Source organism: Ponticaulis profundi, from assembly GCF_042659465.1.
GTDB classification, from domain to species: Bacteria; Pseudomonadota; Alphaproteobacteria; order Caulobacterales; family Hyphomonadaceae; genus Ponticaulis; species Ponticaulis profundi.
Map to the genome: position 1 here is coordinate 115,343 of NZ_JBHSSW010000012.1, position 56,377 is coordinate 171,719.

At 57.1% G+C, this 56,377-nt stretch carries 54 protein-coding genes (2 of these 54 cut by a window edge); 24 read left to right on the forward strand and 30 right to left on the reverse strand.

What is annotated here, in order from left to right:
• Positions 1-554, forward strand: the end of a protein-coding gene (locus tag ACFQDM_RS09835; RefSeq protein ID WP_377378547.1) for a 3-isopropylmalate dehydratase large subunit. The gene continues 859 nt to the left of window position 1, outside the view; only the last 554 of its 1,413 coding nucleotides appear in the window; its start codon lies off the left edge, out of view; its stop codon occupies positions 552-554.
• Positions 551-1,147: a 3-isopropylmalate dehydratase small subunit gene (leuD, locus tag ACFQDM_RS09840; RefSeq protein ID WP_377378549.1), complete on the forward strand. Its 597-nt coding sequence runs from the start codon at positions 551-553 to the stop codon at positions 1,145-1,147. Before ACFQDM_RS09835 ends, leuD begins: the two co-directional genes overlap by 4 nt.
• Before the next feature lie 57 nt (positions 1,148-1,204).
• Here leuD and ACFQDM_RS09845 read toward each other — a convergent pair whose 3' ends face one another.
• Positions 1,205-2,065 (reverse strand): isocitrate lyase/PEP mutase family protein, encoded by an 861-nt coding sequence (locus ACFQDM_RS09845; RefSeq protein WP_377378550.1) that lies wholly within the window; start codon positions 2,063-2,065, stop codon positions 1,205-1,207.
• 179 nt (positions 2,066-2,244) lie between these two features.
• Here ACFQDM_RS09845 and ACFQDM_RS09850 point away from each other — a divergent pair, with 179 nt between their 5' ends.
• Positions 2,245-3,375 (forward strand): iron-containing alcohol dehydrogenase, encoded by a 1,131-nt coding sequence (locus ACFQDM_RS09850; protein ID WP_377379123.1) that lies wholly within the window; start codon positions 2,245-2,247, stop codon positions 3,373-3,375.
• A 60-nt stretch (positions 3,376-3,435) separates the two neighbouring features.
• Here the strand turns inward: ACFQDM_RS09850 and ACFQDM_RS09855 are convergent, their stop codons facing one another.
• Together ACFQDM_RS09855 and ACFQDM_RS09860 are read right to left on the reverse strand one after the other, a co-directional pair.
• Entirely contained in the window at positions 3,436-3,804 is a 369-nt protein-coding gene (locus ACFQDM_RS09855; protein ID WP_377378552.1) for a hypothetical protein, read from the reverse strand.
• Positions 3,804-5,033: a class I SAM-dependent methyltransferase gene (locus ACFQDM_RS09860; protein WP_377378554.1), complete on the reverse strand. Its 1,230-nt coding sequence runs from the start codon at positions 5,031-5,033 to the stop codon at positions 3,804-3,806. The genes ACFQDM_RS09855 and ACFQDM_RS09860 overlap by 1 nt, the downstream gene beginning before the upstream one ends.
• A 381-nt stretch (positions 5,034-5,414) precedes the next feature.
• Here ACFQDM_RS09860 and ACFQDM_RS09865 point away from each other — a divergent pair, with 381 nt between their 5' ends.
• Entirely contained in the window at positions 5,415-5,882 is a 468-nt protein-coding gene (locus tag ACFQDM_RS09865; protein WP_377378556.1) for a MarR family winged helix-turn-helix transcriptional regulator, read from the forward strand.
• On the opposite strand, the gene ACFQDM_RS09870 is transcribed toward ACFQDM_RS09865, so the two are convergent.
• The gene (locus tag ACFQDM_RS09870; protein ID WP_377378558.1) at positions 5,883-6,563 is read right to left on the reverse strand and encodes an SDR family NAD(P)-dependent oxidoreductase; all 681 of its coding nucleotides are present in this window, start codon (positions 6,561-6,563) and stop codon (positions 5,883-5,885) included. It lies immediately after the preceding gene.
• Between the two features lie 170 nt (positions 6,564-6,733).
• On the opposite strand from ACFQDM_RS09870, the gene folE reads away from it, so the two are divergent.
• Positions 6,734-7,417 carry a GTP cyclohydrolase I gene (gene folE / locus ACFQDM_RS09875; protein WP_377378560.1) on the forward strand — a complete coding sequence of 228 codons (684 nt, stop codon included), beginning with the start codon at positions 6,734-6,736 and terminating at the stop codon, positions 7,415-7,417.
• Here folE and lldD read toward each other — a convergent pair.
• The 4 genes from lldD to ACFQDM_RS09895 all read right to left on the reverse strand — a co-directional run bounded on the left by lldD (position 7,414) and on the right by ACFQDM_RS09895 (position 10,632).
• Positions 7,414-8,562, reverse strand: coding sequence for an FMN-dependent L-lactate dehydrogenase LldD (gene lldD / locus ACFQDM_RS09880; RefSeq protein ID WP_377378562.1), 1,149 nt, complete (start codon positions 8,560-8,562; stop codon positions 7,414-7,416). The genes folE and lldD overlap by 4 nt on opposite strands.
• A 22-nt stretch (positions 8,563-8,584) precedes the next feature.
• The gene (locus ACFQDM_RS09885) at positions 8,585-8,935 is read right to left on the reverse strand and encodes a Kazal-type serine protease inhibitor family protein (protein ID WP_377378564.1); all 351 of its coding nucleotides are present in this window, start codon (positions 8,933-8,935) and stop codon (positions 8,585-8,587) included.
• A 103-nt stretch (positions 8,936-9,038) separates the two neighbouring features.
• Positions 9,039-9,359 carry a 2Fe-2S iron-sulfur cluster-binding protein gene (locus tag ACFQDM_RS09890; RefSeq protein ID WP_377378566.1) on the reverse strand — a complete coding sequence of 107 codons (321 nt, stop codon included), beginning with the start codon at positions 9,357-9,359 and terminating at the stop codon, positions 9,039-9,041.
• Between the two features lie 22 nt (positions 9,360-9,381).
• Complete coding sequence (locus tag ACFQDM_RS09895; RefSeq protein WP_377378568.1) at positions 9,382-10,632, reverse strand: NAD(P)/FAD-dependent oxidoreductase; 1,251 nt, start codon at positions 10,630-10,632, stop codon at positions 9,382-9,384.
• 113 nt (positions 10,633-10,745) lie between these two features.
• Here ACFQDM_RS09895 and tsaE point away from each other — a divergent pair, with 113 nt between their 5' ends.
• From tsaE to trxA, 6 genes are all read left to right on the forward strand, one after another.
• On the forward strand, positions 10,746-11,195 hold the full coding sequence (gene tsaE / locus ACFQDM_RS09900; RefSeq protein WP_377378570.1) for a tRNA (adenosine(37)-N6)-threonylcarbamoyltransferase complex ATPase subunit type 1 TsaE: 450 nt from the start codon (positions 10,746-10,748) through the stop codon (positions 11,193-11,195).
• The gene (locus ACFQDM_RS09905) at positions 11,188-12,270 is read left to right on the forward strand and encodes an aminoglycoside phosphotransferase family protein (protein ID WP_377378572.1); all 1,083 of its coding nucleotides are present in this window, start codon (positions 11,188-11,190) and stop codon (positions 12,268-12,270) included. Before tsaE ends, ACFQDM_RS09905 begins: the two co-directional genes overlap by 8 nt.
• A complete protein-coding gene (locus ACFQDM_RS09910) occupies positions 12,270-12,992 on the forward strand; it encodes a nucleotidyltransferase family protein (protein ID WP_377378574.1) in 723 nt (240 codons plus the stop codon). The genes ACFQDM_RS09905 and ACFQDM_RS09910 overlap by 1 nt, the downstream gene beginning before the upstream one ends.
• Entirely contained in the window at positions 12,992-16,111 is a 3,120-nt protein-coding gene (addB, locus tag ACFQDM_RS09915) for a double-strand break repair protein AddB (RefSeq protein WP_377378576.1), read from the forward strand. The genes ACFQDM_RS09910 and addB overlap by 1 nt, the downstream gene beginning before the upstream one ends.
• Positions 16,108-19,641 (forward strand): double-strand break repair helicase AddA, encoded by a 3,534-nt coding sequence (addA, locus tag ACFQDM_RS09920; RefSeq protein WP_377378578.1) that lies wholly within the window; start codon positions 16,108-16,110, stop codon positions 19,639-19,641. The genes addB and addA overlap by 4 nt, the downstream gene beginning before the upstream one ends.
• Before the next feature lie 61 nt (positions 19,642-19,702).
• Entirely contained in the window at positions 19,703-20,026 is a 324-nt protein-coding gene (gene trxA / locus ACFQDM_RS09925) for a thioredoxin (RefSeq protein ID WP_377378580.1), read from the forward strand.
• 41 nt (positions 20,027-20,067) lie between these two features.
• Here the strand turns inward: trxA and ACFQDM_RS09930 are convergent, their stop codons facing one another.
• The 5 genes from ACFQDM_RS09930 to ACFQDM_RS09950 all read right to left on the reverse strand — a co-directional run bounded on the left by ACFQDM_RS09930 (position 20,068) and on the right by ACFQDM_RS09950 (position 23,984).
• Positions 20,068-21,300, reverse strand: a complete 1,233-nt coding sequence (locus ACFQDM_RS09930; RefSeq protein WP_377378582.1) for a bifunctional folylpolyglutamate synthase/dihydrofolate synthase — start codon at positions 21,298-21,300, stop codon at positions 20,068-20,070.
• A gap of 76 nt (positions 21,301-21,376) precedes the next feature.
• A complete protein-coding gene (locus ACFQDM_RS09935; RefSeq protein WP_377379125.1) occupies positions 21,377-22,324 on the reverse strand; it encodes an acetyl-CoA carboxylase carboxyltransferase subunit beta in 948 nt (315 codons plus the stop codon).
• Positions 22,325-22,335: 11 nt separating this feature from the next.
• Positions 22,336-23,163, reverse strand: a complete 828-nt coding sequence (gene trpA / locus ACFQDM_RS09940; protein ID WP_377378584.1) for a tryptophan synthase subunit alpha — start codon at positions 23,161-23,163, stop codon at positions 22,336-22,338.
• 141 nt (positions 23,164-23,304) lie between these two features.
• Complete coding sequence (gene cutA, locus ACFQDM_RS09945; protein WP_377378586.1) at positions 23,305-23,628, reverse strand: divalent-cation tolerance protein CutA; 324 nt, start codon at positions 23,626-23,628, stop codon at positions 23,305-23,307.
• Between the two features lie 5 nt (positions 23,629-23,633).
• A complete protein-coding gene (locus ACFQDM_RS09950; RefSeq protein WP_377378588.1) occupies positions 23,634-23,984 on the reverse strand; it encodes a GFA family protein in 351 nt (116 codons plus the stop codon).
• Between the two features lie 210 nt (positions 23,985-24,194).
• Between ACFQDM_RS09950 and ACFQDM_RS09955 the strand changes: the two genes are divergently transcribed.
• The 3 genes from ACFQDM_RS09955 (at position 24,195) to ACFQDM_RS09965 (ending at position 27,630) form a co-directional block, all read left to right on the forward strand.
• On the forward strand, positions 24,195-25,349 hold the full coding sequence (locus ACFQDM_RS09955) for an FAD-dependent oxidoreductase (protein WP_377378590.1): 1,155 nt from the start codon (positions 24,195-24,197) through the stop codon (positions 25,347-25,349).
• An 89-nt stretch (positions 25,350-25,438) separates the two neighbouring features.
• On the forward strand, positions 25,439-26,098 hold the full coding sequence (locus ACFQDM_RS09960; RefSeq protein ID WP_377378592.1) for a hypothetical protein: 660 nt from the start codon (positions 25,439-25,441) through the stop codon (positions 26,096-26,098).
• A gap of 539 nt (positions 26,099-26,637) precedes the next feature.
• A complete protein-coding gene (locus ACFQDM_RS09965) occupies positions 26,638-27,630 on the forward strand; it encodes an endonuclease/exonuclease/phosphatase family protein (protein WP_377378594.1) in 993 nt (330 codons plus the stop codon).
• A 21-nt stretch (positions 27,631-27,651) separates the two neighbouring features.
• Here the strand turns inward: ACFQDM_RS09965 and ACFQDM_RS09970 are convergent, their stop codons facing one another.
• The 3 genes from ACFQDM_RS09970 to ACFQDM_RS09980 all read right to left on the reverse strand — a co-directional run bounded on the left by ACFQDM_RS09970 (position 27,652) and on the right by ACFQDM_RS09980 (position 30,264).
• On the reverse strand, positions 27,652-28,023 hold the full coding sequence (locus ACFQDM_RS09970; RefSeq protein WP_377378595.1) for a hypothetical protein: 372 nt from the start codon (positions 28,021-28,023) through the stop codon (positions 27,652-27,654).
• Between the two features lie 80 nt (positions 28,024-28,103).
• On the reverse strand, positions 28,104-29,318 hold the full coding sequence (trpB, locus tag ACFQDM_RS09975; RefSeq protein WP_377378597.1) for a tryptophan synthase subunit beta: 1,215 nt from the start codon (positions 29,316-29,318) through the stop codon (positions 28,104-28,106).
• A 145-nt stretch (positions 29,319-29,463) separates the two neighbouring features.
• Entirely contained in the window at positions 29,464-30,264 is an 801-nt protein-coding gene (locus ACFQDM_RS09980) for a M48 family metallopeptidase (protein WP_377379127.1), read from the reverse strand.
• A 167-nt stretch (positions 30,265-30,431) separates the two neighbouring features.
• Between ACFQDM_RS09980 and ACFQDM_RS09985 the strand changes: the two genes are divergently transcribed.
• A complete protein-coding gene (locus ACFQDM_RS09985; protein WP_377378599.1) occupies positions 30,432-31,106 on the forward strand; it encodes an FAD-binding oxidoreductase in 675 nt (224 codons plus the stop codon).
• On the opposite strand, the gene ACFQDM_RS09990 is transcribed toward ACFQDM_RS09985, so the two are convergent.
• The 4 genes from ACFQDM_RS09990 to hemN all read right to left on the reverse strand — a co-directional run bounded on the left by ACFQDM_RS09990 (position 31,107) and on the right by hemN (position 34,889).
• Complete coding sequence (locus tag ACFQDM_RS09990) at positions 31,107-31,814, reverse strand: putative metalloprotease CJM1_0395 family protein (protein WP_377378601.1); 708 nt, start codon at positions 31,812-31,814, stop codon at positions 31,107-31,109.
• Between the two features lie 210 nt (positions 31,815-32,024).
• Positions 32,025-32,684, reverse strand: a complete 660-nt coding sequence (locus tag ACFQDM_RS09995; protein WP_377378603.1) for a phosphoribosylanthranilate isomerase — start codon at positions 32,682-32,684, stop codon at positions 32,025-32,027.
• A gap of 91 nt (positions 32,685-32,775) precedes the next feature.
• Entirely contained in the window at positions 32,776-33,369 is a 594-nt protein-coding gene (locus ACFQDM_RS10000) for a hypothetical protein (RefSeq protein WP_377378605.1), read from the reverse strand.
• A gap of 164 nt (positions 33,370-33,533) precedes the next feature.
• The gene (gene hemN / locus ACFQDM_RS10005; protein ID WP_377378607.1) at positions 33,534-34,889 is read right to left on the reverse strand and encodes an oxygen-independent coproporphyrinogen III oxidase; all 1,356 of its coding nucleotides are present in this window, start codon (positions 34,887-34,889) and stop codon (positions 33,534-33,536) included.
• Between the two features lie 184 nt (positions 34,890-35,073).
• Here hemN and ACFQDM_RS10010 point away from each other — a divergent pair, with 184 nt between their 5' ends.
• Entirely contained in the window at positions 35,074-36,045 is a 972-nt protein-coding gene (locus tag ACFQDM_RS10010) for a complex I NDUFA9 subunit family protein (RefSeq protein ID WP_377378609.1), read from the forward strand.
• 54 nt (positions 36,046-36,099) lie between these two features.
• Here ACFQDM_RS10010 and ACFQDM_RS10015 read toward each other — a convergent pair whose 3' ends face one another.
• Positions 36,100-36,984: a hypothetical protein gene (locus tag ACFQDM_RS10015; RefSeq protein WP_377378610.1), complete on the reverse strand. Its 885-nt coding sequence runs from the start codon at positions 36,982-36,984 to the stop codon at positions 36,100-36,102.
• Between the two features lie 207 nt (positions 36,985-37,191).
• Between ACFQDM_RS10015 and ACFQDM_RS10020 the strand changes: the two genes are divergently transcribed.
• A complete protein-coding gene (locus tag ACFQDM_RS10020) occupies positions 37,192-37,629 on the forward strand; it encodes an OsmC family protein (protein ID WP_377378612.1) in 438 nt (145 codons plus the stop codon).
• Here the strand turns inward: ACFQDM_RS10020 and ACFQDM_RS10025 are convergent.
• From ACFQDM_RS10025 to ACFQDM_RS10035, 3 genes are all read right to left on the reverse strand, one after another.
• Entirely contained in the window at positions 37,626-38,177 is a 552-nt protein-coding gene (locus ACFQDM_RS10025; RefSeq protein WP_377378614.1) for a 2OG-Fe(II) oxygenase, read from the reverse strand. The two genes, ACFQDM_RS10020 and ACFQDM_RS10025, sit on opposite strands and share 4 nt — an antisense overlap.
• A 68-nt stretch (positions 38,178-38,245) precedes the next feature.
• Entirely contained in the window at positions 38,246-38,656 is a 411-nt protein-coding gene (locus tag ACFQDM_RS10030; RefSeq protein WP_377378616.1) for a hypothetical protein, read from the reverse strand.
• 43 nt (positions 38,657-38,699) lie between these two features.
• Positions 38,700-39,560 (reverse strand): undecaprenyl-diphosphate phosphatase, encoded by an 861-nt coding sequence (locus ACFQDM_RS10035; protein ID WP_377378618.1) that lies wholly within the window; start codon positions 39,558-39,560, stop codon positions 38,700-38,702.
• Positions 39,561-39,800: 240 nt separating this feature from the next.
• On the opposite strand from ACFQDM_RS10035, the gene ACFQDM_RS10040 reads away from it, so the two are divergent.
• From ACFQDM_RS10040 to gltB, 3 genes are all read left to right on the forward strand, one after another.
• A complete protein-coding gene (locus ACFQDM_RS10040; protein ID WP_377378620.1) occupies positions 39,801-39,998 on the forward strand; it encodes a hypothetical protein in 198 nt (65 codons plus the stop codon).
• A gap of 160 nt (positions 39,999-40,158) precedes the next feature.
• Positions 40,159-41,607, forward strand: a complete 1,449-nt coding sequence (locus ACFQDM_RS10045) for an NAD(P)-dependent oxidoreductase (protein ID WP_377378622.1) — start codon at positions 40,159-40,161, stop codon at positions 41,605-41,607.
• 80 nt (positions 41,608-41,687) lie between these two features.
• A complete protein-coding gene (gene gltB, locus ACFQDM_RS10050) occupies positions 41,688-46,217 on the forward strand; it encodes a glutamate synthase large subunit (protein WP_377378623.1) in 4,530 nt (1,509 codons plus the stop codon).
• Between the two features lie 51 nt (positions 46,218-46,268).
• Here the strand turns inward: gltB and ACFQDM_RS10055 are convergent, their stop codons facing one another.
• On the reverse strand, positions 46,269-46,712 hold the full coding sequence (locus ACFQDM_RS10055) for a PA2169 family four-helix-bundle protein (RefSeq protein WP_377378625.1): 444 nt from the start codon (positions 46,710-46,712) through the stop codon (positions 46,269-46,271).
• Between the two features lie 26 nt (positions 46,713-46,738).
• A complete protein-coding gene (locus ACFQDM_RS10060) occupies positions 46,739-47,236 on the reverse strand; it encodes a YciE/YciF ferroxidase family protein (protein WP_377378627.1) in 498 nt (165 codons plus the stop codon).
• 178 nt (positions 47,237-47,414) lie between these two features.
• Here ACFQDM_RS10060 and ACFQDM_RS10065 point away from each other — a divergent pair, with 178 nt between their 5' ends.
• Both ACFQDM_RS10065 and ACFQDM_RS10070 read left to right on the forward strand, forming a co-directional pair.
• Positions 47,415-47,783: an MmcQ/YjbR family DNA-binding protein gene (locus ACFQDM_RS10065; protein ID WP_377378629.1), complete on the forward strand. Its 369-nt coding sequence runs from the start codon at positions 47,415-47,417 to the stop codon at positions 47,781-47,783.
• A gap of 68 nt (positions 47,784-47,851) precedes the next feature.
• The gene (locus tag ACFQDM_RS10070) at positions 47,852-51,292 is read left to right on the forward strand and encodes a hypothetical protein (protein ID WP_377378630.1); all 3,441 of its coding nucleotides are present in this window, start codon (positions 47,852-47,854) and stop codon (positions 51,290-51,292) included.
• Positions 51,293-51,298: 6 nt separating this feature from the next.
• Here the strand turns inward: ACFQDM_RS10070 and ACFQDM_RS10075 are convergent, their stop codons facing one another.
• On the reverse strand, positions 51,299-51,922 hold the full coding sequence (locus ACFQDM_RS10075; protein ID WP_377378632.1) for a superoxide dismutase family protein: 624 nt from the start codon (positions 51,920-51,922) through the stop codon (positions 51,299-51,301).
• Between the two features lie 171 nt (positions 51,923-52,093).
• Between ACFQDM_RS10075 and def the strand changes: the two genes are divergently transcribed.
• Positions 52,094-52,594 carry a peptide deformylase gene (def, locus tag ACFQDM_RS10080; RefSeq protein ID WP_377378633.1) on the forward strand — a complete coding sequence of 167 codons (501 nt, stop codon included), beginning with the start codon at positions 52,094-52,096 and terminating at the stop codon, positions 52,592-52,594.
• A gap of 12 nt (positions 52,595-52,606) precedes the next feature.
• Here def and ACFQDM_RS10085 read toward each other — a convergent pair whose 3' ends face one another.
• The 3 genes from ACFQDM_RS10085 to ACFQDM_RS10095 all read right to left on the reverse strand — a co-directional run bounded on the left by ACFQDM_RS10085 (position 52,607) and on the right by ACFQDM_RS10095 (position 55,551).
• A complete protein-coding gene (locus tag ACFQDM_RS10085) occupies positions 52,607-53,683 on the reverse strand; it encodes an Acg family FMN-binding oxidoreductase (protein WP_377378635.1) in 1,077 nt (358 codons plus the stop codon).
• Between the two features lie 124 nt (positions 53,684-53,807).
• Positions 53,808-54,863: an RluA family pseudouridine synthase gene (locus tag ACFQDM_RS10090; RefSeq protein WP_377378637.1), complete on the reverse strand. Its 1,056-nt coding sequence runs from the start codon at positions 54,861-54,863 to the stop codon at positions 53,808-53,810.
• Between the two features lie 70 nt (positions 54,864-54,933).
• Positions 54,934-55,551: a TetR-like C-terminal domain-containing protein gene (locus tag ACFQDM_RS10095; RefSeq protein WP_377378639.1), complete on the reverse strand. Its 618-nt coding sequence runs from the start codon at positions 55,549-55,551 to the stop codon at positions 54,934-54,936.
• A 380-nt stretch (positions 55,552-55,931) separates the two neighbouring features.
• Here ACFQDM_RS10095 and ACFQDM_RS10100 point away from each other — a divergent pair, with 380 nt between their 5' ends.
• On the forward strand, positions 55,932-56,377 hold the beginning of the coding sequence (locus tag ACFQDM_RS10100; protein ID WP_377378641.1) for an alkaline phosphatase D family protein. The gene runs 1,306 nt beyond the window's last position; the window shows 446 of its 1,752 coding nt (coding positions 1-446); its start codon is at positions 55,932-55,934; the stop codon falls past the right edge of the window.

Genomic DNA, 56,377 nt, shown 5'->3' on the forward strand with positions numbered 1-56,377 from the left:
ATGCGCGTGATGTGCCACCCATGGTGACATTCGGCACCGACCCGTCTGCGGGGATGGGTGTAGATGGCATCGTGCCATTGCCGGAAACAAGCGATGATCGCAAAGCGCTTGATTACATGCAGATTGAAGGCGGAAAGCCGCTGCTGGGTAAGCCAATCGGGACGATTTTTATCGGCAGCTGTACCAATTCCCGTATCACCGATCTGCGCGAGGCAGCTGCCCTTATGAAGGGCCGGAAAGTCGCCAATGGCGTGCGCGCGCTGATCGTTCCGGGCTCACATGAAGTGCGCCGTCAGGCAGAAGCAGAAGGCCTTGATCAGATTTTCATCGAAGCGGGCGTCGACTGGCGGATCGAGCCGGGCTGTTCGATGTGCATCGGCATGAATGGCGATGTCGCATCTCCGGATGGGCTGACACTGTCCACATCAAACCGGAACTTCAAGGGACGTCAGGGCCCGGGGGCAAAAACCGTTCTCTGCGGACCAGCCGTCGCCGCTGCAAGTGCCATTGAGGGACGCGTTGCAGACCCAAGAAAGATGGAGATCAGATCATGAGCGAGACGACATTTGAGCCGATCACTCAGATCACGCAGACACCGGTATGGGTTCCGGATGAAAACGTGGATACGGATCAGATCTTCGCGGCGAAATTTCTGACCATCACGGTTCGTGAAGGGCTCGGCGAATACGCTTTCTATGACTGGCGCCGCGACAAGAATAATGACCTGATTGAAGACCACTACCTCAACACAACGCCGCCTGATCAGCGTAAGATCATGCTGGGCGGGCGCAATTTCGGATGTGGCTCGTCACGCGAGCATGCGCCATGGGCGCTTTATGATTATGGTGTACGGGCCGTGATCGCGCCGGAGATCGCGGATATCTTCTACAATAACTGCCTGAAAAATGGCATGGTCGCGATTTCCATATCGGATGCAGAATATGAAGCCCTGACGCCTTATGCCGATCAGGAAATGACGGTTGATCTGGAAGCGCAGGAAATCCGCTATGGCGGTGACAAGGTTCTGGCTTTTGAGATGGATGGTCTGGCGCGGGCCTGTCTTCTGAGTGGACAGGATCAGCTTGATCTTCTGTTGAGCGCGAAGCCGGACATTGACCGGTTCGAAGCTGCTCGGGCTGCTGTTTGACATAAAAAAAGCGCTGCTCTCGGGCAGCGCTTTTTCAATTCCGTTGAAAAGAGCGGGTCAGTCCTTCGCCCATTTCTTTTCAAATTCCCAGACCTTGTCGAAACCGATCCGTTCGCTGAATTCCTTGAAGCTGAAGAGCTCGTCCGGTTCGCCAATCCCTTTCTCTTTGAGATCCGTCAGCGCCTTTTCCATGGCTGTGCAGGCCACAAGGCTCGTCAGCGACGGATAGATCGCATAGGCATAGCCAATCTCTTCCAGCACGCTGGCGTGCGGTACCGGCGTATGGCCGCCATTGGACATGTTCGCCATAACCGGCTTGTCGAAATTCTTGCAGGCGATTTCCATTTCCTCTTCAGAGGTCAGCGCCTCTGGGAAGATCACGTCAGCACCTGCCTTGTCATAGGCTTCAAGACGACGCAGCGTGCCATCCATGCCTTCGCTCTGGCGCGCATCCGTACGCGCGATGATCAGGAAGTTTTCCTTGTCCTCGCGGGCATCGACAGCGACCTTGATCTTTTCCACCATGTCTTCCAGCGGGATCAGGCGTTTGAAAGGAGTGTGACCACACTTTTTCGGGAATTCCTGATCTTCGAACTGAATGGCGGTCACGCCGGCTTTCTCATAACCTTTGACGGTATGGTGGACGTTCAACAGGCCACCATATCCGGTATCTGCGTCCGCAATCAGCGCGCCCGTGCTCACCCGTGCCAGCGTTTCCATGCGGTTCAGCATTTCGGTATAGGTCGCGATACCAGCGTCCGGCAGGCCCCAGGCAGAGGCGGTGAGCCAATAGCCCGTGCCATAGACGAGATCAAAGCCAACCTTATTGGCGATCACGGCGGTGATCATGTCCTGAATGCCCGGGACAACGAAGAATTTTCCAGATTCCAGTTTCTGACGAAAGATAGGGTCAGCCAATTGAAAGCTCCTTTGAACCTTTTGGCGCAAACCTAACGACTTTCCCTTTCGGGCGGTTTTCACATTCAGGGGTTTGTTCGACCAGTGAACATTCACCGTGCGTGCAGACAGATGCGATCAGCAGTGCGATAAGCTCACTGTAACAAGTCAATTCCACGTGCGGCAGTGAAGAAGAGGACATCGTGAACTTTACCTTCAAGACACCCCCGAAGATCATTTTTGAGAGCGGAAGCGCCGGTCGATTGGGGCAGCTGGTGCGGGCAACCATGAAGCGTCCGGTCTTCGTGACCGATGAGGGCGTCATGAAGGCTGGCCTGACCAATGATGCGCTGGACAGCCTGCGTGACGAAGGTCTGGATGTGCTCGTGTTTGGCGACGTGGTGGCTGATCCGCCAGCCTCTGTCATTCGTGAGGCTGTGAAGGCAGCAAAAGCACATGGCGCCGATGGCGTGATTGGATTTGGTGGCGGCTCATCACTTGATACGGCAAAGCTGATCGCTGTTCTGATCGATTCCGATCAGTCACTCGAAGATGTCTATGGCGTGGATAACGTCAAAGGCGCGCGGCCACCGCTTGTCCTGTTGCCGACCACTGCCGGGACAGGCTCAGAAGTGACGGCGATCTCCATTGTCACGTCAGATGACCTACAGAAGATCGGTGTTGTGTCTGACCAGCTGTTTGCAGACCTGGCTATCGTTGATCCGAAGCTGACCCTGACCGCACCGCGCGGCGTGACTTCCGCGACGGGCATTGATGCCATGGTGCATGCGATCGAAGCTTACACGTCCAGACTTTTGCGCAATCCGGTTTCCTGCGCCCTTGCCAAAGAAGCGCTCGGCCTGCTGGCGAATAATCTTCTGACCGCGTGCGAAGAACCAGACAATCTCAAAGCGCGTGAAGCCATGTCGATCGGTGCCACGCTGGCCGGTCAGGCCTTTGCGAATGCGCCGGTCGCGGCTGTACATGCCATGGCCTATCCGTTGGGCGCGCTCTTCCACGTGCCGCATGGTGTATCGAATGCTCTGATGCTGTCGCCGGTTCTCAAGTTCAACGCGGCCGTCGCAGCCGATCAGTATGCTGAGCTTGGTCCTGTTGTCGGCGTTGGCGCGGATGCCAATGCCTTTATCGACCACATGATTGATCTCTGCCAGAAAAGCGGAACGCCGCTGCGGCTGACCGATGTTGGCGTCAATCACAATGATCTGCCGCGCATGGCAGAAGACGCAGCCAAAAACGAGCGTCTGATGAAGAACAATCCGCGCGAAGTGACATATGACGACGCGCTGCGCCTTTATGAGGAAGTGCTCTGACCGGCATAAAGAAAAAGGCGGCCACTGGCCGCCTTTTTTGTGTGTTGCTGTAGAGGCAGACTAGTTGACCGCAATGTCCTCGATCGTCTCGCGAAAGCCCTCACGGGTTTCGGCATTGGCCGCTTCTGTCGCTTCCTTGCGGGCCAGATAGAAGAGCCGGTCCAGAAAATCCTGACGCCAGGTTTCGCGCTCCTTCAGAGCGGCTTCGTCCAGCTCCAGTTTTTCGATGCCAGCAGCAAGGTCGAGGCCGTTGAGTTTGGCGACCCGTTCCTGCGCATCCATACGGTCACGCATGACGGACATCTCATTGGCCAGAACCATCACCATGGACATGAGCTGGTCGACGCCATCCGGCTTATAGAATTGTGGGCGTTTGCCTTTGGCGTCTTTGATGACGTGTGGGCGTTCGTCGGCTGTGTCGTCAAACATTAGGCTGCCTCGCTTTTGGCCAGAGGTTTATGGGCAATCAGGACTTCCCAGCCACCACCGGGCGCGAATTCACCGGCTGTGAAATCCCGGTCAGCAACAGCTCCGGTTGAGCTTTCATCATACCCGGCTGATTGCGCATTGAATTCCATGACGGCCATCGGGGCGGTATCAAAGCGGACCTGATCGCGCGGGAAGCCCGCTTTTTCAGCCAGGTTGATCTGGTCCATATCGCGCATTGCGCCCCAGAACGGCTCGTTATTGTACCAGGTCTCATTGTCCAGAATGAACTGAGTGAAGGGGTCCATCAGGTCAAATGGCGGCAGATCCGCGTGGATCATCACGCCGCCCGGAGACAACAGACGTTCGCACTCCTTGAAGATTTTCGGCATGGCTTTGCCGCTCGTCTCGTGCAGCAGGATGTGGCTGACAACGAGATCGAAATAGCCGTCTTCAAATGTCGTTTCTTCTGCGTTCATCTGCGCAAAATTGACGTCCTTACCCATGGCTTGTGCGCGTGCATGCGCATAGCGGATCACCGGTGCACCGACATCGATCCCCCAGATTTCTGCATCCGGGAAGTATTCCTTATAGGGCAGGGTGGAGTGACCAACCGTGCAGCCCATGTCGAGAATGCGGCGCGGTTTGAAGTCCGGCATATTGCGTCTGAGATAGTTACAGACCGAGCGGCCCATATCGTCATTGTTCGGGCCAGTGTAACCCATTGTGTAGAGATAGACGCCGCGGTCATAGAGAACGCCAGCTGCAACATCGTCTTCGGTGACTTCAGAGCAATACCCGCCCGGCATGCAGTGAATGTCGATGGCGCTGACATAGCGTGGCGGCACAAAGTCTTCCGGAATGACCAGCTTGGTATCTGCCTTTTCAGACAGGGTTTTGGCCTTCTCGATCAGCTCGGGAAGTTGACGATCAATGCTGACATTGGTGGATTCCCAAAGCAGTTCCTGCGCAATCCGGTTGATGGAGGCATACATCTGGAAATAGCCGTCATCGACCATGCCTTTGCGGATGTCCTGACGGTTCTGCGGCTTGCGGCCTTCTGCCTTTTCGAAGGCGGGCGCAACACGGTTTTCGTAGATGGGCTGAAGGCCCGGCAAGAGCGTTTGCTGGATAAAGCCCTTCAGGCTCTTGGTGAATTCCTGGCGCGAAGCTTCGTCATGCGTGCGCTCTGGCAGCATGTCGTGTTCGGCCTGTTGAAAGATGTTGAGCATGCGCACCTCCTTCTTTTGTCACGATGGGCGTGACAGTTCCCGGACGTGTATTTGACGGTCTTGTCGGGCGTGGTTCAGCTGGCTCGAAGGGATTGTTCACCTGTCGGATAAATCCGGGGCCACAGGCGGGCTGTGAGCTGCAGAATGCGTCAAAATGCCTGAACACTGGCGCGATAAGGGCGGTGTGCAAGCACATGCTCAATCCGCAGGATGGCCGCTGGCCATCAGGTTTTCTTCGCACAGAGAGCAAATTCAAACTGCGACAAAGTCGACATCGCTTCCATTCGTAATAACTCGTAAATCGAGATGCGCGCAGTCTTTATATGAGCGAAATCTAATATTCTCTTTGCACAACCACGACTTGCCAGTATAGCGAACACAATGACACAAACCTTTTCGCCTGATGACCCAACTCACCAAATCCTGCTTTCATTATTGCGAGGCTTTTACTGGTTTGACGAAGGACTTTTGAACTTCCTGAAGTCCAAGGGCTGGCCGACCATTACCCGTCCCCAATCCATGGTGATGGCGAACATCGCGATGGGCGTGAAACATCCATCCGATATTGCGCGAAAACTCGGCATTAGTCGTCAGGCCATCCATGCGACCCTGAAATCCATGATCGCGATGGATATGGTTCAGCTCGTCAGTGACCCGACAAACAAGCGCGTCAAGATTGTTGATCTCACGCCGACGGGTGAACGCATGCGTGAAGATGCTCAGCACGCCATGACGGTGATGGTGGAAGAACTGACAAACCGCATCGGCAAGAGCAATCTGCAAAAAGCGGCCGTTGCGCTTGATCTGGACTGGGGGACGCCGATGTCGTTTCCCATGGACAAGCGCTGATCAGACCCGACCCGCGACGGGTAGCAGAGCGCCGGTCACGGCTGACGACAAGGGTGACAGCAGGAACTCGAACACTTGAGCGAGTTCTTTCGGTTTGACCCATTTTTCAAAGTCATCATCGGGCATATCGGCGCGATTGGCAGGCGTGTCGATAATGGTTGGCATCACTGCATTCACGCGAATATCACGGTCTTTCAATTCAGAGGCCAGGCTTTCGGTCAGACGCGATACAGCCGACTTTGTGGCCGTGTAGGCCGCCATGCCTGTATCAGCCTTGTGCGTTGCCGCGGCGCTGACATTCACAATTGCGCCGCCGGTCTCTGCAAAATGCGTAAGCGCAGCACGTGTGGTGTTCAGGCAGGTTTTGACATTCAGTGACCAGAGCTTTTCCCAGGTGTCGACCGATCCGTCTTCAACGGTTTCCCACGCAAAGCCGCCAGCAATGTTCACAAGCCCCGAAATGGGACCGTGCTTGGCGGCGATCTCTGCAAGAGCTGTGTTCGCAGACATGGCATCCGTCAGGTCGATCCCGCCAAGATAGTGCTCCAGCTCGGCTTCCGGCGGGGCTGTGTCCGCGATGTCGATGCCGACGACCTGGATGTCTTTACGCGACAGATATGCCGCCGTGGCGGACCCGAGTGCGCCAGCTGCGCCGGTGATGACGACCACACCAAATGCCATATTTCCTCTCCCGTTTTCTTTCCAATTGACCGTGCCTGCGTGTCGAACACAAGTCCGTGCGTTGACCTTCGTTCCATCTTGTCAAAGCGATCTCGCAAATGTGAGACTGAACGCGGGAGGCAGGACTCGCGGGACAGCGAGCCTGATGAAAACGAAAACGGATACAAAAAATGAGTTCAGACAAGGTTTCGTCGCGCATCCGCGCGCGGCTGCGTGCCGCCGACAAGCCATATTTTGCCAATGACAATATCTCGGACTTCCTGCACGAGGGAGAGCTGGAAGCGCTGCAAAGCGAAGTCGAAGAGGCGATGCAATCCGTTCTCGAGAGCCTGGTGATCGACACCGAGCATGATCACAACACACAGGAAACAGCCAAGCGCGTGGCGAAAATGTACGTACAGGAGGTGTTTGCGGGGCGCTACACGCCCGCGCCACCCGTAACGGAATTCCCGAACGCGCAGTCACTGAATGAGCTGATGATTGTCGGGCCGATCACGGTGCGAAGTGCGTGCAGCCACCATTTCTGTCCAATCATTGGCCGGATATGGATTGGCATCATGCCAAGTGCGAGTTCCAATCTGATCGGGCTTTCCAAATATACGCGCCTGACCAACTGGATCATGTCCCGCCCGCAAATTCAGGAAGAAGCGATTGTTCAGCTGGCCGACGCCCTGGAAGCTTTGCTCGAGCCGAATGGTATTGCGGTGGTGATGGAGGCTGATCATTTCTGCATGCACTGGCGCGGTGTGAAGGATGAAAACACGCAGATGATCAACTCGGTGATGCGCGGCGCGTTTCTGGAAGATGCCTCTCTACGCCGTGAATTCCTGACATTGATCCGACTTCGCAACTAGTTCGCTTCGGCGAGTATCGTCCGGTCTATGGCGCCCACAGATGTGACGCCGCAAAGGCCCATTGTCGTCGCCATTTCATGTTTCATGATGGAGAGCAGCTGGTCGACGCCTGCCTCTCCGCGTGCGCCGAGGGCATAGACCCAGGCCCGGCCGATCATCACGGCATCAGCCCCGAGTGCCATCATCCGGACGACATCCAGACCGGAGCGGACACCGCCATCCGCCAGAATTTTGATGTCATTGCCAACCGCTTCGCGAATGCCTGGCAAAGTATGCGCGCTGGAAATGGCACCATCGAGCTGGCGTCCGCCATGGTTGGAGACGACAATGGCGTCTGCGCCGAGATCTGCGCAATGGCGTGCATCTTCCGGGTCCAGAATGCCTTTCACGATCAATGGCTTTTTCCATTTCTCGCGAATGGCGCGCAAATGATCCCAGTTGACGGAGCGATCGAAATTCTTCGAAAGCCAGCCGAGAAAGTCTTCCAGTCCGGAATCTGTGCCGAGTGCTGATGCCACATTGCCGAGCTTGTGAGGCCGTCCCATCAGGCCGACATCATAACTCCAGCGCGGATGGGTGATAGCCTGCCAGGCGCGTTGCAGCTGATTGTTGAAGGCAGACGGGCCGGACAGCCCTGAGCGTTCGTCGCGATAGCGTTTGCCGGGCATGGGGAGGTCGACCGTGAAAACGAGCGCGCTGCAACCGGCGGCATCGGCGCGGGCGAGCATTTCGTCCATAAAGCCCTTGTCCTTCAGCATGTAGAGCTGAAACCAGAACGGCGCATTTGTCGCTGTGCTGACCTCTTCGACCGAACAGAGGGAAACGGTGGAGAGCGTGAACGGCACGCCATGACGTTCGGCGGCTCGGGCCGCCTGCACTTCGCCGCGCCGGGCATTCATCCCGGCGATCCCGACCGGAGCGAGCACAATCGGTGCAGACAGCTCCTGTCCGAAGAGGGACGTGGAGAGATCGAGCGTGGAAATATCCCGCATCACGCGCTGGCGGACAGCGATCCCGGCAAGATCGCTGACATTGCGTTTCAGGGTCGTCTCCGTAAAGGAGCCGCCATCAATGTACTCAAACAGAAAAGGCGGCAAACGTCGGCGTGCGGCCTCGCGAAAATCGTCGGTCGAAGCGATGATCATGTGTCAGCCTGCCTTCCACGCCTTAGGAGCATTCTCCGCGACTGGCGACGGAAACGCCTTTTGAGGCAGCAGAGCAGGCATTTGAGTATGTGTTGCCGTCACATCCACACACCGGATCATACTGCATGGTACAGATTTCCGGCTTGGGCTGGCAGGTGCCCGCCGCGTCGGCAATGCTCGAACAGGCATTGGCATCCATGGCGCAATAATCGGTTTCAGCAGCGCACTGAATACCGGCGATCCCGCCGCACATTTCGCCCGTCATGGCCATTGGCGGCGTGTTTGATGCCGGTGGTGGCTCTGTGGTCTGGCATGCGCCGAGCAGGCCCAGCATACCGATGGTCATTGTCAGAGTTTTGAAGGTCAGCGCCATAAATTCCTCCCAGGAACAGGTCAGACTGGCAGGGTGGGCTGGAAGTGAAAAGCCGTCAACTGACGGCTTTTGCAGAAATGATTATATGATGTTGAAAGCGGCTTTAGTGCTGGCTTTCCGGTGTGGTGACTTTCAGGCCGTCCAGTTCATCAGACACGCTGATCTGACAGGACAGGCGAGAGTTTTCCTGCACACCTTCGGCAAAATCCAGCATGGATTGTTCCATCGCTTCACGTTCGCCGGTTTTGTCGAGGAAAGCTTCATCGACATAGACATGACATGTTGCGCATGCGCAGGCGCCGCCGCAATCGGCATCAATGCCTGGAATATTGTTCCGCACAGCGGCTTCCATCACGCTTTCACCGAGATTGGCGTCAACGTCACGTTCTGTGCCTTCATGATCTACGTAGATGATCTTTACCATTTTTGTTTCCTGCTCCCGTTTATTATCCTGCTGCAGCAAGTGCTTTTGTCATTATATCTTTCATGGATACAGATGTATCCGCGATTTCTTCTTTAGAGACTGTTGCTCCTTGAGCAATCAAACGCTTCGCCGTCAAGAACTCTGGCGGCGCATTTGCGGCATCAACGGCAATTAATGTGTCACCCTGGAAGTAGAAAACGGCAAAACTGCCCGTTGTCGGGTCGCCGCGCGTGACCGCCTGGTCCGCATCCTGCGACAGACCGGCGATCTGAAGTTTGACGTCATACTGATCTGACCAGAACCATGGCACATCTTCCATCGGGCGCGGCTTCTCGCAGATATGCGCCGCTGCGATCTTGCCTTGCTCGATTGCGTTGTGAACGCTTTCCAGACGGCCTTCACGTCCATAATGAACAAGCGGGCGGTGAGCGCAATCGCCGATCGCGTACACATCGGGATCATTGGTGCGCGCATCCCGGTCGACCAGAATGCCGTTCTTGCAGGCAATGCCGGCGTCCGAAGCGAGCTCTTCATTCGGCAGAATACCGATGCCAACCAGCACAAGATCAGCCGGAACAAGCTCATCATTGCCGAGCAGGGCGTCGGTCACCTTGCCATGCTTGTCACCTTTTAGCTCCATCAGGCGCGCGCTGGTGCGGACTTTTACGCCATGGTTTTCGTGCAGCAGCTGATAAAAGGCAGACATGGTCGGTGATGTCACGCGGGCAAGAACGCGCGGTGCCATCTCCAGCACGGTCACATCCAGTCCCAGTTCGCGCGCAACAGCGGCGGCTTCCAGTCCAATATACCCGGCGCCCACAATCACGATGCGATGGGCTTCCTTCATGTGCGGCTTGAGCATATTCACGTCTTCAAGCGTACGAAGGTCGAGCACGTTTTCCAGGTCTGCGCCCGGCACCGGCAATGGGCGCGGACGTGAGCCGGTCGAGATGATCAGCTTGGTATAGCCGAGCTCCGTACCATCTTCGAACTGGACGGTTTTGGCGGCGCGGTCGATTTTCGACGCGCGCTTACCGGTTTCCAGCGTGATCTTGTTGTCAGCATAAAACTGATACGGCTTCAGAAAGAGCCGCTCACGGTCCAGCTTGCCTTTCAGATATGCCTTCGACAGAGGGGGACGCTGATAAGGCGGGGCCAGCTCGTCGCCGACAAGCACAATCTCTCCCGCATATCCCATTTGGCGCAGTGAAACTGCAGCCTGACCACCTGCCTGGCCTGCGCCGATGATAACGACACGCTCCTGGCTAGACATGACTCCTCCCCTTTTTCTTTTTTATGACGCCTGCGTCATGTTTTTTCAAGTCGCTTGCTGATGAGGTCACTTCCTCGTAGGCAAAGAATATGAATGCAAGCATTTTTCGACGATTGAAACTAGCCGGGGAGGCGGAAACACGTGCGTTCGGCGCCAAATTGGCGACGCTTCTGCAACCGGGCGATGTGGTGGCGCTTTATGGAGACCTCGGTCGTGGGAAAACCACGCTCTCGCGCGGCCTGATCCGAAGTCTGACCGGACCGGAGCAGGATGTACCCAGCCCGACCTATACGCTTGTTCAGACATATGATGTGGGTGATGAGACGATCTGGCACTTTGACCTATATCGTGTCGAACATCCTGATGAAGTCATTGAACTTGGTTTTGAAGACGCCTTGAATGACATCTGTCTCATTGAGTGGCCGGAAAAAGCCGGAAGATATCTGCCAGAAGACCGACTCAGCATAGAGATTTCGGGTGATGGTGAAACACGTACGCTCGCGCTTCTGCCGGGCACGCCAGAATGGGAAGTTCGATTGAATGGACACTTCGGCAATGAGTGAACGCGAAGCAGCTCGTGTGGCGTTTCTTCGCCGTGTCGGCTGGGGCGATGCTGAGCGCATTTCGCTCGGCGAAGACGCGTCAACGCGCCGTTATGAACGTTTGAAGCGCGGCGATAACATTGCGATTTTCATGGATGCGCCGCCTGCCGCAGAAGGCAAGCCCTGCGGACCGGATGCAACCGAGCATGACCGTGTGCTCGCAGGCTGGAACGCCCGCACGCGGCTGGCCGCATGCCGGGTGGATGCATTTGTGGGGGTCGGGCAATTCCTCAACAAGCTGAATCTGTCAGCGCCGGAAGTCTATGTTTTTGACGTCGAAGAAGGTTTCGCCATCCTCGAAGATCTGGGCGACGGTATTTTCGCGCGTGAACTTGAAAAAGGCGCGGATGAGCGGACGCTCTATCTCGCGGCCATTGATTGTCTGGCGGAAGTTCACAATCAGCAGGCGCCCACCGAGGTAAAAGCTGAAGAGTGGGTCTGGCCGATCCAGTCCTATGATCGCCTCGCCATGTCGACGGGGGCCGATCTCTTTCCGAAATGGTATCCGGCGCTGGACTCGACGGTAAAGTTCAATGGGTCGCTTGCCCGCGATTTCGCTGAAGTAAGTGAAGCCCTCTGCGAGCATCTCGCGCTCTTGCCGCAAGTCTTCATGCTGCGTGATTACCATGCGGAAAATCTCGTCTGGCTGCCAGAGCGGGATGGTCTTGCGAAAGTCGGCATTCTCGATTTTCAGGATGCGGTTCGTGGGCCTGCAGCCTGGGATATTGCCATGTTCGTTCAGGATGCGCGCCGGGATGTCTCACCACAGGTGCAGATGGATGTCGTGCGACGCTATCTGGACCGAACGGGCATGTCGGAGACCATGTTCGCACGTGATCTGGCGATTGCCGGTGCAATCAATGCCTTGCGTATTCTCGGTGTGTTCGCCCGATTGATTACGCGCGATAACAAACCGCGCTATGGCGCTTTCCTGCAGCGTGAATGGCATCATTTGCTGTCCTGTCTGCGCGATCCGGTGCTGGAAGACCTGTATTTCGTTCTGTCGCGGGCGGTGCCTGAAATGGGGCGCAGCTAATGGCGCTCGCGATCCGAACCGCCATGTTTCTTGCGGCGGGTCTGGGCACCCGCATGCGGCCTTTGTCAGAGCAAACGCCAAAGCCGCTCATTCCGGTCGCCGGTAAGGCCCTGATGGACCACGTTCTGGACGCGGCTGTTGACGCGGGCGTCGAGCGGGCCGTTGTGAATGTGCATTATCTGGCCGATCAGGTCGAAGCGCATATGGCAAACCGGACCGACATTGAGGTGATCATATCTGATGAGCGTGACTGCCTGCTCGAAACGGGCGGCGCGATCGTCAAAGCCCGCGATGTTCTGGGTGATGATCCGGTTTTCATGGTCAACACAGATGCGTTCTGGGTCGATGCGCGGAACAATCCGTTTCAGCAATTGAACGATGCCTATGACGGCGAGCGCATGGATGATCTATTGCTGCTGGCTGATCGTCGGCGCAGTCTTGGTTATGCGGGCAAAGGCGATTTTGACCTGCTGGCGGATGGTCGGATCAGCCGCCGCGCCTCTGATCGGGAAACGCCCTGGGCTTTTGCGGGCGTGCGCGTCACCAATGCGGCGCTCTACAGGGATGAAGCTGAGCGCCCATTCTCGGCCAATCTGATCTGGAACCGCAGCCTTGAAGCCGGGCGACTTTACGGTCTGCCGCTTGATGGGCAGTGGATGCATGTTGGTGACCCGGGTGCCATCAAGGCGACGGAAGCCTGGATTGCAGAGCATCAAAGCTGATGAGCGGGTCGCTTGATACCGCCCTGTTTGGTGATCGCCGTTTCTTCACGCTCCCGCCCGGCAGCGACTTTCTCGGTATTCTGGCAGAAACACTGATTGAGATCACGGATGCGCGTCGCCGTCCTGAAGCGCTGTCTGATGCCCTGATTTTCGTGCCGAACCGGCGCTCCGCGCGGGTGCTGGCTGGCCGCCTGTTCGACGCAATGGGTGGAAATGCCTTTCTGCCGCCGGATATCCGTCCTCTGGGCGATGCCGGCGACAATGATCCGGCTCTGCTCGGCGAACTGGCCGACATTGATGTGCGCCCGTCCATGCCGTCCGGTGTGCGTCTTGGCTTTCTGACGCGGCTTGTCATGTCATGGCATGAAACGCGCGGCATTCAGCTGACGCTTGCCTCGGCGAGTTCTGTGGCAAGGGATCTGGCCCGGCTGCTGGATCAGGCAGCGCTTGTCGGCGATGTCGACTGGTCGAAACTCGAAGACATCGGACTGGAGACAGATCTCGCTGCGCACTGGCAGGTATCCGTGGACTTCCTGTCCATTGTGTCCGATCTCTGGCCCAAAATTCTCGAAGAGAATGGTTTTTCGGACACCTCGGAAAAAGACCGGCTTGCTGCCGATGCCATGCGGGCACGCTGGCGCCGTACGCCTCCGCAGACACCGGTGATTGTTGCAGGCTCGACCGGTACATCGCCTTCGTCACGCAAGCTGATGGAAGGTGCGGTGCAACTACCGCGCGGAGCGGTTTTGTTTCCGGGGCTGGATACCGAAGTCGATGAGCAGACCTGGCGCGCCATTCTGGAAAGCCCAAGCCATCCCCAGCACGCCTTCGCCGATACGCTCGAAGCGCTGAAGGTCGAGCTTGCCGACGTTGGACTTCTGCCGGGTTTTGCCGAAGACGGCGCGATGTTGCCGCGTCGAAAGCTGATTCAGGAATCGCTTGCACCTGCTGATGCGACGGCCGATTGGGTGAATCGCCTTGAAGGCCGTGCAGCGCCATTGTCTCGCCGGGATATGACAGAAGCCGGTCTCGAGGGCCTGGCACTCATCGAAGCCGAGACAGAGGCCGAAGAGGCTGACGCAATCGCACTGATGATGCGCGAAACGCTTGAGACCGAAGGAAAGACCGCAGCGCTCGTGACGCCGGATGCCGGGCTTGCCAGACGTGTCTCGTCTCATCTGAAACGCTGGGGGCTGCATGTCATGCCGTCGCAGGGCATTCCGCTTTTGCGGACCCGGGCGGGTAGCTTCCTTGTGCGTTTGCTGGACTTTGTGCTGGACCCGGGCGAGCCGGTTGCACTGGCCGCATTCCTCAAACATCCGCTGACCATCATTCTGGAGACAGGCCAGCAGGATGAGGCGATCTCGTTTCTGGAGCGCGGTGTCTTGCGCGGTCTTCGTCGCTGGGACGGGCTCGATGATCTCTATGAATGGACAGGCAAGGCGCAGGATGAGGCCGAAGAAACGCCCTGGCGGGCGCGGATCACGGTTGATGATCACAATGAGGTCGAAGCGCTCGTCTATGGCATCAAAAAGCGCGCAGCGCCGCATCTGCAGACCTTGCATGACATGCTGGCCAGTGAAGATGGTTTTCATCTGCGGCGCTTCGTCGAAACGCTCGCCGAACTCGGCGATGTTCTGACAAAGGCCGAAGAGGTTGAAGGGCCGAGCTTCTTATGGTCGGGCGAAGACGGCGCAGCGCTTGCACGTTTTCTCGAAGATGTTGCCGCAATGGCTGACCAGTTGCCGCCTGTCGCGCGGCATGATCTGAAGCCGCTGATATCCACGCTGGGACGGGATGTACGCGTGCCGGATGCGCTGCCGAGCCATCCAAGACTTTTCATCTGGGGGCCGCTCGAAGCGCGCCTTCAGACATGTGACCTGATGATTCTGGGCAGTCTGAATGAAGGCAGCTGGCCAGAGCCGCCTGCCGTTGATGGATTTCTGCCTCGTCATATTCGCGCGAAGATTGGCATGCCCGATACAGAAGCCCGGATCGGTCTGTCAGCGCATGATTTTGCACAGCTTGCCTGCTCTCGCGATGTCGTGATGACGCGCGCTAAGCGTGTCGATAACAAGCCGAGCGTTGCCTCGCGCTGGTTGTGGCGTTTGCGCATTCTGGCCAGTGGTGCGCTGGAAAGTCTGGATGAGACCGATGTACGTCTGACCCGGTCTCGCGCGCATATTCTGGATTGGGCGCGCGCTCAGCACGAAATCGACGAGAAGATCGAACTCGTCCATCCACGACCCGCGCCGCCTGCGCGTGCCCGGCCGCGCAATATCCGTGTGACAGACGTAACGACGCTTATTCGCGACCCATACGCCTATTATGCGCGCCATATTCTGCAGCTGCAGCCGCTGGACCCGCTGAACACGGCTCTGGGGCCGCGCGAAATCGGCATCGCCATGCACAAGGCGCTGGAAGATAAGGATCCGCTAAAACAGCCTTACATGACAGTTGAGGATCTGGTGGATGCCTTTTCGCAATCACTGGAAGAGGTGGGTGGTGATGCGCTGTTTTTTGCCGAGCGCGAAGGCATCTGGCTGACAGCCGCTCATGAGTATCACACCTGGCTCTGGGCACGCGATCAGCACGTGACAGCACGTGATTTCGAGATTTCCTATGTGCAGGATTTCGAGATTCCATCCGGTACGATCACTCTGCGAGGTCGCGCCGACCTTGTCGAGCGACTGGATGATGAAAGCCTCGCCATTACCGACCTGAAAACCGGCAGACCACCTTCCAACAAGCAGGTGACATCGGGTCTGGAGCCGCAATTGCCATTGCTTGCCATCCTCGCATCGAATGGGAAGGCGTCAGGGCGCGATGACCAGCCTGCCATGAATGGCGATGTAACCGAGCTCTTCTATTTCGGGCTTGGCACCAAAGCGGGCGCGCAGAACCTGTCTGATGGTCGAAATGGGGCCCCTGTCCCGGAGCTGATTGGCGAAGCGGAAAGCGGTTTTCTGAGCCTGATGGAGCAGTATGCCGATCCGTCTCAGCCTTATCTGTCGGGTCCCCGCGTGAAGTTTCTCTCCCGTTTCGGGGATTATGATCGTCTGGCCCGCCGCGGTGAGTGGGGAGATGCCGGTGCAGAGCCCGGAGGAGACGACGCATGATATCGCACCTCACGCCGAAGCAGGCTTACGACCATGTCACCGGGCAACAACAGCTTGCAGCCTTGCCGGATGCCTCCGCCTGGGTGTCGGCGAATGCCGGTTCTGGCAAAACCAAGGTTCTGATCGACCGCGTGGCGCGTCTGCTTCTGACAGGCGTTCAGCCCGATAGCATTCTCTGCATCACCTATACAAAGGCGGCGGCCAGCGAGATGCAGCAGCGCCTGTTTAAACGTCTGGGCAGCTGGTCTGTCATGGCAGATGATGCACTCGCTGATGACCTGGCTGAGCTGCAGGGCGCAGGTGTCAGCGTTCTCGACAAGCCTGCACTGAAGAAGGCGCGGGCCCTTTTCGCAAAGGCGCTGGAAACGCCGGGTGGACTGCGCATTGAGACGCTGCATGCTTTTGCCGGACGTGTCTTGCGACGCTTTCCGCTCGAAGCCGGTGTGCCGCCAGGCTTTACTGAACTTGACGACGTTGAAAATGGCCGCATCTGGGAAAGCGCCAGTCGGCGCACGTTCCTGGCCGCACTAAATGACCCTGTGAAACGAGAAGAACTGCGCCATCTGATCCGCAATATTGGCGGTCTTGGTCTGCAGGGTGTGACCGACCTCATAAAGTTCAAGGCCACAGATCTTCGCAATTTTCTCGCGGAATACCCGGATCCGCAGGCGCGCCGTGCGCATCTGAGTGACTTTCTCGGTGCGCCCAAAGACGGCATGGCGGTTTATCTGCAACGCCTCATGATGTCTGAGCTCCCAAGACAGGATATCGGGCGGGCGATGGAGCTTTACCGCGAGCTTGGTAGCAAAACGGATGCGCAGCATGCAGATCGCCTGGAGCGAACGCTCGCTGCGACAGATCCTGAACAGGCGCTTCGTCATTACAGGGATGTTTTCCTGACGGGAGCGGGCGAGCTTCGCAAATCGACATTCACGAAAAAACTACAAGGCACGCTGGTGGATGATCTCTTCCATCCGGCGACCGGACAGGAAACAAACCGCATTCTGCGCGGCCTTGAAGCTCTATCCGCGATACGCCTGCGCGATCGGACCGCGTCGTTGCTCGCAATTGCTGAGCCGCTTCTGGCCGAACAGACCTTTGAAAAGCGACTGCAGGCGGGGCTTGATTTCGACGATCTGATCATTGAGACGCGCAAGCTTCTATCGGGGCAGGGGCTTGCCGAATGGGTGCTCTACAAACTTGATGGCGGCATATCACATGTTCTGCTGGATGAGGCGCAGGACACAAGCCCGGAGCAATGGCGCATTGTGAATGGGCTGGTTGCCGAGTTTTTCGCCGGTGCGTCCACTGATGATCAGGTGCGTACGCTCTTTGTCGTCGGCGATGAAAAGCAGTCCATTTACTCGTTCCAGGGGGCTGATACGGCGCAGTTCCAGTCGGAACGCCAGCGCTTTGCCGCCCGCTCTGCACCAGATGGCGAGGGCGCGCGTGTTCACTTGCCTGAAATCGAGATGTCTTTCCGGACCGTGCCGCAAGTGCTCGATTTTGTGGATGGCGTCTTCAACACGATCTCGCAGGCAGGCCGTGCGCCTTTCTCGACAGAAATACCCACAGAAGCAGACCGGATTCGTCACCACGCCTTTCGTCACAGGCATCGCGGGCAGGTCGATATATGGGGACTGGATGCACCCGATAGCGGCGATGATGGTCTGGCCTGGGATGCGCCGCTCGATATGGAGAGCAAGGTTTCACCTGGCGCGCGCCTTGCTCAGAAGATTGCTGCCTGGATTGAACGGCGTATTCAGTCAGATGATCAGGGTGTCTGGGAAGACGCAAAAGATGCGCGCGTGCGCAAGGCCAGCGCAGGTGATATTCTGATCCTTGTGCGTCGTCGCGGCGCGCTTTTTCACGCCATCATTCAAGCCCTCAAACAGCGCGGTGTGCCTGTCGCGGGCGCAGACCGTGTGAACCTGCTCGATACGCTGGCTGTTCAGGACGTTCTCAATCTGGTGCGCTTCGTGCTGTGTCCGGAAGATGATCTGACGCTCGCCGAGATTATCAAAGGGCCTTTTGTCGGCCTTGTTGATGAGCACGACACCGATCTTTTCGAGCTGGCCTATGATCGCGGGCGTCATTCCATCTGGTCCAAATTGCAGGAAGCAGAAGCACCGAAATATCAGGCAGCTGCGGCGTTCTTGCGATCTGTTCTGGCGCGCCGTCATCTGCCTGCCTTCGAGTTTCTGGATGCCCTGCTGAACCAGCGTCACGGCGCGGAAGACCTGACGGGCTGGCAGATGCTGGACCGGCGTTTTGGCAATCCCGTGCGCGATCCGGTGGAATCGCTGCTCGCGATTGCGGGCGACCTGGATGACGGTGATGCCGCCAGCTTGCAGGTCTTTCTGGATCGGGTCGAACATCAGAACAGCGATATCAAACGCGAGCTTTCCGGGCCTGCAGATGAAGTCCGCGTGATGACGGTGCATGGCGCCAAAGGGCTGGAAGCGCCCATCGTGATTCTACCCGATACCACCAATGTTGCGCCGGATCGCCTGAGCGGCAGTCTCGTCTTCAGCGAAGAGGACATTCCGGTCTGGCTGGAAAGCAGTAAAGGCGAATGCGCCGCTGCGGCTGCCATTCGTGAGCGTGAGAAAGCTCGCCAGGTCGCAGAAAGCCAGCGGCTTCTCTATGTGGCGCTGACGCGTGCGCGCGATCATCTCGTCATTTGCGGGTCATGGCATGGCAGCGCCAATGGTCAGGGCTATGTCGAGGGGAGCTGGTATGATCTCTGCCTGAAGGGACGCGCAAGTGTGGACGGCGCGCTGGACGAAGAAGCGGAAAACGAAGACTGGCAGTTTGGCTCCGTGCCACCCGTTGAGGTGTCTGACGCAAACGGCCAGTCAAAAGCGCCATCGCAGGCCGTTGCGCTGCCATCCTGGATCGGGCAGTCCGTGCGAACCGATGAGCAGGCCGGTGTGCATCGTGCCCCAAGTCAGCTTCTGCCGGGTGATACGCCGGTTCTGCCGCCTTTCGGAAAACAGCACCTCAAGCGGTTTCAGCGCGGACGCCTCATTCACGCCTTGCTGGAAATCCTGCCGGAGGTCGCTGAAGTCGACCGTGAGGCACGCGCCCGGCAATTCCTGGCAAGTTGCCTGGACCCGGATGAGCAGCCGCTGGCCGATGATGTGATGCAGGTCACCTTCCGGGTGCTGAACGCGCCAGAGCTTGCCTCAGTGTTCGGGCCGGTTGGCCGAGCGGAAGCTGCGATTGTCGGCACAGGACCGCATTTGCCGGATGGTCTCATCATCAATGGCCGTGTTGACCGTCTGCGTGTCACGCCCGATGAGGTGCTGGTGGTTGATTACAAGACGGATCGGCCTCCACCAAAGCGTCTGGAAGACGTCGCAATGCCTTATCTTGCCCAGATGGGTGCTTATTTTGACGTTCTATCGTCAACTTATCCTGATAAGTCTGTTAAGTGCGCTTTATTGTGGACCGATGGTCCCCACTTTATGCTCTTAAGCGAATCCGCCATGCTGGATGCGTTAAAGAAGGCGAGAGACAACCAATGATCCCGGTCACCGCGGACCTGGCTCTTGCGAAAAGGTTTGTGTGAACAGGAAGGAGGCTCAATTGGCAGCCGTTGATATTAATGATGATACATTCGACACAGAAGTTCTGACCTCTGATGTCCCTGTCGTAGTCGATTTTTGGGCTGAATGGTGTGGCCCTTGTAAACGCCTGTCTCCGAATGTGGAGCGCGTTGCCGAAGAAATGTCCGGCAAGGTCAAGCTGGCCAAGCTGAACGTTGATGAAAACCCGATCACCATGACGAAATACGGTGTGCGTGGTCTTCCAACGCTCATCATGTTCAAGAATGGCAAAGTCACAGCGACGCATCTGGGCGATATGTCCAAGCAGAAGCTGGAAGAATGGATCAAATCCGAAACCGCGTAAGACCGGTTTGAAAATCTGATCAATGCAATGGCGAAGCGGTCCTAAGTGATCACTTCGCCATTTGCTTTCAGGACGTCTCCTGCCAGATACAGCGACCCGCAAATAAGCAGAGTTTTCTGCTTTGAGGTTTTTGCGATCTCGACGGCCTGGTCGAGGTCAGATGATGTCTCGGCAGGAATGCCATATTTGCTGGCGGCTTTGACGAGTGTTTCCGGCGTCTGGCTTTTCTTGGCACCCGGCAGCGGAATGGCAATCAGCCGTTCGGCGATTGGCGCGATCTCCCGCATGAAGCTTTCGCTGTCCTTTGTGCCAAGCATGGCGCAGATGATCGGCACCGGGGCGCGTTCCTTCAGCGCTGTGCAGATTGCACTTGCCGCATGCGGGTTATGCCCGCCATCCAGGATGACGGTCTTGTTGCCGCTGGCTGTTACCAGCGGGCCAGGTTTGAGGATTTGAAGCCGGGCAGGCCAGCTCGCATTGGCAAGGCCGGTGCGCACCATATCAGGCTGTAGTTTGAAAACCCCGGCAGTGCTGAGCGCCTGAACGGCGAGCGCTGCATTCTGGCACTGGTGCTTGCCCATCAGGCCCGTCTTGATCTTGTCGACAAACAGTCCGTTCGTCTGAAAGGTCAGCGTGGCGTATGGGTCTTTCTCCATCCGCATCACATCGCTCAGTTTTGTGAATGGCGCACCGCGATATGTGGCTTCCGCGCGCAAGGTGCGCTCGATCTCGCGGTCCTGTTCAGCGCTGATGACCGGGCAGCCAGCTTTGATGACGCCAGCTTTTTCCCAGGCAATCTGGCAGAGATTATGGCCAAGCAAATCCTTGTGATCGAACGCAATTGGCGTGATGACGCTGGCCGCTGGTTTGTCGAACACATTGGTTGAATCAAAACGTCCGCCAAGGCCAACTTCCACCAGGGTCAGATCGGCAGGGGTTTCGGCAAAGGCCAGAAAGCTCGCTATCGTCATGCCTTCGAAAAAGGAGAGCGGCTCGCCCGCATTGGCGTCCAGAACCGCGCGGACATGTCGGCGCAGATCAGCATCTGAAATCAGCTCACCAGCAACGCGGATGCGTTCATTCACGCGGATCAGATGCGGAGAGGTATCGACGTGAACCTTCAGCCCATGTGCTTCGGCAATGGCGCGCATAAAGGCCGTAGTCGAACCTTTGCCGTTTGTACCGGCAATATGGATGACCGGAGGCAAACGGTCCTGCGGACGTCCCAGTTTTTCCAGAACGCGCAGCACGGGCGCCGTCGACAGCTTGAACACTGCCGGTTTTGGCAGAGCATCAAACTCCGCCAGCAAGTCATCCAGAAGCAGATCTGACAGGACCGGACCCCGTTGGTTAGACGGCGTCGACCGAAGGCGGCGTCAGAGGTGGCAGGCCGTCAGCTTCACTGTCCTGCTTTGACATCAGGTGTCCGAGCAGGCTGGCCAGCACATTGTGCATTTTGCGGCGATCAACCACCATGTCGACCACGCCCTTATCCTTCAGGAATTCAGAGCGCTGAAAGCCTTCTGGCAGTTTCTGGCGAATGGTCTGTTCGATCACGCGCGGGCCGGAGAAGGCAATCATGGCTTCCGGTTCGGCCAGATGCACATCGCCGAGCATGGCATAAGATGCGGAAACACCGCCGCTCGTCGGGTCTGTCAGAACGACGATGTAAGGCAGGCCTGCCTCACGTACATCCTGAATGGCCAGCGTGGTGCGTGGCATCTGCATCAGCGAGAGCGTGCCTTCCTGCATACGGGCACCGCCGGATGCCGTGCAGACGATCAGGGCCGCATTTTTTGCGACGGCCGTTTCGGCTGCCGTGATGAAGGCCTCACCAGCGGCCATGCCGAGCGATCCGCCCATGAACGCGAAGTCCTGCACCAGAATGACCGCTGGCTTGCCGCCAATCCGGCCAATTGCTGCGGCCATACAGTCGTCCTGATGAATGACTTCTGTGTCTTTGGCCTTGGCATTGGTTTTGGAGATTTTTGACTTCGCCGCTTTCAGGCGGTCGACATAGCGTTTGTCGTCGCGAAAACGCAGAGGATCTTTCGGGACATTCGGAAGCGGGATGGCATCCCACCGTCCTTCGTCAAACATGGAGCGGAAGCGCACAAGCGGACCCACGCGCAGATGCGCACCGCTTGGTGTCACCCAGAGGCTTGCTTCCAGATCGGGGCGATAAATCAGCTCGCCGGACTTCGGGCATTTGACCCAGAGATTGTCGGGTGTGTTTTCCCGGCGACCGCCCATCAGCGATTTCATACCCGGTGGTCGGATATTCGAGAGCCAGTTCATGCGTTTCTCCGTCAAGCGGCTTGGCCTTTTTTCAGACCGGAGGACAGGTCGCGTGTCAATTGCGCGACTCGATCCAGAATTTCATCTTTGTCTGCACCATTGTCTAACTCAGATATGAGATCGACAAAAGCTGACCCGACGACAACGCCGTCGCTGATTGCGGCCATTTCCTGCGCCTGTTCTGCTGTCTTAATGCCGAATCCGACACAAACAGGCAATTGAGACACTTTTTGGGCCATGCCGACACCAGGCGCAATATCGCCGGCCACCGGCTTTCGCCCGCCGGTCACGCCGGTAACGGACACATAATAGAGAAAGCCGCTCGCACCATCCGAAATGATGGACATGCGGGCCTCGTTGGAGGTCGGTGTCGCCAGACGAATGACGGCCAGGTCATGCGGCGCATAAGCGGCGCGCAGAGGCGCGTCTTCTTCCGGCGGCAGATCCACAATGATCGTGCCGTCGACGCCTGCATCGCTTGCGGCCTGCGCAAAGGTTTCAAAGCCCATATGGTGGACCGGATTGGCATATCCCATCACGATGAGCGGCGTGTGGCTGTTCGTTTCGCGAAAGCGCGTTGCCAGTGCCAGAACATCCTTGAGTTTCGTGCCGGATTTCAGGCTGCGTTGTCCCGCGCGCTGAATGGAGGGGCCGTCGGCCATCGGGTCCGTGAACGGTGCGCCAAGCTCGATAATGTCAGCGCCATTGTCCGCCAGCGTGGTCAGAATATCGAAGGTCGTTTCCAGATCCGGGTCACCTGCCATCACATATGCCACCAGGGCGGCCCGATTATCGGCGCGGGCTTTGTCGAAAACGTCTGAAATGCGGGTTTTGGTCATGAGAGCTGATCGCGTCCGATTGAGAACCTGGCTGTAACGTAGGTGTTCCGGCCAAAGCAGGAAGACCCGTTGATTAGAGGCTCTTTCAAAAGCAGACAAGCCCACATACGGCTTTGTCCGGTCCGCGATGTCGGCGTCGTTCTAATTCACGCTGGTCTGCTCCTTCACCCATGTCGAGAATGCAGGCGTACTGCCTGATACCTCGAGCTTCAAAATCGCAGGCGTGTCATAGCTATGCGCGGCTTCCAGCATCTCTTGCAGAGGGGACCAGAGCTCTGCGCGGGTCTTCAGCCACAAAACGTATTCGGCTTCGGCATGCAGTTCATCCTGCCACTCATAGATGGCGGTGACCGGCGCGTCGATATTGGCGCAGGCGGCAAGCCTTTGCGTGACGGCGGCCCTGCCGAGACGGTCAGCTTCTGCCGCTGTTCCGCAATTCACACGCACGAGAATGAGATCGGTCATGCGTCTCAGACGCTTTTGCCGTCGACGTCCTGAACTGTCAGCTTGGAGAGGTCCAGCGCATCGATACAGTTCAGATTGATCGCAGCAATCTCCATTCCGTCAGGCATTTTGCCAAAGGCGAAGCTCTCAACCCCGCATGTCTTGCAGAAATTGTGATCAATCGCGCCCTTGTTGAAGTGATAGGTCGACCATTCGCCTTCGCCTTTCTTGAGGGTGAAGGCTTCGCGCGGGACGAACGCAAGCCGGAAGCCCTTCATGGCGCAGTGTGAGCAATTGCAGACGATGGCTTCGTTGAACTCACCCTCGACGGCATAAGCAATCTTTCCGCAATGGCATCCGCCTGTATATGTCGTCATGTGTCTGCTTCCTCTTTGATCCTGTCTGGCATGCTAGACACAGAAAGACATGGCGTCGATGGGGAAGACTCACGTCGACAAAACACAGGCGTGACCGAACAAGCTTCAGGCAGATTTCTGTCAGTTTCCAACCCTCTCAAAAGGGTCACTTGACCCGGCATCATCTGCTCGCAAAGGCTGTCATCAGCAATTTGTGAGGGAGTGGCAGACATGCGGCGCAGGGATTTTCTGACAGCAGGCGCGGGGCTTGGAACAACGGCCCTGGCAGGATGCGTAACACCGGCAACGACGTCGTCAGCGGTTGCGCTGCCGGGCGCGCCCGGTGATGCGCTGGTCCAGCCCATTGGCGCGCCCATGCGGCCGATCAAATCATCCATGGACCGTGTCGCGCGGACGATTGTTGGCCTGCGCCCCTTTCGAAAGCCAGGGCCAAGGCTGGAAAGCGTCAAAGTCGGATCAAAGGATGTCGTCCACAATTACGGGCATGGCGGGGGCGGGGTTTCGCTGTCCTGGGGCGTCGCAGAGATGGCCGCGTCCATGGTCAAGGATTTCGGGCGCACGGACATTGCCGTCCTCGGATCGGGCTCAATTGGTCTTTCGACCGCGCTCGACTTGCAGCGCGCAGGGGCCGATGTGACGATTTATGCCAAGGATTTTCCGCCTTACACGACCTCGAATGTGGCAGGCGCCATGTGGCACCCTGTTACCCTGTTTGAGCGTGATCAGGTAACGCCGCAAACGCTGGCGATGCTCGATCTTGCGTCGAAAATCGCTTTCAGCCGTTTCATTCGCTATGCCAATGATCCGAAATACGGAATTTACTGGATCCGGCAGTATTCCTTCAGCGACCGGGAAATGAGCACGACTTACCCCTATGTTGGCGGCGACGCGCTCTATCCGGGGCTTGTCCGCAACCAGCCGAATGGTCCGTTCGGATTTGCCCGCTACGACGCCTATTACACGCTGATGATCGATTCAGACATCTATATGCGCGCGCTCGTGAATGACTTCCTGTCCAATGGCGGCAAGATGGTGGAGCGAAGCTTCGAGAGCGAATCCGATCTGGAAGCCCTGCCACAGACCAGCATTGTGAACTGTTTGGGGCTCGGGGCTGGCAAGGTGTTTGGCGATGAGAGCATCATTCCGGCACGTGGCCAGCTGTCCTTTCTCCTGCCGCAGAACGACATTGAATATGGCTATGCGGGCGGCACCAAAGACCATGGTCTGCTTTATTCCTTCCCACGCAAAACCGGCATTTTGCTCGGCGGTTCGGTCGACAAGGGCGACTGGGATATGAATGTTCGCGAGGATGAGGTCCGGCGCATGGTGGAGGGACATGCCTGGCTGGCATCAAAGCTTGGCTGATGGTCTGCGTGCTTGACCGGCTCTTCCGGTCAGCATATTTCTGATGTGTCTGAAATCTATGAGGTTTCAGACACATTGGGGGACATATCATGAAACATTTTGCGATACCGCTCTTGAGTGCGCTTTTGCTGCTGACAGCATGTGGCGGATCTGAAACCAGCGCGACGAATGACACTAAGGCTACGGCGTCTTCGGCGTCTTCGGCGTCTTCGGCGTCTTCGGCGTCTGGCCTGAATGCCTGGGGAAAATCCCTTGTCCGCGAAGACGGGTGCCATCCGGATATTGCGCGAGCCATGCAACCGTTTGAGGCGGATTACGGCCAGTGCACCATGCCGACATTTGAAGAGGTTTGCGGTGCGGGCACGTTCGACGCGGGCGTTCAACTGATTGCAGAAACATTCGAGCGCGATGTTGAGCAGGTCAATCCATGGGGATGGGCGTGTGCCCGTTCCGGAAATATTGAAAATGCGCTGACGGCGGGTTGTATGACGCGCACACGCGCCTCCGAAGAATCCTGTCGTTGTGCGGCCCGCAAAACCATCGCGGCAGAAAGCGCGCCGATCCCGGAACTCCTGTCCTATACGGAAAATCAGGACATGGTGACGGCCAAGGCGACCTATCCTGACTATCTGGGCGTGATCGGTGCGACATCGGCGGCTGACCTGACGAAAGAGAATGCCGAAAAGCAGGACCAATTCATGGCCGCCTTCACGCATCACTATGAGCGTTGGGAAGCTGAGTGCCAGTAATCAGGCCCAGTAATCAGGCGGAGTGAGGCCGTTTAGGCCTCACCCAACTTATCCGACCCTTCGTGTGCCAGCCTATAATGTCCGCATGCATGGCGGTGAGCCGGTCCGGACAAGGCTTGATCCATGCAGGCAATCTGCAGCTCTGAAGCCTGACAATCTTCAGCACTCAGCTTGCGGGCGGCTGTCACCGTCAGGGTAACGCATGCTCCATCCGATATGCGGACGACCCGTATATTGGGCGCAGGAGACCCCTTGCTTTTTCGGCATTTGTGCCGGGAAAGCACCCCATTGTAAGTATCTGGCCCTGACGGTGATCGCCGCCCGGCTCACATTTTCAAAAGCGCTCGCGATGCTTTGCGTCCGACGAGATACGTTCTGTAGGCTGAAGGTCGCTGCGAAACGCAGACGACCTCGCAGGCGCATCACACGATAGATCCGTCATTCAACTCAGGATATTTGTTCAAAGGCTGCCCGGCGCATCCAGTGGCGCAATTGGCATATGCCGGGCAACGAAAATCGTTCAGGCGGGTTTGTTAGCCATGATCGAAATCGTCTCCCTGCTTGGCCTGTTGTGTCTTTATGTCTGTGGCTTCGTGCTGCTGTTTGGTGTCATCGCGCCATATCTTCCGCAACGGGCCTGGTGGATCCGCATCTGGGTGTATGGGCGCCAGCAAACCATTCTGCTGCTGGGCTTCATCTGTCTGCTTCATGTGCTGGTCTGGGGCGTTTCAACCCTGTTCGCAGCCTGTTTTCTGACGGCGGCCATGCTGGGCATGGTGTGGTGCTTTGCAGAAATCTTTCCTTACTTTTCCATGGGACGGAAAGAACTGGAAAGCGCCGACGGGACAGGCGATTGCGTGTTCTCGGTTCTGTTGCTGAATGTTCTGGAAGAAAACGACCAGTACCAGCGTGCGCTCACCTGCATTCGCGAAGCCGATGCCGATATGGTTCTGCTCTGTGAAACCAATCAGGCCTGGGCAGATGCGCTGCGTCCGCTCGAAGACGTTTATCCGCACACATATCTTCTCCCTCTGGAAGACCATAACGGCCTGCTGTTCTATTCGCGTTTTCCGATGGATCAGGTGGATCTGCATTATCTGTGTCAGCCGCACATACCGTCGCTGTTCATTGACCTTCATGTGGGTGAGAACTGCCCGTTGCGGTTATACGCCATTCACCCGCGTCCACCGCGTCCGGAAGACGATGTGGAAGACCTTGATGACGAGCTGATCATTATTGGCCGCGATGCCTGCCATCATGACTGCCCGGTGCTTGTCATGGGCGATCTGAATGAAGTGGGCTGGTCGCCTGCCATTCGGCGCTTTGAGAAAACCTCCGGCCTGCGCGATCCGAAGCGCGGGCGCGGTATTTTCAATACCTATGGGGCGACCAATCCTATTTTGCGCTGGCCGCTGGACCATGTCTTTGCAAGCCAGGCCTTTAGCGTGGTCGATATCGAGCGCTTGCCAGAGTGCGGATCGGACCACTTTCCGATCAAGTATACGTTAGAGTTAACGGGCACACCCGCGTGACGCATTTCGGCAAGTGGGCGCTCAGTTCTGTTTTGGCGTCCAGTCGGTGCGGATAGGCTCAGAGCAGCCTCCGGTCGGCATAGGCATGGGATCCAGCAGCATGACCCACCCAATTGCCTTCTCAGACATCTTAATGCCTCTGATCGTCTCGATCGGAATGGATACGGGAGTTCTTTCCCCTGAGCAGATCTGGAGACCTGTCGGTGTTTGCGTCATCTGATATGGACAGCTCCGCTGTTCAAACCCGTTGAGCATGCCGTTGGAGAGACTGGGATTGATGATGATATTCCGGGCAAACTTACCGCGGCAAACCGAGATTGCGCCTTCGGCTTCATTATAAGGAAAATCCTTTTGAGCTGGCGAAAGCGCAATGGCAATATTCTCTTCCGTCAAGGGGACCGGAAAGGTGCGCACAATTGAAGTTGGAACGCACCCGGCCACCATTACGGCAAAAGCGAATAGTGCCGTCGGTTTCACCCCATCTCGATCCCGAGATGCTCTGCGACAGAGAAGATGTCCTTATCGCCGCGACCGCAAAGGTTCATGATGATGATCTTGTCCTTGCCCATCTCCTGAGCGACCTCACCAACACGTGCGAGCGCGTGGGAAGGCTCAAGCGCCGGGATGATCCCTTCGAGCTTGGTGCAGAGCTGGAACGCCTCAAGCGCTTCCTTGTCTGTGCAGGACAGATATTCCGCCCGGCCTGAGTCGCGCAGGAAGGCATGTTCCGGACCAATGCCCGGATAGTCGAGACCGGCGGAGATGGAATGCGCATCCGTGATCTGGCCATCTTCATCCTGAAGCAGATAGGTGCGGTTGCCATGCAGAATGCCCGGCTGGCCGCCATTGAGCGCCGCCGCGTGCTGGCCGGTTTCAATGCCGTGTCCGGATGCTTCCACACCGATCAGGCGAACGCTCTCATCTTCCACGAAAGGATGGAACAGGCCGATGGCGTTGGAGCCACCACCAATACACGCCATGACCGCATCTGGCAGACGGCCTTCACGTTCCAGCATCTGCGCTTTGGCTTCGCGGCCAATGATGGATTGGAAGTCGCGCACGAGTTCCGGATAAGGGTGTGGGCCGGCTGCTGTGCCGATGATGTAGAAGGTGTTGTCGACATTCGTGACCCAGTCACGCAGCGCTTCATTCATCGCATCTTTCAGCGTGCCTGTGCCACTTTCCACCGGCACGATTTCTGCGCCGAGCAGTTTCATGCGGAAGACGTTCGGCTTCTGGCGCTCGACATCGGTCTTACCCATGAAGACGACGCATGGCAGGCCGAAGCGCGCGCAGACGGTCGCCGTTGCAACGCCGTGCTGGCCTGCGCCGGTTTCCGCGATGATACGCGTCTTGCCCATGCGCTTGGCGAGCAGGATCTGCCCGAGGCAGTTATTGATCTTGTGAGACCCGGTATGGTTCAGCTCATCGCGTTTGAAATAGATCTTCGCACCGCCGAAATGTTCGGTCATGCGCTCCGCGTAATAGAGCGGGGACGGGCGGCCCACATAGTGTGCCCACAAATCTTCCATCTGCGCCTGAAATGCCGGGTCCTTTTTGGCGGCCCGGTATTCTTTTTCGAGATCCAGCACGAGCGGCATCAGCGTTTCGGCGACATAGCGTCCGCCAAACTCGCCGAACCGTCCATCCGCATCTGGCCATTTGTCCCAGGTGTTACGAAGATCCATTGCGAGCAATCCTTGTTACTTTCCCGCTCTTAGTCCTCCCAGAGCGGGCTTCGGTCAAGGCATACGTCGCACAGGCGGGCAGAGTTTTGCAATAATGCGGGCCCGGACAGCTTCCAGGCACCGCAGAACAGCCCGTCAGATGGTCTTAATAGCCCTTCTGGTCGATATAGTCGGCAATACGCTGACGGCGTGTTTCCGGATCCGGGTGCGTCGATAGGAAAGCCGAAACCCGGCTGGAGGAATTATTCGCCATCAATTGCCAGAGGCGAACAGCGGCGCGCGCGTCAAAGCCTGCCTCGTGCATGTAATCAACACCGGCAAGGTCAGCTTCCAGCTCGGCATTGCGGCTATAGGGCAGAACCACGCCAAGATTGGTTGCAACACTGCCCAGAGCGCCGATCTGGTCTGCGCTGATGGCGCCATCGGAGCCGCCTGCAATCACCGCGCCGCCAACCTGAGCTGCCGCTGAGCCGAGTGCGGCGCGGGATGCACGTTGATTGGCGTGGCGATAAATGGCGTGGGCCACTTCGTGTCCCAGAACGGCCGCCAGCTGATCGTCATTTTCGACAAGATCAAGCAGGCCCGTGTACACACCCACCCGGTTGCCCGGCATGACAAAAGCGTTCACCTGATCGGAATCAAACACACGCACATCCCAGGTCTCACCCGATTTCGGGGTGGCGGCGGCGATCCGGCGCCAGACGCGCTGGACGCGGTTATATTCTGCGCCTGAATTCAGGGTCGGTGTCGTGTTGATGAGCTCCTGCCAGGCCTGCGCGGAGGCGTCAGCCAGCTGTGCATCGTCATAAACGGCAAGCTGCTGTTCGCCGGTATAAGGATTGGTCGAGCAGGCCGTTGCCAGCATCAGACTGCTGATCACAATGGAAAAGCCTGCCATGCGATGCGTGTTGCGGTGGCTCTGCGGTTTCGGATTGGTGCGCGTCATCACGTCGTTTTCCCTGTCTGGATCGCTTCGCAAGCCTGCGTGCAGCGATCTGTTTACACTCCCGTCTAAGAAAGCCTGATGGCTTTTGTTTGTTCCCATTTGATCGGAACAGAGCCCGGCGCGTGACGTTGTTTTTGGCAGTAAACAAGAACAAGAAGGAGCGCGACATGCCTCACACAGTGACGCTGAAAAAGATCGAACCCGTAACCCACGACACCCATCACCTCGTTTTCAATCGCCCGGATGGCTATCAGTTCGAGCCGGGACAGGCGACAGACTTCTCGCTCGACAAGGATGGCTGGCGCGATGAGAAGCGCCCGTTCACATTCGTGAATCTACCGAATTCGGACACGTTGGAATTCGTGATCAAATCCTATCCGGATCATGATGGGGTGACGGAGCAGATTGGCCAGATGGAGCCTGGCGACAAGGCGCTGATCGAAGATGCCTGGGGCGCGATCCATGACGAAGGCAAAGGCACATTCATTGCGGGCGGCGCGGGCGTGACGCCTTTCATCGCAATTCTGCGTCACCGCCTTGAAAAACAGGGCACGCTGGATGGCTGTAAGCTCATTTTCTCAAACGAAACCGAGGCTGACATCATTCTGCGCAATGAATTCCAGTCAATGAACGGGCTTGAGATCGTCTTCACAGTCACGGAACAGAGTGATTCCTCTGTCGAAACGCACCGCATCGACAAGACATTTCTCAAGTCTCACATCACGCCATCGGAAGGCATGTATTATGTCTGCGGTCCGGAGCCGATGATTGACGATGTGGTTGAAGCGCTCAAAGCGCTTGGCGTCGATGATGATCGTATCGTGACAGAAGATCTTGATTGATCAGGCGAGCGCCGCGACACGCTCATAGGCTGAAGCGGCAAGCTGAACTTGCTGCTGAAGGCCGGGATCAGCGCTTTGTGAGCGTGGCTCGCCGCCTTGTTCGGCAACGTCTTCCTCGGCCTGTTGCGCAGACAATTCTGCCTGCGCTTCGCGCAGTGCGGCAGCTGCCTGCTGGGCCACTTTCCGGTCCTGATCAGACGGCTCGGACGGAGCAAGCGCTGCGTCCTGTACCTGTTCCAGCTTTTCAATGGTTGCCTGCGGGTCGCCCTTGATCGGTGAGGTATCGATAGAGACCTCACCGCCGACGGCATATCGCTTGCCGTCCGGACCAACCTGATATTCATAGGATGGCGAACCAGCAAAGCTTCCACCCGTGGCGGCATGCGCGGCTTCATGTGCGCGCACTTCTGTGTCGCGAGCCTTCAGGTCCTTGACCTGCGCCTGTTCTTCCTCGCTCAGCTCGTCAGAATTCTGATCCTGATCGCTTTGCGTGTTGCCAGATGATGTTGTGCCAGCATTCAATCCGCCCGTATTCAGGCCAGCGGCATCATTTGCGCTGAGCTTCAGGGCAGCCTGAGAAATCTCCACACGGTCAACCGGCTCCGCTCTGATACTGGGCGGGGCTGATGCTTCGCGAAACGGCCTTTCAGGAATATTGACCGGAAAAGCCGATAAGACGCGACCATAACTGACGTCGCTGATCTCCATGGCGATCCTGCTTCTGCTTATGCCTTAACGTCTTCAGGATATCGCAGTCAGGTTCATCACTTCTCTACAGGTTTACAGAAATTAACCTGTTTAGGTTGGGGCGCCAGTAACCATAAATGAGGCGGGGGCGGATGGGTTGCTCAACCAAAGCGGGGGTAGATTGCTTCTGTTTCCAAGCGACGTCTTTGTGGATCGTCTTGAGAATGCCGCTCAACTTTGCGCGTTAGACACAAAAGTGGAGATCAAGTCCGCATCTTTCACGCCCTTCTCTTTTTCGACACCGGACGAGACGTCCACAGCCTGCGCGCCCGAAATGCGAACAGCCTCGGCCACATTCTCAGGCGTCAGCCCACCCGCCAGGAGCCAGGGGCGATCTGATTTGAAATCAGCAAGCAAGGTCCAGTCAAAGCTGTGTCCCCAGCCACCCGGACGATCGGCATCTTTCGGTGGTTTTGCATCAAACAGAAACCGGTCTGCTGCCGGAAAATCGGATGTCTGTTTCAGGTCATCCTGTGTCGAGATCGGCAGCGCCTTCCAGATTTCGCCTGTGGGCCGCTTCGCGCGAATGGCGCGGATCGTATCGTTTGTTTCCTGGCCGTGCAGTTGAATGTGATCGACGCCGATTTGGTCCGCAATCTTCACAGCGTCTTCTGCTGTCGGATTGACCAGCAGAACGACCGTTTCCACATGCGGGGACTGGCTTTTCGCATGGGCGATCAACTGCTCGGCCTCCTCAAGGCTCACATGACGCGGGCTCTTTTCGAAATGAACAAAGCCCATCCATCGCGCGCCAGCTTCAATCACATGTGAGACATCGTCTTCAGTGCGAAGACCACAGATTTTGATATGGGGCAGGGCAGGCTTCTTCATTCTGAAGGGTGTAGATTTGCGCGGTCTATTCTCCAAGTGAAAACTGCTCCACGAGGGGAGCAGTTTGGTGGGGCCGATGTCCGCCTCGTCGTCAGTTCGCGATGTCGAACCCCTGAAAAGTGAACGTGCCTGTGCCAAAGGCTGCGACCCCGACCGCGCCTTTGCCGGTGACGTCGTTTTCAATTGTTGCGACTTCGTTCCCATTCACCGCAATGGCAATTTCAGAACCGCGCTCGCTGACGGTCAGCGTGTTAAAGCCCGTTGTGATGGCATCGCTGGATGTGGTGGTCATCATGTTGAGACCGGTCTGATCACGTCGGTAGAAGACGAGCTCATCATTCTCGATGACGAGCAGAAAGTAGAATTTGGTTTGCGGATCAAAGCCGTAAAACAGGCCTGCGCCACCGGAAGCGTCTGCGGAAACGTCAATGCGGGTCGAAACCATCCGCATGCCTTCTGTGCCCGGAACCGGGTTCAGGTAAAAATAGACAAGATCGCCGGGGTCTGACGTGTTTTCCAGCGTCCAGCTATTCGGCGTGGTGGTCGCCGTCCAGGCGCCATTGGTTTCGTTCGACGGCAACAGGCTGGACAGCGGGCCCATAATGGGCGCTTCGGCCAGCGCGACGGGTAATGTCATCGCGCCGAGCGCGGTCAGCGCAATCAGCGCACGTGTGATGGATCTCATAAGTCAGTCCCTTCCTCTCAGCGTTGCCGCACATATGGGCGAGCATCCAATTGAGAAGGCGGGATCGGTCAGTGAATCGGGTCAGGAGGTTTCCGGCAAAAGAAGAGGGCCGTTCCGGCAGATCCCGCAACGGCCCATCCATGATCTTTGAGCGTCGGCGCTGACTAGACCGCTTTGGCGTGACGTTTTTCCGGCATGGCCTGTGTCGAATAGGCATCGAAACACTGGGCCACATTGCGCAGGAGGATGCGGGCATCATCGAACACGGTAACTTTGGAGCCTTCCACATGACAGAGGCCCAGCGCCTGCAATTCGCGCAGACGTTCAAAGGCGCCCGCGAAATGGCTGACCGGCTCGTCAAACGCCATGCAGACTTTCGCCACATCAACCGAGAGATCACACATCAGGCGCTCGATCACCGCGCCGTGCAGCCGGTCATCGCGGGTGCGTGGGACGCCGCGATTGAGCGCCAGCTTGCCGGCTTTGATGGCTTCGCTATAGGCGCGAATGTCTTTGGCGTTTTGCGCAAACCCGCCCGGAAATTCTGAAATGCCGGATGGGCCCAATGCGATCAGCGTGCGGCAGGTATCCGTGGTGTAGCCCTGAAAGTTGCGGTGCAGCTGGCCTTTGCTCAGCGCGAGAGACAGCTCATCATCCTCTTTGGCGAAATGGTCGAGGCCGATCTGTGTATAGCCACAGGCGACCAGCGTTTCGCCGAGCGCATGATATTGCGCGAAGCGGGCTTCTGAACCTGGCAGATGACGCTCGTCGATCGCGCGCTGATGCTTGGCAAACCATGGCACATGCGCATAGCCGAAGGCGGAGATCCGGTCTGGATTCAGGCTGGCCGCAAGCTCGGCACTCTTGGCAACGCTCTCTGTGGTCTGATGCGGCAGGCCGTAAAGCAGGTCGAAATTGATCGCGTTGATCTCTGCCTTGCGAAGCGCCTCGACAGCGCCTTCGACCAGAAGGAAAGGCTGAACGCGATTGATCGCTTCCTGAACCGTGCGGTTAAAATCCTGAACGCCGAGGCTTGCGCGGGTCACGCCGCCAGCTGCCAGGGCATGGATCATGTCCGGACCCAGCGTCCGCGGATCGAGTTCGACCGAAATCTCGGCATGGTCCTGAATGCAGAAAGCCTCCCGCAGTGCGTCCAGCACGCGGAGCATGTCATCTGCGTTCAGGGCGTTCGGTGTGCCGCCGCCAAAGTGCAAATGCACGCCGCCGCCATGTTCAGGCAGTTTCGCTTTCCAGAGCTTGATCTCTTCCAGCAGCATGTCGACGAAACGACCAATGCGCGTATAGCCATTCGGCACGGTCGTATGACAGCCGCAATACCAGCAGAGCTGTTCACAGAATGGGACGTGAACATAGACCGAGATGGGCTCATTCGGACCGATGCTCGATATCCACTGCTCGGTCAGCGTGTCAGGAATATCGTCCTGAAACTGTGCCGCTGTCGGATAGCTGGTGTATCGCGGGACGGGTTTCGTCGCGAGTGTCATCCATTCCTTGCGCATGCGTGCCTCCATAACTTGAAAAGCCTCATATCGCGCAAAAACCACATTCAATATGTGGCCACTTGGCGCATGAAGCAGGCTGTCGCACCTAAAATTCGGCTAAGAGCACGTGCCGCATGGACAGATGGAGCAAATTTTGGTCTATCACGCGCCTAAGAGTTTTTGACATTCTGGAGCGCGCATCATGTCAGGTGAATTGGTCACGGTATTCGGTGGATCAGGCTTTCTGGGGCGCTATGTCGTTCGTGAGCTTTGCCGGGCTGGCTATCGTGTCCGCGTTGCGGTTCGCTTTCCGCACCTCGCCGGTGACATGCGTGTTGGTGGCGCGGTTGGTCAGGTTCAGATCGTTCAGGCCAATGTCCGCAACCGTCCAAGCGTTGAGCGCGCGCTCGAAGATGCCTGGGGCGTTGTGAACCTGGTCGGCATTCTCGTTGAAAAAGGCCAGCAATCTTTCGAAGGCACACAGGCGCTGGGTGCGAAGAATGTGGCTGAGCTCGCAGCCGCCGCCGGCGTTCAGAAATTTGTTCAGATGTCAGCCATTGGCGCAGACGATGACAGCGATGCGCGCTACGCCAAAACCAAGGCACAGGCTGAAGACGCCGTTCGCAAATACATGCCGAATGCGGTTGTGCTTCGCCCGAGCATTCTGTTCGGAACAGAAGACGAGTTCTTCAACCGTTTCGCTGAAATGTCCCGCTTCACGCCGTTCATGCCAGACATTGGTGGCGGCAAAACCAAATTCCAGCCTGTTTATGTCGGCGATGTTGCCAAAGCCGTGACCGCGTCTCTGGAGAATGATGCCGCTGCCGGTGAAACCTTCGAGCTTGGCGGCCCTGAAGTCCTCACATACCGCGAAGTGCTCGATTACATTCTGAAAGAGATTGATCGTCCGCGCTGGTTCCTGCCGCTGCCATTCTTCATCGCGCAGCCGCTGGGTTATGTGATGGGTGGTCTGTTCAAGCTCTGGCCATTCCACGAGCCGCCGCTGACAGGCGATCAGGTTCGCATGCTGCGCTCAGACAATGTGGTCAGCCCGGATGCAAAAGGGTTTGAAGCGCTTGGTGTCTCGGATCTTGAAACCATCGAAGCCATCGTGCCGACCTATCTCTGGCGTTATCGCCCACAAGGCCAGTTCCACGAGCCAAAGGGCGCGTAAGGCGTTCAGGCATTCCTTGAATTGAAAAGCGCGCCAACTGGCGCGCTTTTTTGTTTAGCCTTTGTCCGGTCCGGCGGGTGGCGTCGGCGGCTCCGGCGGTGGCGGGAAGTCCAGCTTTTCGGTGTGCTGGCGAATGATCTGTTTCTCAATCGCGATACGGCGAGCTTCGTTCGCATAGGCGCGCGCCGCCTCAGCGGATTCACGTGCGCTTTCCACCTCACTGCGCGCCAGCATCATCGCTTTTTCGACTTCTTCCATGTCAGGCAGGTCTGGAATTTCCGGGAAGTCCGGTGCTTCCAGCGTGTGCATCTTCGCTTCCATTTCAGCGATTTTCGCTGCCACATCAGCTTCGCTGGTGTCTGGCGGCACATCATCCGCCCAGGTGAAGACATGTACGCTGACGGTGTCCGCATCGATCAGTTCGATCTCGGTGCGTTCAATGGCGATCCGGCGCACTTTCTCACCATCATCATTCACTTCGATCGTGTCGAAGACCTGCGAGAATTCACCTTTGCGCTGGAATTCGTCCGGCGAGATTTTGCCATCCGAGTTTTTGTCCAGCAGTTTGAAGACGGTCTCGTCATTGTCTGAAATTTCGCCAGCGGTCAGCACGCCATTGCCGTCTCTGTCATAGGCGGTGAACAATTCGTCTTCGGCTGCAGAAGGCAGTGCGGCGAACAGGGCGGTGCCGGTTGAAAGCGCCACCAATGTTGCGAGGGTTTTCTTTGAGTTCTGTTTTACCATGGTCCAGGTCGCTCCTAACGGATTGAAAGGTTGCGACGGGCTAGAAGATTCCGAAACCCAGGCTTCGATCTGCTCGCGAACAGCTTCGCTCGCAGTTATGCCTTTGGCCTGGCAGGCTTCTATCAGAGCCTGTTTCTGGCTGTATGAAAGTCGAACCTCAAGGCTCTCGCTCTTTTTCTCTGGCTGTCGTTTCATTCTGACATCTCCGGTTTCTTCAGGGGCAGGCCCGTCGCGGAGACGAACAGGCCATGAGCTGCGATCTAAAAGAAGCAAACTTGCGTCAGGATGCCAGTAAAAACGTGTCCGGACACCTGAATTCGCGGTCATTTTCACGCTTTTGCGAGACGTGGAACGAGCCTGCCAACGCGACGTTGGTTTGTCAGGAAACAAAAAGGAGATCCCATGAAACGGCATTCAAGTGCGATCTGGAGCGGCACACTCAAGGAAGGCAAGGGCTCGATCACCACACAATCGGGCGTGCTCGACGGTCAGCCTTACAGCTTTGAAGCCCGCTTCGAAGACGAGAGCGGGAAGAAGGGCACCAATCCGGAAGAGCTGATCGGAGCGGCGCATGCGGGCTGTTTCACCATGCAATTGTCGGCACTGCTCGCCAAGAATGAGACGCCGGCAGAAAAGCTCGAAACGACGGCGGATGTGAGCGTGGAGTCTGCTGATGGCGGTGGTTTCGAAATCACCTCAAGTGCGCTGACGCTGACAGCCAGCGTGCCGGGTATCGACAAGGACAAGTTCATGGAAATCGCCAACACGGCGAAAACCGGTTGCCCGGTTTCCAAGGCCCTCGCCGGTGTCGAGATCACGCTCGACGCGACGCTGGCTTAATCCAGCCCGACCTGAGCGCGTGGAACATGCGCTTTGACATTGATATTGATGGCGGCTCGATAGCGCGTCTCGACCGGTGAGGCCGAGGCGTGCTTCAGCTTGCCGTCAAACACCAGCGTGCGCCCCTTTTTCGGTGTGATGCGGACGATCTCCTCGCCGGGAATGTAAAGCTCGGTGTCACCATCACTGTCATTCACATAGTATAGAATGACATAGTGGTCGAAATCGTCATCGGTGTGAGGCGGGTGTGTTTTGGGTGACTTTTCCCAGCCCACCATATTCGCTTTGGCACGATAGAGGTCTTTCAGTTCCAGACCGAAAGGCTTGATGATCTCCATCGGGATTCCCATCACCTGCGAGGCGATCTGATCGTCACGATAGAATCCATGCGTGAACTGAGGAACATCGTCCGGCTGTGTTTCGCCGGTCGAGTAATTCGTGTTGGCGTGAAAATTCCAGGGAAACTGGAAGCCGAAAATGACCATTTCGATCTGGTCACACAGCTTCGGGTCAATCAGGTCTTCATAGATGCGGTAAAGTCTCGGCATGCGCCTTTCGCCCCCTGCGCAATGGTCTGCACAGAGAGCCTAGCCGAGACGATCGCCGGTGCAAACCGCTACCACTGCATGCCCAGCGTGCGTTTCAGCCATTCATTGAAATCGCCCGGCTTGTCATAGGCGCGCTCATCAAGCGTGCCGAATGCGAGAAGAGGACCTTCTGCATTCTCGACGCGAACGCCGCCCGGTGCCATGTCGCCAGAGCCCATCCATTTCATGGAGTTCGGGCTTGCATCGACGACCAGCATCACGCGGTCTTCACGCATGTTTTCGTCTTCACCGGTCTTGAAGGCCAGCCCGTAAATGGTTTCGCGACCCCAGATACCGTGGCTCGTTTGCTGAAGCTTTCCGTTCAGCAGCACTTCGTCATGTGTCAGATGGCGACGCCATTGCAGAAGGTGCATGGTTTCGCCGTTGATCAGCTTGATATCGATTTTCCAGTGCGCGAGACGGATGAGGCTGGCTTGCATTGTTTTCTCCTTTACGGAAACATATTATCGCAAAACGATAAAATCAAGCGCCAATCCATCCGAGTGCCAAAGGCGAGAAGAGAAGAAGGGCGATAGCCAGAAAAATCCGGTAGATCACGAAGGGCAGGAAGCTGATCCGCTTCAGCAACGCCATCAGAACGAAGATGGAGGCATAGCCGGAGACGAAAGACAGGCCGGCAACGATCAGCCCGTCTGACATATGCGCGGCGCCAGCGGTATCGTCTGCCGTCAAAAGTTCCAGAATGGCATAGGCGCCGCCCGCAGCGAGGATGGGGGCGCCGATGAGCATGGAGAAGCGGGCCGCTTCTGTTCGCTCAAAGCCGAACCAGCGTGCGGTCGTCATGGTGATACCGGATCGGCTTGTTCCGGGGATTACGGCGGCGATGGCCTGGCTCGCGCCGATCAGCAAGGCCTGCATCAGCGACATGTCCTGCAGCGACTTCTCGTTCTTGCCTTTCGTATCCGCCCACCAGAGGACCAAACCGAAGACGAATGTGGAGGCTGCGACCGTCCACACGCTGCGAAGAGCATGCTTCATGTCTTCCGTGAGAAGCAATTCGTGCAGAAAGGCGATGGCGAGAGCAATCGGCATCGAGATCAGGATCAGCGCGGCAAGCCGGCCATTATCGCTCAGGGATTTTTTCGTGGCGGGTGCCGCGACAAGCTCAAATCCGCCTGCAATGGCGCGTCCGACATCCTTGTAGAAATACAAAAGGACCGCAAAAAGGGTGCCGACATGCGCCATGGCGTTGATCAGCAATTCGTCGCGTGTCGCAAAGCCGAAATAGCTCGATGCCAGCAGGACATGACCGGAAGAGGAGATGGGGAGCCATTCGGTAATGCCCTGAATGAGTGAAATGAAGATGAGCTGGATGATGGACATGAGGGCTCCGGGGGCAGGACCGTTTGTCGTTAGCCTCGTTTTTTGCCTGCGCAAAGAGGGAGGTGGTTAATCTGCCATTGATATTCAGGGTTGCCGATCAATCAGGCTTCTTACAATCGTTGAAACATCTCCGATGACGCGTCTGGCTGCAGGAGAGAGACAGTTCCTTTGCGTGTGATGATGGCAAGCGTGAGGCAGGCGGCAGATCAAAAGAATATCTTCTTGAAGTCCTCGCGCCGTATGTCTGGTACGTCGCGCTGTCGAAATGACGTGCTGATGTTCGCTTTCTTTGACTGGATGTTCGGAACGCTGCATATTCCAGAGAGACGGTCATCCCGATATGGCGTGCCTGGCGAAAGCCCACACTGGACGGAAGAGGCGTTTTATCCGCTGAATCACCTCACCCCAGCCCGGAAACAAAGCTCCGAACAGGCATAAGTATCATTGTGATATTTAAAAATTGCGACACTTTCTCATCTTGAGGAGAATATTTTGCAATATCGATCCATCATGTATCATATCGATATATGATGGATGATTATCTCCTTGCGTGGGCTATTTTGATTTCATATGGTCCGCGCGAAACTAGGAGATGCCCATGACGAAGCGGATGCTAAAGTTCGTTTCCACCGCCCAGACGCCACCAGAGAAGCGTGCAGCTGATGACCGCTCTGATGACTTCCACGAGATTTATCGTGAGTACATCGCGGACAAGGCTCAGGAACAGTCTTCACGGTGCTCTCAATGCGGTGTGCCTTTTTGCCAGCAACACTGCCCGCTCGGGAACAATATTCCCGACTGGCTGATGCTGACAGCGGAAGGTCGACTGGAAGAAGCGTTCGAAGTGTCTTCCGGCACAAACAACATGCCGGAAATCTGTGGCCGCATCTGCCCGCAGGATCGTCTGTGCGAAGGCAGCTGCGTCATTGAACAATCCGGCCATGGCACGGTGACCATTGGTGCGGTCGAGAAATACATCACGGATACAGCCTGGGATAAGGGCTGGGTGAAGCCGATCATACCACCGAAAGAGCGTAATCAGAGCGTTGGCGTGATCGGTGCGGGACCGGGTGGCCTGGCGGCTGCCGAACAGATGCGCCGCAAGGGTTATAAAGTGACGGTCTATGATCGTTATGACCGCGCTGGTGGACTGCTCGTCTATGGTATTCCGGGCTTCAAGCTGGAAAAATATGTCGTTGAGCGCCGTACCAAGCGTCTCGAAGAGAGCGGTGTTGAGTTCGTTCTCAACTGCGAGATCGGCAAGGATCTGAGCTTTGATGATCTGCGTGCGCGTCATGACACGGTGCTGATTGCAACGGGCGTCTATAAGGGCCGTGCGCTGACCATGCCGGGTTCAGGCGCGGATGGCGTCTATCCGGCTCTGGAATATCTGACAGCTTCCAACCGCAAGAGCTTTGGCGACACGGTCGAGGCATTCGACAATGGACAGCTGAATGCCGAGGGCAAACGCGTCGTTGTTATTGGTGGCGGCGACACGGCGATGGACTGCGTCCGCACCGCCATCCGCCAGGGCGCAAGCTCGGTCACCTGTCTGTATCGCCGGAACCGCGAGAACATGCCGGGTTCGCAGCGCGAAGTGACCAATGCCGAGGAAGAAGGCGTGGTGTTTGAATGGCTCGCTGCGCCGAAAGCCATTGCTGACAATGGTGGCAAGGTGTCATCGGTGAAAGCGGTCCGCATGCGCCTCGGCCTGCCGGATTCCTCCGGTCGTCAGGCACCTGAAGAAGTGCCGGGTTCTGAGTTCGACCTCGAAGCCGACATGGTGATTCAGGCGCTCGGTTTTGATCCGGAAGATCTGCCGATCAAGTTTGACGAGAACGCGCTCACGGTGAACCGCTGGGGGGCTGTCCGCATCAATTATTCGACCATGATGACCAGCATTGATGGCGTCTTTGCGGTCGGTGACATTGTCCGCGGTGCGTCACTCGTCGTCTGGGCGATCAAGGATGGCCGCGACGCTGCTGAGAAGATGCATGAGTATCTTCAGAAGAAAGCAGCCGAACTCGCACCCGTCGCCGCGGAATAAGAACAAACACGCGGCGTCGCACCTGATCTGCTGACGCCGCCAGAAGACAAACTGGCTCGGTTTGCCGGAGAAACAGAACAATGACGAACTCCATCGACAAATATCTCAAAGATCGCCAGACGCTGATCGACGCGCAGGCTTACAATCCGGAAGACGAGCATGACGCGTGTGGCGTTGGTCTTGTTGTGGCTCTGGATGGCAAGCCGCGTCGTGAAATCGTTGAAATGGGCGTGCGCGCGCTGAAAGCGGTCTGGCACCGCGGTGCGGTCGACGCGGACGGCAAGACAGGCGATGGCGCAGGTATTCGTGTGGACGTGCCGCAGGACTTCTTCAAGGAGCAGGTTGCACGGACTGGCCACAATCCGAGTGAAGCGCCGATCTGTGTCGGTCAGATGTTCCTGCCACGCACGGACCTGATCGCTCAGGAAGCGGCTCGGACAATCGTCGAAAACGAAATCCTGAAGTTCGGCTTCTATATCTATGGCTGGCGCCAGCCGCCGATTGACCCGTCTGTCATCGGCCAGAAAGCGAATGACACACGTCCTGAGATCGAGCAGGTTCTGTTCTATGATGCGCAGGATCGTTCGGCTGCTGATCTGGAGCGTGCGCTTTACATCTGTCGCCGCCGGATTGAGCGCCGCGCACGTGAAGCGAACATTCCAAGCTTCTATGTCTGCTCGCTCTCACAGCGCAATCTGATCTATAAAGGCATGTTCCTTGCCGAGGATATTGATCGCTTCTTCCCGGACCTGAAAGACGAACGCTTCGTGTCTGCGGTTGCGATCTATCACCAGCGCTATTCGACCAACACCTTCCCGCAATGGTGGCTGGCTCAGCCATTCCGCATGCTGGCACACAATGGTGAGATCAACACGGTTCGTGGCAACACGAACTGGATGAAAAGCCATGAGATCCGCATGGTCGCGGATGCCTTTGAAGGCCATGAGAAAGATCTGAAGCCGGTGATTTCGGGCGGCGGTTCGGACTCTGCTGCACTCGACTCCGTGTTCGAGATTCTTGTGAAAGCGGGCCGCCCTGCGCCGATGGCCAAAGCCCTGCTTATGCCGGAAGCCTGGTCCAAGCGTGATAGCATCATGCCGGACTCCCACGCCGCGCTCTACGCTTATGCAAACTCCGTGATGGAGCCTTGGGATGGCCCGGCGGCGATTGCTGCTTATGACGGTCGCTGGGCGATTGCAGGCCTCGACCGGAATGGTCTGCGCCCGATGCGCTACGCGCTGACGAAAGACAATATTCTGGCCGTCGGTTCTGAATCCGGCATGTGCCCGCTCGATGAAGAGAACATCACGCGCAAAGGTCGTGTGCGTCCGGGTGGCATGATTGCAGCGGACCTGCAGGAAAACAAATTCTACGAGCACAATGAAATCGTCGATAAGCTCGCTGAGGCGAACCCGTATCTTGAATGGCTCGAGAACGTCAAAGAACTCGATCCGATGATCGGTCCGGGCGAAGAGCCTGTGAAGTTTGACAAGGCAGAGCTGCGTCGCCGTCAGGTGGCGGCTGGCTTCTCCATGGAAGACATGGAACTTATCCTCGCGCCTATGGTGGAAGAGGGCAAGGAAGCCATCGGTTCGATGGGCGATGACTCGCCGCTGGCGGTGATTTCAAACACCTACCGTCCGCTGTCGCACTTCTTCCGTCAGAACTTCTCTCAGGTCACCAACCCGCCGATTGACCCGCTGCGGGAAGACCGGGTGATGTCGCTGAAAACGCGCTTCAAGAACCTCGGTAACATTCTGGCATCTGATGCCACACAGACCGACGTGTTCGTGCTCGACAGCCCTGTGCTGTCCAACGGCATGTATGAGCGCCTGATGAACGTCATTGGTGACCGCGTCTGCGTCATCGACTGTACGTTCGAGCCACCAGCATCTCTGAAAACGTCTTCAGGTGAAGCCATGCGCAAGGCGCTGGATCGCATCCAGCAGGAAGCCGAAGACGCGGTTCGCTCCGGTCATGAACACATCGTTCTGACAGATGAGTTCCAGGGACCAGACAAGGTTGCCTGCCCGATGATCCTGGCCGCAGGTGCTGTGCAGTCACACCTCGTCAATCAGGGGCTTCGCTCATTCTGTTCGATCACGGTTCGCTCGGCTGAATGCCTCGACACGCATTATTTCGCCGTACTGGTCGGCGTCGGCGCAACCTGTGTGAACGCATATCTCGTTCAGGAATGCATTGCCGAGCGTCATGCCCGCGGTCTGTTTGGTGACTTGTCACTAAATGACTGTGTGCGCCGCCATAAGGAAGCGATTGAAGCCGGATTGCTGAAAATCCTCTCCAAAATGGGTATTTCGGTCATCTCCTCCTATCGCGGTGGCTACAACTTCGAAGCTCTGGGCCTGTCTCGCGCACTTGTCGCTGACTACTTCCCAGGCATGACGAGCCGGATTTCCGGTATCGGTCTGTCCGGTCTTGAGAAGAAGGCTGTCGAAATCCACGGCAAGGCTTATGATGAAGACGTCATCACCCTGCCAATCGGTGGCTTCTATCGCATTCGCCGCGCAGGTGAGCGTCACGCGCTGGATGGTGCGTCCATTCACCAGCTCCAGGCGGCCTGCGATTCCGGCAGCTACGCGCTTTACAAGACGTACTCGCAGAACCTTCAGAAGCATGAGCCGGTGCAGATCCGCGATCTGCTCGACTTCAAGCCGTCTGACCGCTCTCTGCCGCTGGATGAAGTTCAGTCGATCAACGAGATCCGCAAGCGCTTCCTGACGCCAGGCATGTCACTGGGGGCTCTGTCACCAGAGGCGCACGGTGCGCTGAACATCGCGATGAACCGTATCGGTGCGAAGTCTGTCTCCGGTGAAGGCGGCGAGGATCGTGATCGCTACAAGCCGCTGCCAAACGGCGACAACCCGAACTCTGCTGTCAAGCAGGTCGCATCCGGTCGTTTCGGTGTCACAGCTGAGTATCTGAACCAGTGCCGTGAGATCGAAATCAAGGTTGCGCAGGGTGCGAAGCCGGGTGAGGGCGGACAGCTTCCGGGCTTCAAGGTCACGGAAATGATCGCGAAATTCCGGAACGCAACGCCGGGTGTGACGCTGATTTCTCCGCCGCCGCACCACGACATCTACTCGATCGAGGATCTCGCGCAGCTCATTTATGACCTGAAGCAGATCAACCCGATTGCCCGGGTCTGTGTGAAGCTGGTTGCCCGTTCCGGTGTCGGTACGATTGCAGCCGGTGTCGCCAAGGCGAAAGCGGATATCATTCTGATCGCGGGCAATGTGGGCGGCACAGGTGCCTCACCGCAAACATCGATCAAGTTTGCCGGTCTGCCGTGGGAAATTGGCCTCGCTGAAGCCCATCAGGTGCTGACGCTGAACAATCTGCGCGATCAGGTCACACTGCGGACCGATGGTGGTCTGCGGACGGGCCGTGATATCGTCATGGCGGCCATGCTGGGTGCTGAGGAATATGGTATTGGTACGGCGTCCCTCGTGGCGATGGGCTGTATCATGGTACGTCAGTGCCACTCCAACACCTGCCCGGTTGGCGTCTGTACACAGCGCGATGACCTGCGTCAGAAATTCACCGGTACACCGGACAAAGTCGTCAATCTGATGAGCTTTGTGGCTGAGGAAGTCCGTGAGATTCTGGCCGAGCTTGGTTTCTCCAGTCTGGATGAAGTCATTGGCCGCACGGACTTGCTGACACAGGTGTCCCGTGGTGCAGCGCACCTCGACGACCTCGACCTGAACCCGCTTCTGGTCAAGGTCGAACAGGATCGTCCGATCACGTACAAGCCAACCCACCGTAACGAAGTGCCGGAAACGCTCGACCACCAGATCCTGCGTGACGCGCAGCCATTCTTTGATCGCGGTGAGAAAATGCAGCTCGCTTATGGCGTGAAAAACGTCCAGCGCGCGATTGGCTCGCGGGCATCATCGGAAATCGTTCGCCGCTTTGGAAATGACGAGCTGCCGGAACACCGTCTCTGGGTGTCTCTGCGCGGGTCGGCTGGCCAGTCGCTCGGTGCGTTTGCGGTGAAGGGTCTGACGCTGGAAGTCATCGGTGACTCCAACGACTATGTCGGCAAGGGCCTGTCAGGCGCGACCATCATTCTGAAGCCGTTCTCGCATCTGGCGATGGACGCGTCGAAAAGCACGATCATCGGCAATACCTGCCTTTATGGTGCGACGTCGGGCTATCTCTACGCAGCCGGTCAGGCAGCAGAGCGCTTTGCGGTTCGTAACTCGGGCGCAACAGCGGTGATTGAGGGATGTGGTTCGAACGGTTGTGAGTACATGACCGGCGGTAAGGTCGCGATCCTGGGTGAAGTTGGTGACAATTTCGGCGCAGGTATGACCGGCGGCATGGCCTTCCTCTACGACCCGACCAACCGGTTCGAAAAGGTTGTGAACCCGGATTCAATCGGCTGGAACCGCATCCAGTCTGCGCATTGGGAGAGCGTGCTCAAGGAAATGGTCACAAGCCATTATGAGCGTACCGGTTCTCGCCGCGCGATGACGATCCTGGATCAGTGGGAAGTCGAACTTCCGCATTTCTGGCAGATCGTTCCGCATGAGGTGAAATCCCGCCTCGAGCATCCTCTCTCGGACGATGCGGCGGTCGTTGCATAAGACATAAGAAAGGGCAGCCAGTGGCTGCCCTTTTTTGATCTGCCGATGAGATCAGGCGGCTTTTGCGAGTTTGTGTGCGAAGTCTTCACCTTCACGAGCACATTCGCAGATTGCCTCGAGGATTTGTCGTGTTCGTCGGTCAAGGTCCGGCTTTTTCAGCTTGTCCTCGACATCGTCGATCAGAAATTCCTCGCCATCGTCAATCGCCCTGAAAGCGGCGTGCTGGTCATCCTGGAAGAGGCAAGAGAAACGGGTGAAAGCACGGTGTATGTTTCCGACCATTCCTCCATCCGTTTCCGGATCGCCGCCCAGAATGCGAACTTCGGACTGACAGCGCGCAACAAGGCGGCGTCGTTCTTCAGCTCGATCAATCAGTTTGCGACGCAGCGGAATGTTGTTTTCATCCACCATTTCGCAAGCCATCTCATATCCCCGACTGCTATCAATCAGCGTACGGGTGACATGGTTCAGGGCACAAATATCTACGTTACTCATCGGCTCAATCCTTTTTCAGGCGCCGATTAAGCGGCGGCTTTTTTGTTCACTTCGCCCATGGCAATGCTCGTCATCAGACGGTCGCCGCCATAGGTCTCATCCAGGCATTCCTGAATTTTACGCGCATCTGACATCAGGCCGAGGCGTCGTGCGAAAGCCGTCAGGCAGCCATAACCGGCAATGCCATAATGGGCCATGCGCTGGTATTGGGTGATGATGACGGCGTCGCGTGCATCGTCATCCTTGATTTCGGCGTCGAGGGCGTGCTTGCGAGCTTCTTTTACAACGCCTTCCATGCCGAAGCAGAATTCGCCTTTTGGATCAGCATCATGCTCTTTCAGAATGCCTTCGATCACGTCGCGGCCTTCACGAATGCCTTTTGCGCCGCGTTCGAGGGCTTCTTTCAGCTCTTCATTGTGCGCTTTTTCCGCCAGCTTCTCAGTGACTTTGATCGCCTGATTGTTGGCGCTGTATACGTCCTGAAGTTGGTCAATATAGACGTCGGTCAAATTAGAGATAGTCATGGGGTCCTCCTTCCTTTTTGAACCTGTTTTTCTAACTACACTTCAACAACGGAAGGACTCGGGGAACTGTTCCGTCAAAAGCGGACATTAAACTTCCTAAAAACAGTGATATTCTCGGGAACAGGTCTGGCTTGTCTGCGTTCGCAGGTGCTTATTATGGCCGGAGGAGGGGACGGTCATGACGCTTTCTGAATACAATGCATTTTGTCAGTCGCTCGCGCATTCAACCCATGTCGTGCAATGGGGCGGGTCTCATGTCTGGAAGATCGGCGGCAAAGTGTATGCGATTGGCGGATGCGATGATGGAGAGACGCTTGCGCGCTGCTCCTTCAAGGTCTCACGCATGGGGTTCGACATACTGAAGGAGCGCGATGGCCTGAAAGGCGCGCCGCATCTTGCCTCGCGCGGGATGAGCTGGATTCAGCGATATTCCGACGCCGCGATGAGCGACGAGGAGCTGCTTGGCTATATCTCCGATAGCTACACCATTGTCGGGCGGGGGCTGACGAAGAAATTACAGAGAGAACTGGGGCTGCTGGAGACCTGAACCCAATTGTCCGCTTTCCTGCACCCACTGCGTGAGTGAAGTGATCTGATCGGTGGGAGTTTCCGGGAATGAAATTGAATTTGCTTGGTGCGCTTGCAGCGGCTGGCCTTTGTCTTGCAACTTTGGGGGCGGCGTCAGCGCAATCTGACCCGCAATCACGGGACGCCATTCTCGAAGCATTCGGTGTGGACATTAAGAAGCTTCCCAAGGGCAGTGATGTCACGCGCGTCCCGGGCCAGAATGGCGAGAGCGATCAGCTCCTGCTTCAGGTGCCAGCCAAAATCTCGACAAGCTGGGCGGCGCCCAGCCAGACGTCTGCCAGTTGCGATATCACGCTGACATTTGTGCGAACGGGCAAAACAACGGGCCAGAACGGTCAGCCACCACACTCCCAGCATCTCTACTCCTCCGGTACGATCACGCACTGGGCGGGCGCTTTTTATATGCCGATCCGTGATGGCAAACCTCTGATCGGCAAGCCGGGTGTCTGGCCTGAGGAAGGGTATCCTGCAGGACTGGCGGGCGATGGTGTTCTGATCCCGGCGCCGACCTGCGATGCCTCGAACGAGCTTGGCTACACGATCACGCCCAATGACCCTCCGTACAAAGAGCAGGAGAAGGAATATCGCGAGCGTGGCTTGCCGGATGCGCAGATTCAGCAGGCTCTGAAAATGATGACGCAGATTGGAGGCCGCTCGGCAAACCCCTATGCGCGCACGGTGCCATGGAATGAATTCGTCCGCCTGACCTGTTACTCACGCTATTTTCCTGTCACGCAGATTGTTGACGGTCGTCCGGAAAGTTTTGTCCTGAAGTTTGAGGGCCGCCTTGAGCATGAAGATGAACCCGCTTGTCCGTTGACGGCGGCGAAAGGCTATATCCATGTCGGCGACCCGCCGGAGGAAGAGACCTTCGCCTTCATCAAGGCCTTTCCGGAGCCTGAAACCCACTTCAAGCCGGATGGTTCTGCCTTCGCCTGCACAAACAATGATCCGGTTAATCCGCTGGTTCAGTTCGACTTTACGACAGACATCAAGGCCAGCACGATTGCCCGTTCGGTGACGCTGGAGATCGAAACCGGACCTGATAGCTATCAGCCGGTCAATGCGCCATTCGAAGTCATGAATGACACCAGTCTGATCATGTCTCCGGGCACCAGACTGGAGCCACTGCGTCGTTACCGTGTTCGGGTCGCCGGGGGTGAAGCCGGTCTCACAGGCTATGGCAAAAAGGATATACTGCCTGAGGATCTGGAGCTTGAGTTCCAGACAGCGCCGGCCGAAGCTGGCGTTCAGTTGGATTCTGTCTTCAGGCGGGACGTTGATCTCGGCATTTACCAGGTCGTGCGCGATCAGCCTGTGCTGCCGGGCAAGGAAACCTTCGCCCGAACCTATCTGCCTTACCCATCATCCAATCTCGGAAACGAACCGAAAAAACTCGCCCCGAATATGTGCCTCGATGTGAGTGTGCGAAGTGAGGCCACAGGCAATCTGCCGGAAATCGGGTTTACCGAGACCTCCTATGTCGCAACACGCGCTGATCTGATCACGAAAAAAGATCGAAGACTGGGATATAACAAGGCGCTGAGCCAGGGCTGGGTCCCGCGTCCACAGGAAGGTGGAGGTGACGGCCGCCGCCTGTTCGCAGCGAGGGTCACGCCGGCGAACTTCACCTCCGCGATTGAAGGGGCCGAGCCGCCGAGCACCGAAATCGGAGCCGACAGACCCACGGAAATTCTGAAACAGCCGATCCGTCTGCCGATCAAGGTTTATGCGGCACGTGTGAATATTGATGCGATCGATGACGCCATCGCGGCACTGTTTCCTGATCAGATTTCGAAGGATGGGGAATTACAGGGCGATGAGGCAAAACCGGACGCGGCCAGAACGCTGACCTCTATTGCCGATTATCTTCGCGCGGCAAACGAGAAGACACCGCAGCTGGCCAGAGAGGTGATTGCGCGCGGCTCCGTCATTTCCGAAACACTGTCAGACTATCTACCGGTGAACAGCGCTTCCATGCAGAATGGCGGTAATGTGAACATCAGTATCTGGCTGAACACGCAGGCTTTTGTGAGAGGGGCTGTGGGCATATCGGCCGATGAGATCAACAAGACGATTGTGAACCAGTTCGCAGCGGCCCATGAAAATCAGGTTCTGCCCAATTGCCGCGGGCTGGAGATCTGCACACTAGTCGTGCCATGGCGATGGGGCGGTGCCAAAGCGTCGACGAACAACGCGTTGCGTGCGCGCGGCCTGATCCTGGGCGTTGATACGCTTGAACCCAAAATCATGGAGCGTATCGGGCTCGCCTTTGCGCATGAGATCGGACACGATTTCGGGCTCGCGCATGTGCCAAATGATTTTGATAAGGCAGAAGAGCAGACCCGCATCAACAATCAGCTGTCGCGCCAGGATATCCTCTGGCCGGACATTGATGCCATGTTCCGTCGCTCTGATGGCACAATTGTTTACCGTTCGAGCAAGGACGGCAATTCAGAACATTCCTCGCTTTATCCGATGATGTATCACGTGCTGGTGAGGCCTTATAATTCGGCCTTGCCGGACGATCAGTATCGGCAAATTCTGAAGGCCTTGCGCGCGCCTTATTCTGGCAATCCGCAGTATTACGGGCCGTATGCTGAAGGTTCCGAGAGCTCGAAATTCCGGTTGGAGCTTTTCAATTGGCGGAAAACCAATTCGCTCTATCAGGCAGGAGCGCGGGCTCAGGAAATCTTCCCGGTCCTGCGATATAATTATCCTGCACTTGAGGAGCAGGAAGACGCGGAAACCGCCTTGGGCGTCTCCTTGAGCTTGCTCGCGACCGATGCCGGTTGGCTCGCGCCCCTCAATCCGATCGTGATGAAAGGCTGGACATTGCCCGCGAGTGTCGAGCTGGAGGATGGCGCAGCTGATGTCTTGCAGCTTCGCGCCCTGGATAAAGCAGGCAAGGTCATCGCGGCACAGGACTTCGATTTGCCAGCGACGGCTCAGGATGGGCGTTTGCGTGCCTTCCGGCTCGAGGCGGCGCTGTCCATGTCCGCCGCAGACCTCGAGCAGGTTGCGACACTGGAAGTCTTCTCCGGGACGCAAGAGCTGATTGCGCGTATGCCGAGTGAGGCGTTTGCCGCGCGGGCGACAGCGGCTGAACCTGTCGAGGAGGAGCCGGTTGACGCAGACATCCTCGCGCCTGCGGAGGAACCGCAGGGGGCTGAGCCGGTCATTTCTGAAGCCAAACCGAAGCCCGCCGCTCCGACACAAGATCGCTCGCAGGACGAAACCATTGCGAAAGCGCCTGAAGCCAAGTCTTCGGCGCAGGGGGGATCTTTCGGAAGTTGCGGGATGAGTCGAGCCGACATTGCAGCCCTGGTTGATCACCAGATGGCTGGTCTGGAAGGTCTGTCAGGCATCGGGAATGTCGAGCAACTCAAAAAAGAGCTGCTCGAATCCTATCTCGCAGAAGACTACCCGAAGGATGTCTTATGCGAGATGCGTAAAGAGATGGAGTAGGCGCGCCTACTCGATTGCGCCGCAGGCAACGCGGGCACCGGCGCCGCCGATTGGCTGGGTCATGTGGTCATCTTCATTCTCGTGAATGATGATGGCCGAACCATCAGCGTCCATCAGGGACGCGCCTGTGGTGAGCGTGGTGAAGGCTTCATAGCCAGCTGAGCCGTCTGCTGCGACCCAGATGTTTGGAATGTCGCCGCCTTCAGGACCTTCCGGGTTCAGAAGGCCGTGGCCGCCATCGACCTTGCCAACATGGCCGCCGGAGAGCTTGAACTCGCCCGTGTCAGAGCAATCGCCTTTCTGGTGGAGGTGAAGGCCATGCCAGCCCGGCGTTAGCGCACCTTCGTTCAGGGTGATGCGCAGAAGCACGCCGTTTGGACCTTCGAGAATATTGGCTGTACCAATTTCCTCGCCTTCATCACCGACGATGGACGCGCGCGCATTCATCATGCTTGGCAGGCTCGTTGTGCCTTCAGCCTCTGGTGCCATGGCCTCTTCCGGCGATGGCGTCATCGTTTCGCTTGGCGGCGGTGTTGTCTCCGGTTCCGTCGTTGGCGTTTGCGCTTCACCACATGCCGACAGCATGAGCGCAGAAACAGAAGCGGCGGTAATCAGAAATCTAGATGTCATTTGGGTCTCCTTCCCAGAGGAAATGGGTAACAATCCCGGTGGTTCCAGATTGACTGAGGTTAATTCAAAAGGACAGGTGTTTTGCAAGTCATTTGCAAATTTACTATCTTGATCCGGTAAAAGACCCATCGCACAACCGCGCACTCAGTCAGCGCAAGGAACACCCCCGATATGACGGTTCGCACCTGCCTTCCATGGCCAGACAAACGCTTACGCACGCCTGCAGAGCCGGTGACAGAGATCACCGATGAGATCCGTGCGATCTGGACCGATATGATCGATACAATGGAAGCCATGCCGGGTGTGGGACTTGCGGCAAACCAGATTGGCGTGATGCAACGCCTCGCAGTCGTCGATGCCTCGCAGGAGCGCGGCAAAGCGGTCTGTATGGCCAACCCGGAAATCCTGCACGCCTCTATTGAAGATCGCGAGTATGATGAGGCGAGCCCGAACCTGCCGGGAGTGCATGCGAAAATCTCGCGTCCACGTGCGGTCACTGTGCGCTTTCTGAATGCGGATGGCGAGATAGAAGAGCGTGACTTCGTGTTGCTCTGGGCGACCAGCGTGCAGCATCAGATCGATCATCTGAATGGCAAAATGTATTTCGATCACCTCAGCAAGGTGAAGCGTGACATGCTGATCAAGAAATCGAAAAAACTGTCGCGGAGATAGGGACTCCGTCAATCAGGCCCGCTGGATGATGACATCCGAAACCGGCCGCCTCAAAGACATTGGCAGGGTGGGCGCTCTGCCAAATCGCACCACAAGATCGGGACGCCTGGCCCCTGCGCCGAGCCAGCTTGCAAATTGGGTGCGGACGGTGGGCACTTCGATCGCCTGGTTGAGGTGTGCGGTACGGATGCCCAGCAATGTTGCCTGCAGGGCAAAGCGCTGAAAACTTTGACCCACACGCGCCCAGTGTTCGGGGGTCTGCTCGTCGCCAATAAAAATCGCGATACCGGACGAGGATCGAACGTGGTCGCGGTATTTATCATTTTCCGATTGCTTGGTGAAAAAGGCTTTGAACATCCGCTCTCCGATCCAGCTTGGAAGGACCGGGTTGCCAGAGCTCGCGGTGAACAGGCCGTCTCCTGTTTTCAGCGCTTGATCGGGGCTGAAGCGCAACCAGCTCAGCAGCTCTGATATAAACGCAGGGTCATCCATTTGCGCGCTGTTTCCGGCGATGACGGCTTCGAGAATGGTCTCCAGATCGGCGCGGTCCTCGAATACCAGCATGGAGACGCCATCCTGTCTTGCGGCATCTTTCAGGCGCTGAAGGTCCTCAGCGGAGATTGGCGCGCCATCGTAAACGGAACGCGTTGACTGGCGCAGCGGAATGGCTGGATAGAGCGGCGATGTCTTTATGCCATTAGGATCGAGCGAGATTTCGAGGCCTGGTTCATGCGAGTCGATGAATCGGAGCCTTGGCTCGAAACCGTGTTGTGTGGCGGCGACTTTCAGATTTTCGGCGGCGCATCCAAGGCTGACAAAGAGGTGGTGATCATCCGGATCGACCACGGCCGTCCGCCGAGAAAAATCAGGCAGGATCTGCACGCGCTGTTCGTCGAGATAAAACCGCCAAGGCTGGGTGTTGTGGCCATTGGCGGCCAGAATTGCCATGCCCACAAGATCGGAAAGTGCCGGATTGGTAGAGAGAAGCGTCCTTTGCTGCGCGACTGTTTCTTCATAGCGTCCAAGCTTGGGCCAGAGCCCATAGCCGGTTGCACCAGCCGCACCGACGGCCAGTCCAGAAATCAGCATTGTTCGGCGTGAAAGCACGTTGTTCACCCCCGATAATAGGCCGCGTGCGCGGTTATGCTCCTATTTTTGCGGAGTACCGGGCTTTCATGCAATCGGGCAAAATGTATCAGGCTGAGTAGATGAGCTACATCCCGCGCAGTTTTTCGATCAGTTCGGCCATATCTTCAGGCGGGGGCTGTTCGAAATAAAGATCCTCGCCCGTAACCGGGTGATCAAACCCCAGAATATAGGCGTGTAGCGCCTGGCGTTTGAAGGCGCGGGCCGCTGTGGTTGCTTCGCGGAAGGCCTCGCCATCGCCAAAGGCTTTCAGGCCCTTGAACTTGCCATAGACAGGGTCGCCGACAACCGGGGCGCCAATATGGGCCATGTGTACGCGGATCTGGTGGGTGCGCCCCGTTTCCAAACGGCACTCGACGAGGGCTGCGGCGGGCAGAGCGGATTTCTCATCCAGCATGCCAAAGGTTTCGACGGTTTTGTAATTGGTAATGGCGTGCTTGCCGCGCTCCACATAGCCATCGCCATCGGGTTCGTGCCAGTCGGCGGAAGCGGTCCGTTTGCTTTCGCGGACCACAGCCATTTTCTTGCGATCACCGGAGTCGCGATCAATGCGCGTCTCAATACGGCCAAGCAGCGGGCGCGGTGCCCCGCGTGTGATGGCGAGATAGCGCCGGTCCATGTCATGCGCCTGAAAGCGCGCCACGAGCCCGGTATGGGCAAGCTCTGACTTGGCGACCACCATGACGCCGGAAGTGTCCTTGTCGAGCCGATGCACAATGCCGGGGCGCGCCACGCCGCCAATGCCGGACAGGCTATCACCGCAATGATGCAGAAGGGCGTTGACGAGGGTCCCATCCCATGCGCCGGGCGCCGGATGGACAACCATGCCGGCGGGCTTTGCAATCACGATGAGATGCTCATCCTCGAACAGGACGTCCAGCGGAATATCCTGCGCCTTGGGCGTTGCAGGCTCCGGGTCCGGCAGCACGAGCGTATAGGTCTCGCCTTCGCTGATCTTGTATTTCGGATCAATCTTGCCGTCATGGCTTGCCGAGACCTGACCGTCCTCAATGAGGCTTTTCATGCGCGAGCGGGACAGTTCTGAAACCTGCTCGGACAGCCAGCGATCAAGTCGCGTGCCAGCGGCGTCGGCGTCTACCGTATATGTGTGGGTTGTGGACATGCGCCCACATGTATGGAGAAAAAGCCAAAATGGAAATGGTCTTCTTCTGCCAATACAGATCGCAGACGGATTATCCGCGCAGAGATGCGATCAGACCATGGGCCGCACGACGTGCTGTGACTTCCGGTAGCGGGGAGCGCATGATGACCAGACGGTGCCAGATTGGTCCGAACAACAGCTCGCAGCAGATATCAATGTCATAGTCACGGCGGATTTCACCACGCGTGGACGCTTCAGCAAGCACCGCTTTCAGCGGCTTGCGGAAGTGAATGTTGAAATAGTTGCGGAACTCGGCGCCGGCCTGGGCATCGTCCGAGGCAGCCAGGAGCGCACAACGCAGCAGGTATGCTCCTTCGCTTGTGCGAGCGACCTCGATCAGCGGGTCGACAAAGCGCGCAAGTTTTACATCCAGAGGGCCGGCAATCATGGGCGCCGGGTCTTCAACCACTTCGAACGCGGCTTCGACGACCAGCGCAGCCGGTGTTGACCACCATTGCTCGATGTCCTGTTCGGTTGCCTGACAACGCAGCAGAACCTCTTCGAGGCTGAAATTCTTCCAGCCCTGCTCGACCAGTTCCTGACGGGCAGCAGCCATGACACGGTTGCGGGAGGCTTCCCCACGGATAATTTCGTTACGCACACTGCGCGGTTTGAATTCGACGATCGGTTCGTAAGTTGTATCTAGCATATCTCTTGCCCCTTAGACCGCACATGCCGTCCGAGAGTTCTTCTATTGTTTTCGTGTATTACGGCCTCAACACACGACTCCGTCGCTCGGTTCCCGGTTTGTGGACGAAATGTCATATATCCGAAGGGCCGTTTCGGCCTTTGGGGGCATGATTCGAAAATATAACTTCAAGTATATCAGGTATCTGCATCGATCTGTTGCGCAATTACCATACCGCTGAAGATTGGGTTAACTGCTTCAGTTTTTTGTAAAATAATTTGCGGCGGCAGGGCTGGCCCGGCTGGCGAACATCGTCAAAATAACTGACGTGAGCGTCACAAACGTGTTGCATCTGTGCGTTAGGCAAGGCTCACTTCGGTTCGGATCGGGAGTTGGGCAAAATGGATATTTCAAGACGTCGCGCATTTGGTTTGTTTGCGGGTGCCGCAGGGGGCGTTGGCCTTGCGAGCTGTGCAACGACAGACGCAGCACTCGGAGCAGATGCAGGCATTGCGAGCCTCGCCAGCACGGATGTGGCTGTCAGTTTCGATCATGGTGTTGCCAGCGGAGATGCCTTGCAGGATCGCGTGATCTTATGGTCCCGCGTCACGCCGGCGAGCCATGTAACCGCGCCGATTCCGGTTCGCCTGATCGTTGCGACGGACAAGTCTGCGCTGGAAGCGTCTGAGCTTTCTGGCGACGCGGTCACCATCATTGATCTCGAAACCAGCCAGTCGCGTGACTACACGATCAAGGTCGATCTGGGTGAAGAGGCGCCGCTGACGCCGGACACAAGCTATTACTTCCAGTTCGGCGTTCAGACGCCGGACGGCCTGGTCTCATCGCC

What these genes read in the sequence shown, in the direction of transcription:
- cutA (WP_377378586.1), bottom strand. Translation starts at nt 23,628, where the DNA reads ATGACCGATCTCATTCTCGTGCGTGTGAATTGCGGAACAGCGGCAGAA.
- gltB (WP_377378623.1), top strand. Translation starts at nt 41,688, where the DNA reads ATGACGAACTCCATCGACAAATATCTCAAAGATCGCCAGACGCTGATC.
- ACFQDM_RS09960 (WP_377378592.1), top strand. Translation starts at nt 25,439, where the DNA reads ATGAAACATTTTGCGATACCGCTCTTGAGTGCGCTTTTGCTGCTGACA.
- ACFQDM_RS10085 (WP_377378635.1), bottom strand. Translation starts at nt 53,683, where the DNA reads ATGCTGATTTCTGGACTGGCCGTCGGTGCGGCTGGTGCAACCGGCTAT.
- ACFQDM_RS10040 (WP_377378620.1), top strand. Translation starts at nt 39,801, where the DNA reads ATGTCTGGTACGTCGCGCTGTCGAAATGACGTGCTGATGTTCGCTTTC.
- ACFQDM_RS10030 (WP_377378616.1), bottom strand. Translation starts at nt 38,656, where the DNA reads ATGCAAGCCAGCCTCATCCGTCTCGCGCACTGGAAAATCGATATCAAG.
- ACFQDM_RS09890 (WP_377378566.1), bottom strand. Translation starts at nt 9,359, where the DNA reads ATGGTAAAGATCATCTACGTAGATCATGAAGGCACAGAACGTGACGTT.
- ACFQDM_RS09860 (WP_377378554.1), bottom strand. Translation starts at nt 5,033, where the DNA reads ATGCTCAACATCTTTCAACAGGCCGAACACGACATGCTGCCAGAGCGC.
- ACFQDM_RS09950 (WP_377378588.1), bottom strand. Translation starts at nt 23,984, where the DNA reads ATGACGACATATACAGGCGGATGCCATTGCGGAAAGATTGCTTATGCC.
- ACFQDM_RS10010 (WP_377378609.1), top strand. Translation starts at nt 35,074, where the DNA reads ATGTCAGGTGAATTGGTCACGGTATTCGGTGGATCAGGCTTTCTGGGG.
- ACFQDM_RS09865 (WP_377378556.1), top strand. Translation starts at nt 5,415, where the DNA reads ATGACACAAACCTTTTCGCCTGATGACCCAACTCACCAAATCCTGCTT.
- ACFQDM_RS09995 (WP_377378603.1), bottom strand. Translation starts at nt 32,684, where the DNA reads ATGAAGAAGCCTGCCCTGCCCCATATCAAAATCTGTGGTCTTCGCACT.
- ACFQDM_RS09935 (WP_377379125.1), bottom strand. Translation starts at nt 22,324, where the DNA reads ATGAACTGGCTCTCGAATATCCGACCACCGGGTATGAAATCGCTGATG.
- addB (WP_377378576.1), top strand. Translation starts at nt 12,992, where the DNA reads ATGAGCGGGTCGCTTGATACCGCCCTGTTTGGTGATCGCCGTTTCTTC.
- ACFQDM_RS10025 (WP_377378614.1), bottom strand. Translation starts at nt 38,177, where the DNA reads ATGCCGAGACTTTACCGCATCTATGAAGACCTGATTGACCCGAAGCTG.
- ACFQDM_RS09905 (WP_377378572.1), top strand. Translation starts at nt 11,188, where the DNA reads ATGAGTGAACGCGAAGCAGCTCGTGTGGCGTTTCTTCGCCGTGTCGGC.
- ACFQDM_RS10035 (WP_377378618.1), bottom strand. Translation starts at nt 39,560, where the DNA reads ATGTCCATCATCCAGCTCATCTTCATTTCACTCATTCAGGGCATTACC.
- def (WP_377378633.1), top strand. Translation starts at nt 52,094, where the DNA reads ATGACGGTTCGCACCTGCCTTCCATGGCCAGACAAACGCTTACGCACG.
- trpB (WP_377378597.1), bottom strand. Translation starts at nt 29,318, where the DNA reads ATGGATCTTCGTAACACCTGGGACAAATGGCCAGATGCGGATGGACGG.
- ACFQDM_RS10020 (WP_377378612.1), top strand. Translation starts at nt 37,192, where the DNA reads ATGAAACGGCATTCAAGTGCGATCTGGAGCGGCACACTCAAGGAAGGC.
- addA (WP_377378578.1), top strand. Translation starts at nt 16,108, where the DNA reads ATGATATCGCACCTCACGCCGAAGCAGGCTTACGACCATGTCACCGGG.
- ACFQDM_RS09895 (WP_377378568.1), bottom strand. Translation starts at nt 10,632, where the DNA reads ATGTCTAGCCAGGAGCGTGTCGTTATCATCGGCGCAGGCCAGGCAGGT.
- ACFQDM_RS10095 (WP_377378639.1), bottom strand. Translation starts at nt 55,551, where the DNA reads ATGCTAGATACAACTTACGAACCGATCGTCGAATTCAAACCGCGCAGT.
- ACFQDM_RS10045 (WP_377378622.1), top strand. Translation starts at nt 40,159, where the DNA reads ATGACGAAGCGGATGCTAAAGTTCGTTTCCACCGCCCAGACGCCACCA.
- ACFQDM_RS10070 (WP_377378630.1), top strand. Translation starts at nt 47,852, where the DNA reads ATGAAATTGAATTTGCTTGGTGCGCTTGCAGCGGCTGGCCTTTGTCTT.
- ACFQDM_RS09965 (WP_377378594.1), top strand. Translation starts at nt 26,638, where the DNA reads ATGATCGAAATCGTCTCCCTGCTTGGCCTGTTGTGTCTTTATGTCTGT.
- ACFQDM_RS10000 (WP_377378605.1), bottom strand. Translation starts at nt 33,369, where the DNA reads ATGAGATCCATCACACGTGCGCTGATTGCGCTGACCGCGCTCGGCGCG.
- ACFQDM_RS09980 (WP_377379127.1), bottom strand. Translation starts at nt 30,264, where the DNA reads ATGACGCGCACCAATCCGAAACCGCAGAGCCACCGCAACACGCATCGC.
- ACFQDM_RS09910 (WP_377378574.1), top strand. Translation starts at nt 12,270, where the DNA reads ATGGCGCTCGCGATCCGAACCGCCATGTTTCTTGCGGCGGGTCTGGGC.
- ACFQDM_RS09985 (WP_377378599.1), top strand. Translation starts at nt 30,432, where the DNA reads ATGCCTCACACAGTGACGCTGAAAAAGATCGAACCCGTAACCCACGAC.
- ACFQDM_RS10090 (WP_377378637.1), bottom strand. Translation starts at nt 54,863, where the DNA reads ATGTCCACAACCCACACATATACGGTAGACGCCGACGCCGCTGGCACG.
- trpA (WP_377378584.1), bottom strand. Translation starts at nt 23,163, where the DNA reads ATGACCAAAACCCGCATTTCAGACGTTTTCGACAAAGCCCGCGCCGAT.
- ACFQDM_RS09885 (WP_377378564.1), bottom strand. Translation starts at nt 8,935, where the DNA reads ATGGCGCTGACCTTCAAAACTCTGACAATGACCATCGGTATGCTGGGC.
- folE (WP_377378560.1), top strand. Translation starts at nt 6,734, where the DNA reads ATGAGTTCAGACAAGGTTTCGTCGCGCATCCGCGCGCGGCTGCGTGCC.
- ACFQDM_RS10055 (WP_377378625.1), bottom strand. Translation starts at nt 46,712, where the DNA reads ATGAGTAACGTAGATATTTGTGCCCTGAACCATGTCACCCGTACGCTG.
- ACFQDM_RS10015 (WP_377378610.1), bottom strand. Translation starts at nt 36,984, where the DNA reads ATGAAACGACAGCCAGAGAAAAAGAGCGAGAGCCTTGAGGTTCGACTT.
- ACFQDM_RS10065 (WP_377378629.1), top strand. Translation starts at nt 47,415, where the DNA reads ATGACGCTTTCTGAATACAATGCATTTTGTCAGTCGCTCGCGCATTCA.
- ACFQDM_RS09955 (WP_377378590.1), top strand. Translation starts at nt 24,195, where the DNA reads ATGCGGCGCAGGGATTTTCTGACAGCAGGCGCGGGGCTTGGAACAACG.
- ACFQDM_RS10075 (WP_377378632.1), bottom strand. Translation starts at nt 51,922, where the DNA reads ATGACATCTAGATTTCTGATTACCGCCGCTTCTGTTTCTGCGCTCATG.
- lldD (WP_377378562.1), bottom strand. Translation starts at nt 8,562, where the DNA reads ATGATCATCGCTTCGACCGACGATTTTCGCGAGGCCGCACGCCGACGT.
- hemN (WP_377378607.1), bottom strand. Translation starts at nt 34,889, where the DNA reads ATGCGCAAGGAATGGATGACACTCGCGACGAAACCCGTCCCGCGATAC.
- ACFQDM_RS09855 (WP_377378552.1), bottom strand. Translation starts at nt 3,804, where the DNA reads ATGTTTGACGACACAGCCGACGAACGCCCACACGTCATCAAAGACGCC.
- leuD (WP_377378549.1), top strand. Translation starts at nt 551, where the DNA reads ATGAGCGAGACGACATTTGAGCCGATCACTCAGATCACGCAGACACCG.
- ACFQDM_RS10060 (WP_377378627.1), bottom strand. Translation starts at nt 47,236, where the DNA reads ATGACTATCTCTAATTTGACCGACGTCTATATTGACCAACTTCAGGAC.
- ACFQDM_RS09870 (WP_377378558.1), bottom strand. Translation starts at nt 6,563, where the DNA reads ATGGCATTTGGTGTGGTCGTCATCACCGGCGCAGCTGGCGCACTCGGG.
- ACFQDM_RS09990 (WP_377378601.1), bottom strand. Translation starts at nt 31,814, where the DNA reads ATGGAGATCAGCGACGTCAGTTATGGTCGCGTCTTATCGGCTTTTCCG.